Origin of the sequence: Pseudoclavibacter sp. VKM Ac-2867, assembly GCF_015351275.1 — a bacterium.
Taxonomy (GTDB): domain Bacteria; phylum Actinomycetota; class Actinomycetes; order Actinomycetales; family Microbacteriaceae; genus Pseudoclavibacter.
Genome location: NZ_JADKSL010000024.1, coordinates 1 through 47,263, shown reverse-complemented (window position 1 = coordinate 47,263; position 47,263 = coordinate 1). Strand labels below are relative to the sequence as shown.

At 68.6% G+C, this 47,263-nt stretch carries 41 protein-coding genes, 1 tRNA gene and 1 pseudogene; 28 read left to right on the top strand and 15 right to left on the bottom strand.

All coding sequences use genetic code 11. From position 1 onward, the window contains the following. Positions 1-12 precede the first annotated feature (12 nt). The gene (locus ITJ67_RS17655; RefSeq protein WP_160071479.1) at positions 13-480 is read right to left on the bottom strand and encodes an Rv3235 family protein; all 468 of its coding nucleotides are present in this window, start codon (positions 478-480) and stop codon (positions 13-15) included. 138 nt (positions 481-618) lie between these two features. Between ITJ67_RS17655 and ITJ67_RS17650 the strand changes: the two genes are divergently transcribed. Next, positions 619-1,215, top strand: coding sequence for a hypothetical protein (locus tag ITJ67_RS17650; protein WP_160071480.1), 597 nt, complete (start codon positions 619-621; stop codon positions 1,213-1,215). A gap of 72 nt (positions 1,216-1,287) precedes the next feature. On the opposite strand, the gene ITJ67_RS20370 is transcribed toward ITJ67_RS17650, so the two are convergent. Next, positions 1,288-1,620 carry a helix-turn-helix domain-containing protein gene (locus tag ITJ67_RS20370; protein ID WP_160071481.1) on the bottom strand — a complete coding sequence of 111 codons (333 nt, stop codon included), beginning with the start codon at positions 1,618-1,620 and terminating at the stop codon, positions 1,288-1,290. Positions 1,621-1,745: 125 nt separating this feature from the next. Between ITJ67_RS20370 and ITJ67_RS17640 the strand changes: the two genes are divergently transcribed. From ITJ67_RS17640 to ITJ67_RS17630, 3 genes and pseudogenes are all read left to right on the top strand, one after another. Then, a complete protein-coding gene (locus ITJ67_RS17640) occupies positions 1,746-2,372 on the top strand; it encodes a hypothetical protein (protein WP_194678508.1) in 627 nt (208 codons plus the stop codon). Position 2,373: 1 nt separating this feature from the next. Then, the gene (locus tag ITJ67_RS17635) at positions 2,374-3,897 is read left to right on the top strand and encodes a MinD/ParA family ATP-binding protein (protein WP_194678507.1); all 1,524 of its coding nucleotides are present in this window, start codon (positions 2,374-2,376) and stop codon (positions 3,895-3,897) included. Positions 3,898-3,906: 9 nt separating this feature from the next. Further along, positions 3,907-5,382: pseudogene (locus ITJ67_RS17630) on the top strand (sensor histidine kinase); the annotation flags it as partial. Positions 5,383-5,457: 75 nt separating this feature from the next. Here ITJ67_RS17630 and ITJ67_RS17625 read toward each other — a convergent pair. Next, a complete protein-coding gene (locus ITJ67_RS17625; RefSeq protein ID WP_068476994.1) occupies positions 5,458-5,706 on the bottom strand; it encodes a WhiB family transcriptional regulator in 249 nt (82 codons plus the stop codon). A gap of 179 nt (positions 5,707-5,885) precedes the next feature. On the opposite strand from ITJ67_RS17625, the gene ITJ67_RS17620 reads away from it, so the two are divergent. Continuing rightward, positions 5,886-6,302, top strand: a complete 417-nt coding sequence (locus ITJ67_RS17620) for a hypothetical protein (protein ID WP_194678506.1) — start codon at positions 5,886-5,888, stop codon at positions 6,300-6,302. 32 nt (positions 6,303-6,334) lie between these two features. Here the strand turns inward: ITJ67_RS17620 and bcp are convergent, their stop codons facing one another. Next, positions 6,335-6,814 (bottom strand): thioredoxin-dependent thiol peroxidase, encoded by a 480-nt coding sequence (gene bcp, locus ITJ67_RS17615; protein ID WP_160071485.1) that lies wholly within the window; start codon positions 6,812-6,814, stop codon positions 6,335-6,337. Positions 6,815-6,903: 89 nt separating this feature from the next. On the opposite strand from bcp, the gene ITJ67_RS17610 reads away from it, so the two are divergent. Continuing rightward, positions 6,904-6,976: transfer RNA gene (locus ITJ67_RS17610), tRNA-Lys, on the top strand. A gap of 210 nt (positions 6,977-7,186) precedes the next feature. After that, positions 7,187-8,494: a D-arabinono-1,4-lactone oxidase gene (locus tag ITJ67_RS17605; protein WP_194678505.1), complete on the top strand. Its 1,308-nt coding sequence runs from the start codon at positions 7,187-7,189 to the stop codon at positions 8,492-8,494. A 36-nt stretch (positions 8,495-8,530) separates the two neighbouring features. On the opposite strand, the gene ITJ67_RS17600 is transcribed toward ITJ67_RS17605, so the two are convergent. Continuing rightward, positions 8,531-9,784 (bottom strand): MFS transporter, encoded by a 1,254-nt coding sequence (locus tag ITJ67_RS17600; protein ID WP_228503262.1) that lies wholly within the window; start codon positions 9,782-9,784, stop codon positions 8,531-8,533. A gap of 144 nt (positions 9,785-9,928) precedes the next feature. On the opposite strand from ITJ67_RS17600, the gene ITJ67_RS17595 reads away from it, so the two are divergent. Both ITJ67_RS17595 and ITJ67_RS17590 read left to right on the top strand, forming a co-directional pair. Then, on the top strand, positions 9,929-10,717 hold the full coding sequence (locus ITJ67_RS17595; protein ID WP_160071488.1) for a DsbA family protein: 789 nt from the start codon (positions 9,929-9,931) through the stop codon (positions 10,715-10,717). A gap of 12 nt (positions 10,718-10,729) precedes the next feature. Beyond that, entirely contained in the window at positions 10,730-11,377 is a 648-nt protein-coding gene (locus tag ITJ67_RS17590) for a vitamin K epoxide reductase family protein (protein ID WP_160071489.1), read from the top strand. Positions 11,378-11,478: 101 nt separating this feature from the next. Here the strand turns inward: ITJ67_RS17590 and ITJ67_RS17585 are convergent, their stop codons facing one another. After that, positions 11,479-11,988, bottom strand: a complete 510-nt coding sequence (locus tag ITJ67_RS17585; RefSeq protein ID WP_160071490.1) for a hypothetical protein — start codon at positions 11,986-11,988, stop codon at positions 11,479-11,481. Positions 11,989-12,241: 253 nt separating this feature from the next. Then, positions 12,242-12,433: a hypothetical protein gene (locus ITJ67_RS17580; protein ID WP_104240410.1), complete on the bottom strand. Its 192-nt coding sequence runs from the start codon at positions 12,431-12,433 to the stop codon at positions 12,242-12,244. A 178-nt stretch (positions 12,434-12,611) separates the two neighbouring features. Here ITJ67_RS17580 and ITJ67_RS17575 point away from each other — a divergent pair, with 178 nt between their 5' ends. Genes ITJ67_RS17575 through ITJ67_RS17565 form a run of 3 tightly spaced genes read left to right on the top strand, consistent with a single transcriptional unit; the run spans position 12,612 to position 18,417 of the window. Then, complete coding sequence (locus ITJ67_RS17575) at positions 12,612-13,208, top strand: TetR/AcrR family transcriptional regulator (RefSeq protein ID WP_194678504.1); 597 nt, start codon at positions 12,612-12,614, stop codon at positions 13,206-13,208. Positions 13,209-13,237: 29 nt separating this feature from the next. Continuing rightward, positions 13,238-16,198, top strand: coding sequence for an MMPL family transporter (locus ITJ67_RS17570; RefSeq protein ID WP_194678503.1), 2,961 nt, complete (start codon positions 13,238-13,240; stop codon positions 16,196-16,198). Beyond that, a complete protein-coding gene (locus ITJ67_RS17565) occupies positions 16,195-18,417 on the top strand; it encodes a YhgE/Pip domain-containing protein (RefSeq protein WP_194678502.1) in 2,223 nt (740 codons plus the stop codon). The genes ITJ67_RS17570 and ITJ67_RS17565 overlap by 4 nt, the downstream gene beginning before the upstream one ends. Positions 18,418-18,868: 451 nt before the next feature. On the opposite strand, the gene ITJ67_RS17560 is transcribed toward ITJ67_RS17565, so the two are convergent. The 3 genes from ITJ67_RS17560 to ITJ67_RS17550 are packed head-to-tail and all read right to left on the bottom strand — an operon-like array spanning position 18,869 to position 22,148. After that, on the bottom strand, positions 18,869-19,684 hold the full coding sequence (locus ITJ67_RS17560; protein ID WP_104240414.1) for a sugar phosphate isomerase/epimerase family protein: 816 nt from the start codon (positions 19,682-19,684) through the stop codon (positions 18,869-18,871). Positions 19,685-19,738: 54 nt separating this feature from the next. Further along, positions 19,739-20,461: a response regulator gene (locus ITJ67_RS17555; protein ID WP_194678501.1), complete on the bottom strand. Its 723-nt coding sequence runs from the start codon at positions 20,459-20,461 to the stop codon at positions 19,739-19,741. Beyond that, positions 20,451-22,148, bottom strand: a complete 1,698-nt coding sequence (locus tag ITJ67_RS17550) for an ATP-binding protein (protein WP_194678500.1) — start codon at positions 22,146-22,148, stop codon at positions 20,451-20,453. Before ITJ67_RS17550 ends, ITJ67_RS17555 begins: the two co-directional genes overlap by 11 nt. Positions 22,149-22,309: 161 nt before the next feature. On the opposite strand from ITJ67_RS17550, the gene ITJ67_RS17545 reads away from it, so the two are divergent. After that, entirely contained in the window at positions 22,310-23,689 is a 1,380-nt protein-coding gene (locus ITJ67_RS17545; protein WP_194678499.1) for a cation:dicarboxylate symporter family transporter, read from the top strand. An 87-nt stretch (positions 23,690-23,776) separates the two neighbouring features. On the opposite strand, the gene ITJ67_RS17540 is transcribed toward ITJ67_RS17545, so the two are convergent. Together ITJ67_RS17540 and ITJ67_RS17535 are read right to left on the bottom strand one after the other, a co-directional pair. Further along, the gene (locus tag ITJ67_RS17540; protein WP_160071497.1) at positions 23,777-24,742 is read right to left on the bottom strand and encodes a magnesium transporter CorA family protein; all 966 of its coding nucleotides are present in this window, start codon (positions 24,740-24,742) and stop codon (positions 23,777-23,779) included. A gap of 28 nt (positions 24,743-24,770) precedes the next feature. Next, positions 24,771-25,997 (bottom strand): DUF418 domain-containing protein, encoded by a 1,227-nt coding sequence (locus ITJ67_RS17535; protein ID WP_194678498.1) that lies wholly within the window; start codon positions 25,995-25,997, stop codon positions 24,771-24,773. Between the two features lie 97 nt (positions 25,998-26,094). Here ITJ67_RS17535 and ITJ67_RS17530 point away from each other — a divergent pair, with 97 nt between their 5' ends. From ITJ67_RS17530 to serA, 11 genes are all read left to right on the top strand, one after another. Then, entirely contained in the window at positions 26,095-29,172 is a 3,078-nt protein-coding gene (locus ITJ67_RS17530) for a Na+/H+ antiporter subunit A (RefSeq protein WP_160071499.1), read from the top strand. Beyond that, complete coding sequence (locus tag ITJ67_RS20055) at positions 29,169-29,855, top strand: Na(+)/H(+) antiporter subunit C (protein WP_160071500.1); 687 nt, start codon at positions 29,169-29,171, stop codon at positions 29,853-29,855. Before ITJ67_RS17530 ends, ITJ67_RS20055 begins: the two co-directional genes overlap by 4 nt. Further along, a complete protein-coding gene (locus ITJ67_RS17520) occupies positions 29,852-31,417 on the top strand; it encodes a Na+/H+ antiporter subunit D (protein ID WP_104240422.1) in 1,566 nt (521 codons plus the stop codon). Before ITJ67_RS20055 ends, ITJ67_RS17520 begins: the two co-directional genes overlap by 4 nt. Beyond that, positions 31,414-32,121, top strand: coding sequence for a Na+/H+ antiporter subunit E (locus ITJ67_RS17515; RefSeq protein WP_160071501.1), 708 nt, complete (start codon positions 31,414-31,416; stop codon positions 32,119-32,121). Before ITJ67_RS17520 ends, ITJ67_RS17515 begins: the two co-directional genes overlap by 4 nt. Next, complete coding sequence (locus tag ITJ67_RS17510) at positions 32,121-32,405, top strand: monovalent cation/H+ antiporter complex subunit F (protein WP_104240424.1); 285 nt, start codon at positions 32,121-32,123, stop codon at positions 32,403-32,405. Before ITJ67_RS17515 ends, ITJ67_RS17510 begins: the two co-directional genes overlap by 1 nt. Continuing rightward, the gene (gene mnhG / locus ITJ67_RS17505; RefSeq protein ID WP_160071502.1) at positions 32,392-32,889 is read left to right on the top strand and encodes a monovalent cation/H(+) antiporter subunit G; all 498 of its coding nucleotides are present in this window, start codon (positions 32,392-32,394) and stop codon (positions 32,887-32,889) included. Before ITJ67_RS17510 ends, mnhG begins: the two co-directional genes overlap by 14 nt. 50 nt (positions 32,890-32,939) lie before the next feature. Then, on the top strand, positions 32,940-34,640 hold the full coding sequence (gene ilvD / locus ITJ67_RS17500; protein ID WP_160071503.1) for a dihydroxy-acid dehydratase: 1,701 nt from the start codon (positions 32,940-32,942) through the stop codon (positions 34,638-34,640). A 63-nt stretch (positions 34,641-34,703) separates the two neighbouring features. After that, positions 34,704-36,509 (top strand): acetolactate synthase large subunit, encoded by a 1,806-nt coding sequence (locus ITJ67_RS17495; RefSeq protein ID WP_104240427.1) that lies wholly within the window; start codon positions 34,704-34,706, stop codon positions 36,507-36,509. 3 nt (positions 36,510-36,512) lie between these two features. Next, complete coding sequence (gene ilvN, locus ITJ67_RS17490) at positions 36,513-37,019, top strand: acetolactate synthase small subunit (protein ID WP_104240428.1); 507 nt, start codon at positions 36,513-36,515, stop codon at positions 37,017-37,019. A 68-nt stretch (positions 37,020-37,087) separates the two neighbouring features. Continuing rightward, positions 37,088-38,113 (top strand): ketol-acid reductoisomerase, encoded by a 1,026-nt coding sequence (ilvC, locus tag ITJ67_RS17485; protein ID WP_160071504.1) that lies wholly within the window; start codon positions 37,088-37,090, stop codon positions 38,111-38,113. Between the two features lie 183 nt (positions 38,114-38,296). After that, complete coding sequence (serA, locus tag ITJ67_RS17480) at positions 38,297-39,889, top strand: phosphoglycerate dehydrogenase (protein WP_104298334.1); 1,593 nt, start codon at positions 38,297-38,299, stop codon at positions 39,887-39,889. 423 nt (positions 39,890-40,312) lie between these two features. Here the strand turns inward: serA and ITJ67_RS17475 are convergent, their stop codons facing one another. Then, positions 40,313-40,840 carry a hypothetical protein gene (locus ITJ67_RS17475; protein WP_194678497.1) on the bottom strand — a complete coding sequence of 176 codons (528 nt, stop codon included), beginning with the start codon at positions 40,838-40,840 and terminating at the stop codon, positions 40,313-40,315. 73 nt (positions 40,841-40,913) lie between these two features. Here ITJ67_RS17475 and ITJ67_RS17470 point away from each other — a divergent pair, with 73 nt between their 5' ends. Genes ITJ67_RS17470 through ITJ67_RS17460 form a run of 3 tightly spaced genes read left to right on the top strand, consistent with a single transcriptional unit; the run spans position 40,914 to position 43,592 of the window. Further along, on the top strand, positions 40,914-41,996 hold the full coding sequence (locus ITJ67_RS17470; protein WP_194678496.1) for a 3-isopropylmalate dehydrogenase: 1,083 nt from the start codon (positions 40,914-40,916) through the stop codon (positions 41,994-41,996). Next, positions 41,993-43,138, top strand: a complete 1,146-nt coding sequence (locus ITJ67_RS17465; RefSeq protein ID WP_194678495.1) for a branched-chain amino acid aminotransferase — start codon at positions 41,993-41,995, stop codon at positions 43,136-43,138. The genes ITJ67_RS17470 and ITJ67_RS17465 overlap by 4 nt, the downstream gene beginning before the upstream one ends. A gap of 43 nt (positions 43,139-43,181) precedes the next feature. Continuing rightward, positions 43,182-43,592, top strand: coding sequence for a hypothetical protein (locus tag ITJ67_RS17460; RefSeq protein ID WP_160071467.1), 411 nt, complete (start codon positions 43,182-43,184; stop codon positions 43,590-43,592). Here ITJ67_RS17460 and ITJ67_RS17455 read toward each other — a convergent pair. Together ITJ67_RS17455 and ITJ67_RS17450 are read right to left on the bottom strand one after the other, a co-directional pair. Next, positions 43,589-44,101, bottom strand: coding sequence for a hypothetical protein (locus tag ITJ67_RS17455; RefSeq protein ID WP_194678494.1), 513 nt, complete (start codon positions 44,099-44,101; stop codon positions 43,589-43,591). The genes ITJ67_RS17460 and ITJ67_RS17455 overlap by 4 nt on opposite strands. A gap of 45 nt (positions 44,102-44,146) precedes the next feature. Continuing rightward, positions 44,147-45,592: a PucR family transcriptional regulator gene (locus ITJ67_RS17450; RefSeq protein WP_194678493.1), complete on the bottom strand. Its 1,446-nt coding sequence runs from the start codon at positions 45,590-45,592 to the stop codon at positions 44,147-44,149. A 138-nt stretch (positions 45,593-45,730) separates the two neighbouring features. On the opposite strand from ITJ67_RS17450, the gene gabT reads away from it, so the two are divergent. Then, positions 45,731-47,080, top strand: coding sequence for a 4-aminobutyrate--2-oxoglutarate transaminase (gene gabT, locus ITJ67_RS17445; protein WP_104240446.1), 1,350 nt, complete (start codon positions 45,731-45,733; stop codon positions 47,078-47,080). Positions 47,081-47,263 lie beyond the last annotated feature (183 nt).

The window sequence follows — 47,263 nt, the reverse complement described above, 5'->3', positions numbered from 1 at the left end:
GGGCGTCCGCGATCAGAGCACGTGGATCGCGGACGCCCGCCAGCGACGATCGAGACCTTCCAATCGCACGGTGACCGCGCGCACGCGCGCCCCGAAATCGAGGATGACAACCGCGTCGACGATGTTCTCGCTCGTGGTCTGCACCCGCAGGCTCAGCTCCACGAAGTGCGGGCGTCGCGTCGGTCGACGCCGCGCCTGCCGCGCTCTGTTCGCGTGCTGCGTGCGGATGAGGAGATGTCGGAAGACGTCGTCGGTGACCCACCGCGAGAGCTGCTCGATGTCGCGGACGCCCGCGATGACCTCGACGACGCTCCTAGCGAGGTTCGAGATGAGCGGGCTCGGGTCGGGGAGGTCACTCGCGGCCGTGCGGGCGCGGACGAACAGCGGATCGGCATCGATGAGCACCCCCGCCCCGGACGTGGCGGATGGATGAGTTGCATCGACGGCGCGTAGCGCCCCGATGCTGCGCGCTGGCAACATGCGGCCCCCGAGTGTTCTGCGGCGATTCCCCCCGAACCGCCTGGCGTCATGGAACCACGCGTCGGGCTCAGCTCGCGAGGTTCGAACTGCCCTGTGGATAACTCTTGCCGCTGCGGCGCCTGCCCCTACGCTGGCCGCGTGCGCTGGGACGACATGTTCGACGACCTCGCAGGTCAGCTTCAGGGCGGGATCGACGACGAGGCCGCCAGGCGCGCCATCGACGACGAACGACTTCGGGTCGGGCGGCTCTCGCTGCGAGAACGGCTCGTCGCGCTCGCGGAGAGCGGTGACGACGCCGTCTCGCTGCAGATGTCCGACGGGTCGATCGTGGCAGTGCGCCCACGGGCCTTCGGCAGCGACTGGCTCTCGGCCGAGCTCGTCGCAGAATCGGGGCGGGTTCGCGTCTGCATCGTGCCGACTGCCGGTATCGCGTCGCTGGTGCTCACCGAGGCGCAGCTGCTCGCGAGCCTGCGCGAGTCCACGGGGAACAGGCCAGGCGATCTCTCCGGCAGGCTGGGGTTGGCATTCGCACTCCGAGACCTCGGTCGGCGCCGTGCGCAGTGCGAGTTCGTCGTGACCACCGGCACGATCGTCGGCACGATCGACCGCGTCGCCCGCGACCACGTCGACGTCGCCGTGCACGAGCGAGGGGTCGCGCGTCGGTCGAGGGATGTCGTCGCCTACCGGATCATCCCGCTCGACGATCTGCGTCTCGTGATCCTCGCCGGCGACTGAGCCGGCGTCTGTCCACGAATCGATGCCCCGCACGCCCGCGGAGCGCTCTCCGGCGTCGCTGGTCGGTGAGAGTTAGAGGAGTGGTCGAAGTCGCGGAGTGGCTTGGTCCTGAGGCTCATCCGGGGCTAGCTGATGCTCGTCAGAGGTCACGAAGTCGCCGGAGTCGGCGAACTCGGCCTGCCGGAGTGCCGCGACACGGCGCTGGTAGTCGTACTGGTCGTCGATGTACTGCTCGAGCATGCTCCGCTCGACCCGCCATTCGCCGACTCCACCGATGCGGATCGCGGGCAGCTCCGCGCTCTGCACGAGTCCCACTGCGACATCCATCGTGACGTTGAGGATCTCGCAGACCTCGGCGAGGGTCAGGAAGCGGCCAATTGACTGGGGGTCAACGGATGCGTTCATGCCGTCGATTATCGCGCGCCCTCGCTTGCTCGTCCCCCGTTGTGGATAACTTCTGCGCCGTTTCCCACCTTGCGCCACGATGTCCGAGTCGTCACGCCTGGCGACCGACGGTGGGGGAGAGACGCATGACCGTGACCAAGACTCGGAAACCGAGACGCTGGGTTGACCCGAGGGTCGTCATCGGCGTGCTTCTCGTCGCCGTGTCGGTGCTGGGGGTCGTGGGGGTGCTCGTCGTCGGCAACCGCACGTCGATCGCCTACGCGGCCGCATCGACGATCGCGCCGGGCGCGGTGCTGACGGTCGACGACCTCGTCCCGGTCGAGGTCGGTCTCGGGGCGAGCTCCGGGGCGTACCTCGACGCCGAGACCGTCCCGAAGGGCGAGTTCGTCGTGACGCAGGCAGTGCAGTCGGGCGAGCTCGTCCCAAGATCACTGATCGGAGTCGCAGACCCCAGCCGCACCTCGATCGTCGTGGAGATCGCGGGCGGCCTCCCGACGGAGCTGGCCGCGGGCGCTGCGGTGGAGCTCTGGTCGAGCCAGGAGAGCAGCCCAGGAACCTACGGTGCGCCAGTCCTCATCTCGGCGAGCGCCGTCGTCGCGAAGATCCTCCCCCGGGAAGGGGCGCTCTCGCGCAGCCAGGCTGATCGAGTCGAACTGCTCCTCCCGAAGAGCGAGATACCCACGCTGCTCGCTGTCATCAGCAACGACGCGCGCGTCGCGCTTGTCCCCGTGTATCTCGAGGCGGATCGCTGAGATGGCACGCATCCTGATGGCCATCGACTTCGAGATCGAGGCCCGCCTCCTGGAAGGCATCATCGCGGCCGGGCACGACATCGTCGACCGTGTCTCCGGCGGGCTCGCCGCCGCAACCGCAGTCGAGCGTCTTCGCCCCGAGATCGTCCTGCTGCAGGGCGCTCCGGAGACGCTGACGGTGCGGAGCCTTGCCGCCTGCGCCCGGTTCGGGGCGCGTTTCATCGTCGTGGTGGCAAGCGACCTCGAGCGCCGCAACGCGGAGACGCTCTCTGCGAGGGAGATCGTAGAAGCCGCGGCGAGCTGGAGCGAGATCGAGATGGTGATCGGGTCCGCGCCAGACGCCGTCGGAGATGTCGCGACGGGACCGATCCCGCAGCAGTCTCCATCGTTCGCGAGGCCTCCTGCGGCCGCGTCTCGAACGGTGGATGCGGGGCCCGTTGGGGCGAGCCACGATTCGGAGAACGCTCCGGTGATCGAGGGCAGCCGGTCCGCGACCAGGCGTGCAGGGCGAGCCCGTGCCCACGCGGTGACTCGGGCGACGAGAGCGCCGGGGGCCGCGGAGACACCACGCCCGGTGCGAAGGCGCGACCAGGGAGGCAGAGGCGACCTGCTCGCCGTCTGGGGCTCGCACGGGGCGCCGGGAGCATCGACGGTCGCTGCCGCGGTCGCCGCCAGTGCGGCCGCGGCAGGTCGGAGGGTGCTCCTCATCGATGCCGACAGCTACGGGGGATCGCTCGCCGCCATGCTCGGCATCACCGACGAGGCCCCTGGCTTCGCAGCCGCGTGCCGACTCGCGGGGGCGGCCCGGCTGACGCTCGCCGAGCTCGAACGCATCGTAGCTCCCTATGCAATCGGTCGAGACGAGATGCTCGTGCTCACGGGCATCGCCAACCCCGCCAGATGGCCGGAGCTCAGCCGGGAGCGCGTCCTCACCGTGCTCGAGAGGTGCCGGGAGATCGCCGACCTCGTCGTCGTCGACGTGGGATTCAGCCTCGAGAGCGACGACGAGATCGCGAGCGACGCCTTCTCCCCTCGTCGATCGGCGGCGACGCTCACCGCCCTCGGCGCCGCAGACCGGATCCTGGCCGTCGCAGACGGGCAGGCGGTCGGCCTGCAGCGGTTCCTGCGAGCGAGGGTGAACCTCATCGAGATCGTCGGGGAGACGCCCGTGGACGTGATCGTCAACCGAGTGCGGGGGGAGGCGGTCGGACTTGGCGCCGCGGGGCAGATCAAGCACGTGCTCTCGCGTTTCGCCGGTCTGCAGGCGAGCGCCCTCATCCCGCTCGACCAGTCGGCGTGCGACCGTGCGTTCCTGTCTGGCGAGCCCGTGACCTACGCGAGTCCCCGCTCCGGATTCGCGCGCGCGATCTCCAGCTACGTTGCAGACACACTGCTGGCGGAGGCGGACGCGGAGACGGACGCCACGGCGGCTGCAGGCGTCCGCCCCGGCAAGCGGACGGCAGGAAGTGCTCCATTTCGTCGATTCTGGCGCGGTCGTGGCGAACTGCAAGGTCAGAACTCCTAAGCTGACCGAGTGTCCAGTCTCTCCTCGCAACTCCAGCGCCGCGGAACCCTCAGTGAAGCTGAGCAGTCGTGGATACTCCAGCTGAGCGCCGACTGGCAGCTCCTCACCGACCTCTCGTGCGCCGACGTGGTTCTCTGGGTCCACACCAAGGACGACGACTTCGTGGCGGTCGCGCAGGGTCGCCCATCGAGCGCCCCGACGCTGTTCTACCGCGACCTCATCGGGCAGCCCGTCCGCGAGCAGTGGGCGGTTGCCGTTCGCCGCGCCTACGAAGAGGGCACCACCGTGCGCTCGACAGAGCCCGACTGGTTCGACGAGATCCCGACACAGCTTCTCGTCACGCCCGTCTTCTGCCGTCTCCCAGGCGAGGGCGTGAGCCAGCACCCCATCGCCGTCATCACACGGCACACCAACCTCGGCAGCACCCGTTCCATCACGCGGCAGGAAGAGACCTTCCGTGACTGCGCGGACGAGATCTTCGCCATGATCGAAGAAGGCGCCTTCCCCGACCCGGAAGCCCCGCAGATCTCCCGCCGGGGCGCGCCTCGCGCCTCAGACGGACTCATCCGGCTCGACCGCGATGGGGTTGTCACGTTCGCGAGCGCAAACGCGCTGAGCGCGATGAACAAGCTCGGCTTCGGCGGCGAGCTCGAAGGCGAGGTGCTCTCGGAAGTCGCTTCCGCCCTGGTCCACGACAAGAGCCGCGTCACGGTCGACGAGGCGCTTCCGCTCGTCGTCACCGGTCGTGCACCCTGGATGACCGACGTCGAGGCACGAGACATCACCGTCACCCTCCGTGCACTCCCGCTGCGGGCGCACGGAGAGCGCACGGGCGCGATCGTGCTCTGCCGCGACACCACCGACGTCAGGCACCAGCAGCAGGAGCTCATCACCAAGGACGCCACGATCCGCGAGATCCATCACCGGGTCAAGAACAACCTCCAGACGGTCGCGGCCCTCCTGCGCATCCAGGCCCGGCGGTCCCGCAGCGACGAAGCGAGGGAGTCGCTCACCCAGGCGATGCGGCGCGTCTCCTCCATCGCGGTCGTGCACGACACGCTCTCCGGAGGCTTCTCGCAGACCGTCGACTTCGACGAGGTGTTCCTCCGCGTGATGAAACTCATCACCGAAGTGTCCTCGACCTCCAACACGGTCGTCAGACCAGTCGTCAGCGGTCGCTTCGGCACGCTGCCGAGCGAGTACGCCACGCCCCTCGCCTTGGCGCTCACCGAGCTCGTCACGAACTCCGTCGAGCACGGCCTCGCCGGCCAGGAAGGCGAGGTGACGGTCACCGCCGAGCAGACGCCAGGAGGCCTCTCCGTCACGGTCGCCGACACCGGCTCCGGATTCGTCGCTGGGCGAATCGGGGCTGGTCTCGGAACGCAGATCGTGCGCACGCTCGTCGAGGGCGAACTCGGAGGCTCGATCGAATGGCACTCGGAACCAGGTGAGGGCACGCAGGTGAAGCTGCGCATCCCGAGCCGCGGGAACCGCCAACCGGGCGGCGCGTGCGCGCCGCCCGTCAGGCGATCCGCGGCCAGGCCGCTGAGTGTTCGGTTTCTAGGAAGCCCGTCGAGCCCTCGCTGCGCGGCGCTTGAGCGCGCGGCGCTCGTCCTCCGAGAGGCCTCCCCAGACGCCGGAATCCTGACCGGTGTCGAGTGCGTACTGGAGGCACACCTCGGTGACCTTGCACGAGGCGCAGACGGCCTTCGCAGCATCGATCTGGTCTACAGCTGGGCCGGTGTTCCCGACGGGGAAGAAAAGCTCGGGATCTGCGTCCAAGCAGGCGGCAGTGTCGCGCCAATCCATCAGTGGTGCTCCTTATCGAGTGCGCCTCGCGCACAAAAACGCTCCGCTGGGAGCGAAGTTCTGGAACCCGGGATGCGGTGACTGGCCTATAGACTTGGCCTCGATTTTGCATTCCTCCGGGTATCTCTACCTAGAGAAAGATTTTGCCACAGCGTGATTTTCCAGGCAAGGGGTAATTCGTGAGCACCGGCACGACCAAGCGACCGAAGACCGTCCTGCTGCTCGCCGGAGTCCTCGGGCTGGAGGCTGCGATCCTCGCCGCCGCGACGGTGTTCCTCGTCATCGAGACGGCTGCGCAGGAGGCCGAGTTCCTCGCGTCATCCCTTGCGCTCGCTGGTCTGTCGCTGCTTGGAGCAGTCCTGCTGGCGCTCGTCACCGTGTCAACGCTCCGCCTGCGCTCCTGGGTCCGCGGGGCCGCCATCACCTGGCAGATCATGCAGCTGGCAGTCGCCTGGGTGTTCCTCCAGGGCGATATCACCGTCTGGGTCGGCTGGGCGCTGACCGCGGTCAGCATCGTCGGCATCGTCGCGGCCGTGCATCCGGCTACCGGCCGTGCACTGCACCGCGACGACGACGAGCTGCCCGAGTCTCGCTAGGCCTCCAGTCGCTTCTCGAACTCGAGGAGCGGCTAGACCTCGAGCAGCTTGAGGATGCGGGCGACGTGGCCCGCCGCTCGAACGTTGTACAGCGCGTGCACGATGCGTCCCTCCTCGTCGATCACGAAGGTGGAGCGGATGGAGCCGACTGCGACGCGCCCGTACTTGTTGCGCTCGCCGTACGCGCCGTAGGCGGTCTGAACCGCGTGATCGGCGTCGCTCAGGAGCGTGAAGTCGAGGTGCTCCGCTTCGCGGAACTCAGCCAGCTTCTCCGGGTCGTCCGAGGAGATGCCGAGGATCGTGTAGCCGGCGGCGCGCAGGGGAGCGTCGCTCTCGCGGAAGTCGCAGGCCTCAGCCGTGCATCCGGGAGTGAACGCCTCCGGGTACGTGTAGAGGATGACCCGCTTGCCGCGGAAGTCGGCGAGGGAGACGGTGCTGCCGTCCTGGTCGGTGAGAGTGAAGTCCGGGGCGCTGGCGCCCGGCTCGAGGCGGGCCGGAGTTGATGTCGTCATGCCCTCAATCGTGGCATGTTGCGGGCGATTGGACTTCGAGTTCAAAACAGTGCTATGCTCTCTCGGTCGCCACGGAAACGGAACGACATGCACCTCTAGCTCAATTGGCAGAGCAATTGACTCTTAATCAATGGGTTCTCGGTTCAAGTCCGAGGGGGTGTACGAGATAGGCCCGGTAGCTCTCGCCAGCTACCGGGCCTTCTTGCATCTGTGTGCAGGCTCTTGCATCTGTCTGCAGGCTCTGGCACCGGTCCTCATCGCTCCTCGTCGACCAGCCCTTCGCCAGTCTGCCGTTCTTGGAGGCTGGGTGCTGGCAGAATGGGCATGCACTGGCTTGGCGCGGAATGCGCCGACGACGAGGAGGCGGATTCCGTGACGAATGCACCCGGTGAACTTTGGGCGAACTGGCCGCGAACCGCACGGGCGAACCCCTCGAGCATCGTTGCTCCGCGGGTCGCCGCGGACGTGCAGCAGATCGTCGCGGACGCCTACGCGAGTGGCAGGCATGTTCGACCGGTCGGCGCGAGCCACACCTCGAACGCCCTCGCGGCAGCGCCTGATGTCCTGCTCGACGCGCGCGGGCTGCGCGGCCTGAACTGGATCGACCTCGACAGCCGCGAGGCCGCATTCGGCGCGGGCACCACGATCGCCGAGGCGGGGGCACTCCTCGAGTCCTACGGCTGGCAACTCGAGAACATCCCGAACAACCCGGCCGTCACGCTCGGCGGCGCCGTCGCCACGGGCAGCCACGGCACGGGGGCGCGCTTCGCGAGCCTCTCATCCCAGCTCGTCTCGGCCACGCTCGTGTCGGGCACGGGCGAGCTGGTCACGGTCAGCGCCCACCAGGATCTCGAGCTGTGGCCGTCGGTCAAGCTCAGCCTCGGCGCGCTCGGCGTCTTCACGGAGCTCGTGTTCCGCATCGTCCCCGGCTACCGCATCCGCACCTCCGCCGAGGAGATGCGCATGAGCGCGCTCGTCGACGAGTTCGAGGTCCTCGCCTCTGGGGCCGACCACTTCTCCGCGAGCTGGCGGCCGCACACCGACGAGGTGTTCGTCACGCAAGGGTTCCGCGAGTCAGGTGAGATCGCGGACGAGCCGACGCCGTCGCGACGTTCGGCGTCGTTCGGTGCGCTTGGCGAAGTGCTCGCGATCGGACTCTCGAAGTCGCTGCCACTGCTGACTCCCGCCGTGAACAGGCTCGCGAACCGCGTGCATCCGGTGGGTGAGTCGACGCTCGGCCCAATGCGGGCGCTCGCGGAGCCCGCCCCGGTGCGGTTCGCTTCGCTCGAGTACTCGTTCCCCATCGCCGAGACGCCTGAGGTGCTTCGCGCGCTTGACGAGACCATCGAGCGCGCCCACCTGAACCTCCCATACGCCGTGCGCATCTCGACGACTGCCGCCGACGACGCGTGCCTGTCGAATGCCTACCGCCGGGCCGTCGGCAATATCGCCGTCCGAGTCCCGTCGACGCTCGACGCCCGACCAATCTTCAGTGCCGCCGAGGACCTGTTCCTCCGCCTTGGTGGTCTGCCGCACTGGGGGAGCTTCCACACGGTGCGGGCCGAGGAGTTCAAGCACGTCATCACGCGCTTCGGTGACTTCCACACGGCGCGGGAACGCCTCGACCCTGCAGGCGTGTTCGACAACGCCCACCTCACGAGAGTCCTCGGGGCGCACTAGCGGCCCACGCGGCCCTGCGGGGCGTGCTCAGGGCGCTCAGAGCGGTTCGTCGGCTCGAGGGTCGTTCAACTGACGCCAGGGCCTGTCGCGCCACCTGAACGCTCCGGCCCGGTGCAGGATCCAGGCGGCGAGCAGGGCTCCCACGGCTCCGGATGCCCCGCCCACGAGCAGGGCTGCTCGCGGCCCGAACAGCTCGACGATCCAGCCCACCACGGGCGCGCCGATCGGAGTTCCGCCGAGGAAGATCGCCATGTACAGCGAGAGCACTCGTCCTCGCATGGATGGCTCGACGCTGCCCTGCACGAGCGCGTTCGCGGTCGTGATGGCGCTCAGCGAGGTGAAGCCGATCGGGATGAGCGCCAGCGCGAAGAGCCAGAAGGTCGGCGCGAGCGCCGCCGCGAGGCAGCTGAGCGCGAAGAACCCGCTCGAGGAGAGCAGCACACGGAACCGGGCGCGTTCCCGTTTCGCGGCGAGCAGCGCACCGCCGAGCGAGCCGATGGCCAGGATCGAGGAGAGCAGCCCGAAGCTGTCGGCGCCGCCCTGGAACTCCATGGTCGTCATCGTCGCGGTGTAGATAGGGAAGTTGAGGCCGAAGGTGCCGAGGAGGAACACCAGCACGAGCACGGCGACGATGTCGGGGCGGTTCGCGACGTAGCGGATGCCCTCCCGGATCTGGCCGCGGCCTCGCTTCGACGGGGGAGACGGCAGCAGCTCCGATGTGCGCATGGCCAGGAGCGCGGCGATCGTGGCGACGTAGGTGAGCGCGTTGACGAGGATCACGGGGCCTGCGCCGATGAACACGGTGAGGACTCCGGCGACCGCTGGGCCGATCATCCTGGCACCATTGAACGAGGCTGAGTTGAGGGCTACGGCATTCGAGAGCAGCTTGAGTCCGACGACCTCGGAGACGAAGGCCTGGCGCGCCGGGGCGTCAAGGGACGCCGCACAGCCGAGCAGCAGGGCGAAGACGTACACGTGCCAGAGCTCGGCGACCCCTGCCGTGACGATGGCGCCGAGCGCGAGCGCGAGCACGGCCATGACGGACTGCGTCCAGATGAGGACCTTCCGCTTCGACACGCGGTCGGCGATGACCCCCGCGTAGGGGGCGAGTAGCAGCTGGGGGCCGAACTGCAGGGCCATGACGACGCCGAGCGCGGTCGCGTCGTTGTCGGTGAGCTCGGTCAGCACGATCCACGCCTGGGCGGTGCGCTGCATCCACGTTCCGACGTTGGATGTCAGCGATCCGGCGAACCAGATGCGGTAGTTCCGTTCACGGAGCGAGCGGAACATCGAACTCACGGCAGCTGCTCCCTGGGGGTGGTCTTGGTCTCGGGGGTGCACAATGTAATGGTTGTGGCCGCAAGTATTTATGTGAAGGTCACAAAATGATCTCACGTACAATGACGCCGGTCGTCGAACCCGAGGAGAGCCGCAATGGCAGACAAGAACCGCGAACACATCCAGAAGCTTCGCGAGGAGGCCAACGCCATCCGCAAGCAGGAGGAAGCGCGCGCCAAGCGCACGCGCGTGCTGACGCAGGTCGGCATCATCGTCGGCGCCGTCGTCGTGCTGGGCGCAATCGTGCTGCTCGCCGTGTTCGGCTCGACCTGGTTCGGCAAGAAGATCGAGATCTCGGCTGAAGGAAACGTCGCCGTCGCACGCCTCGACGGCTCGACTGTCGAGCAGCCCATCGAGGTGGTCGACAACTCGGCGATCGTCGTCGGCGCTGCGGATGCTCCGGTCAAGATCGACTACTACTTCGACTACTCGTGCCCCCACTGCGTGGACTACCACGAGCAGACCGGGGCCGTGTACAACGACCTCGTCGCAGCTGGCGAGATCCAGGTCACCTACCACGCGATCAACATCGTCGCGCCCTACGGCGCCGAGGCCGCAGCGGCCATCGCCTCGACCGTGGCCTACGAGCCCTCCGCCTTCTTCGCGGTGCACGACGGGCTCTTCGGAATCCCCGCACAGACGCAGACCAGCTGGGGCCCCGCGGACTACTCCTCGGCGCTCAGCCAGCTTGGCGTCACGAACCCGGAAGCGCTCGCAGCTGCGACGAACGGCGAGTTCTCGGGCTGGGCGGCCTCGAACACGACCGCCTCGCGTGAGGCTGGCGTCTCCGGCACCCCGAGCATCTTCGTGGACGGCGAGCTGCAGGAGACTCCTCCGGACGTCGAGACGCTGATGGCGCTTTCCGGCGCGAACGCCGGCGAGTAGCGGGCACGCGAGATGGCGAGCTCTCCCGAACTGGCAGAGGCCATCGAGGACGAGCAGGGCGGCGCATCCAAGCTGCCCTGGCTCGTCCGAACGCCCGGGAACGTGGCGTGGGCGCTCGTCGTCTTCGGCGGCGTGGGGCTGCTTGCGAGCTTCTTCCTGACCGTCGAGTACATCCACAAGCTGCAGGAACCGACTGAGGCGCTCATCTGCGACCTGAACGTCTTCGTCACGTGCGGACCTGCCATGCAGTCATCCGCCGGGGCGATCCTCGGCTTCCCGAACATCATCATCGGGCTCGTCACCTTCGCGGTCACGGTCGCGATCGGCGCGGGCATCCTCGCCGGCGCGAGCTACCGCCGCTGGTTCTGGGTCGCGTTCCAGGTCGGGCTCGTGGGTGCCGCAGCGCTCGTCAGCTACCTCCAGTGGTACAGCGCCTTCGAGCTCGCCCGCCTGTGCCTCTGGTGCATGATCATCTGGGCCGCGACGATTCCCCTCGTCTCGACCGGCACCATCTTCAATCTGGCGCACGGGCACCTCGGTGCTGGCGCCAAGCGCGTGGGGGAGAAGCTCGCCCCGTTCCTGCTGACGATCATCATCGTCTGGTATCTCGTGGTCGCCGCCGTGATCTTCACGGGGCTGCTGCCCTACCTCGCCTTCTAGGCGCGCAGCGCGCACGCAAGAACCCCGGTCCGAACTTCGGACCGGGGTTCTTTGCTGTGCGGCTCAGCTGGAGGGTCGGTGACGACTCAGCCGGTGAAGTCTCAGGCGATCTTCCGCTCTGCGGACATGGATGCCCGAGCGGCGATGTCGGCGGGGCGAGGGGTGACCGTCTCGACGAGGTCTTCGAGCGACTCCTCTGGCTTCAGAAACGTCTCGATGGCCCGCTGGCGTTCCTGCTCGCTCACGGGGGTCAGCCGGGCCGGAGCGGCATCGCCGGCTTCGAGCGCGGCAACCGTTCCGAGCGTGTTCTGGATGCGTCGGACGAGGTCGGCGACCATGATCTCGGAGAACATGGCGTCGTCGCCTGGCTCGCGGTCCGGGCGCCACTCGAGCCGGTAGCGGCCCTCTGCCCCGAACATGTCGTCGAGGAGGAGCGTGAGCTCCTCGCGTGCCTCATCGCTCATGATGGCGCTCGGCTCGAGCAGGCGCGGAGGCTCCAGCTCGCTGCCGGGACGCTCGAGCCCCGAGAAGTTCGGGTGCCCGCCGAGCGGCATGGCCGGACGTGCGGACGGCGCCGAGACTGCAGGGATCGGCGCAGGAATCGCGCTCATCGGCTGCTGGGGAAGAACGGGGGGAGTAGGGGCTCCCTGCTGGGGGGTGGACTGTGTCGAGTCTGTCGTCGACATGGCGTCACCCTCGGGGTGTCGCCGCTTGCGGAACCAACCGAACACGGAGTCCCCTTTCTGCACCGGGAATATGGGCTCTTCTTCCGGGTACAGGTCATCTGGGCCCGGAATGAGACGGCACTAGTCTCGCGGCCTTCGTGCGGCGAGTCGAGAGACACGCCGCACGCTGCCGGGATTGTTAGTCGAGCTCGAGCTTGCGCTGGTTGGCATCGTCCATGACGGCGCTGATAGCAAGGGCCGTCGAGATGCCCCAGGCGAGCCAGACGAGCACCGCGCGCCAGCGCTTGGTCTCCATCGAGGTCTGTCGGAAGACGCCGACGATGCCGAAGATCGAGGACAGGATCGCTCCGTTGGTGAGGAATTTGCGCATGGCTTCCGCTCCCTGCTTGTGCCGGGGGTCGCGTCGTTGTGATCGCGCCGACGTACTGGTGGACGTGGTCAGGTTAGCGGTGCCGTCTGTCTGCTTCTTGGAGAGTGCCGTGAAGCGCCATGCCGCGCCTCCTGACCGATCGGTTGAAGTCTGACCGTTCGGTCAATAGACTCTGCGGGTGACCGAGATTCCCCCAGCCGAGAAGGCCCAGGCCGAAGCGCCCCACGCGGGGCCGCGCAAGCACCCGACCGACCTCCTCAAGCAAGCCGCACTCGTCGAGTTCGCCGCGCACGGCTACGAAGGGGCCTCACTGCAGGAGATCGCGAGCAAGGCCGGGTACACGAAGGCCAATCTCCTCTACCACTTCGGCTCGAAGCAGGGGCTCTTCGAGCAGGCGGTGCTCGAAGCCCTCGGCGCGTTCGAGGAGCTCGTCGACTCGCTGCAGCACCTCGACATCGGCACGGAAGACGAGCGCCTCGTCGGCCCCTTCGTCGACTTCCTGCTGCAGCACCGTCTCGCCGTGCACATGTTCGTGAACCACCGCAGCACCGGGGCCGGCGAGTTCATCGCCACCCGAGTCGACCCCATCATCGAGCGGCTCGTCGTCGCCCTCTCGGACGACGACCCGGACCGCGCGCTGCGCATCGCCATCGGCCTCGCGGGAGTCGCCTACTGCCTCGCCAACGAGAACATCCCAGGCGAGGCCAACAAGCCGGAGCCGACACGCGACGAACTCGTCGCCGCGCTCACCTTCATCTCGGCCACGCGCCGGTAGTCGACCGACGACAGTCAGGCAAAGAACCCATGGCCCTCCTCCTCTTCCGAATCGCCCGCGGCTCCTACCGCCACCCGTGGCGCGTCCTGTCCGCCTGGATCCTGCTGCTCGCCGTGCTGCTCGGCGTGGGCGTCGCCGCCGGGGGTGCGCTGAAGGAGTCGTTCGCGATTCCCGGCACCCAGTCGCAGGCGGCGCTCGACCGACTCGGCGAGGTGTTTCCCGAGGCTGCAGGCGCGAGCGCGAGCATCGTCGTCGTCACACCAGCCGGAGACTCCGTCGAGGACGAGCCGTACCGGGGCGCCATCGACGATGCGGCAGACCGGCTCGGCGAGCTCGACGGGGTCAGCCAGGCAGTGTCGCCGTTCTCCGAGTTCGCGACCGACGCGATCTCCGACGATGCCGAAGCCGGCATCATCCGCGTGCAGTTCGACGGCACCAGCGAGGACATCAGCGAGGCGACGATCGACGACGTCACCGAGATCGGCACCTCGCTCGAGGGGGCCGGCCTGCAGATCGGCTTCGACGGTCAGATCTTCCAGAACCTCGAGTACGGTCTCACCCCGACCGAAGTCATCGGCGTGGTGTTCGCAGCCATCGTGCTGTTCGTGGCCTTCGGGTCGGTGCTCGCCGCAGGTCTCCCGCTCGCATCCGCGATCGTCGGAGTCGGCGTGACGATGGGCGGGATCCTCTTCGCCGCGAAGTTCGTGGTCGTCTCGAGCGCCACCCCGCTGCTCGCCGTCATGATCGGCCTCGCCGTCGGCATCGACTACGCGCTCTTCGTCGTCTCCCGCCACCGTACGCAGCTTGCCACCGGCATGGACCCGGAGGAGTCCACGGCAACGGCCGTCGGCACCGCGGGCAACGCCGTCGTCTTCGCGGGCGTGACCGTCATGATCGCCCTGCTCGGCCTGGTGATCGTCGGCATCCCCTTCCTGAGCGTCATGGGCGTCGCCGCTGCCGCCGCAGTGTTCGCGGCCATGGCCGCAGTCATCACCCTCGTGCCAGCCCTCCTCGGATTCGCGGGCGAGCGGATGCGGCCCAAGGCCGGGTCGCGCGCCTTCCGCCGCGAGACCGGGGCGAACGCCAAGCCCACGATGGGCAGAAGGTGGGTGCGGCTCGTCATGCGGGCGCCCCTCGCCTTCGCGCTCGCGGTCGTCGCCATCCTCGGCACGCTCGCCATCCCCGCCCTCGACCTCAAGCTCGCGCTGCCCTCCGGAGCCTCCGAGCCGGAGGACAGCGTCGCGCACATCGGCTACGACCTCGTCTCCGAGCACTTCGGGCCGGGAGCCAACGGGCCGCTCATCGTGATGGTCGACATCACGCAGGGCGACAACGACACGCTGCTCGACGACCTGCAGCTCATCGCCGACCGCGTAGCGCAGGTCGACGGCATCGATACCGTCGGCGACCCGCTGCCGAACCTCACCGTCGACTCCGCGATCATCCAGGTCGTCCCCTCGACCGGACCGGACGACGACGAGACGCTGCGGGTCGTCGGCGAGATCCGCGACCTCGGCGACGAGCTCGAAGCCGAGACCGGCATGAAGACCTCGGTGACCGGTGCGACCGCCATCGCGCTCGACATCTCCGATCGCCTCAACCAGGCGCTCCTGCCGTTCGCTGCCGTCGTCGTCGGGCTCAGCTTCTTCCTGCTCATGATGGTGTTCCGGTCGATCCTCGTTCCCCTGAAGGCGGCGCTGAGCTTCCTGCTGAGCGTCTTCGCCGCCTTCGGGGTGGTCGTCGCGATCTTCCAGTGGGGGTGGTTCGCCGACGCCCTGCACGTCGTGCCAGGACCCATCATCAGCTTCATGCCCATCCTGCTCATGGCCATCATCTTCGGGCTGGCCATGGACTACGAGGTCTTCCTCGTCTCCGGGATGCGCGAGGCGTACGTTCGCGGCGGAAACGCCAAGGAGGCCGTCGAGACCGGCTTCGCGAACGGCGCGCGCGTCGTCACGGCTGCCGCGCTCATCATGTTCTTCGTGTTCGCCGCCTTCGTGCCAGAGGGAGCCGGCGTCATCAAAGCCATCGCCCTCGGCCTCGCGGCCGGGATCTTCTTCGACGCGTTCCTCGTGCGCATGACGCTCGTTCCCGCCATCATGGCGATGCTCGGCAAGCGGGCGTGGGCCCTGCCCGCCTGGCTCGAGCGCATCCTCCCCGACCTCGATGTGGAGGGCGAGCACCTTCGGCACTACCGCCAGAACGCGGAATGGATGCGGGACCAGCCAGATGGCATCGCCATGGAAGCGCTCATCGCCGGTTCCGACTCGGCGGCGACACGACCCGTGACGGGTGGCATCGAGCGCGGCGGCGTGCTGCTCGTCGAAGGGCAGCTCGCCGAACGGCGGCTGCTCGCCGCGACGCTCGCAGGCCGCATCGCCCCCGTGAGCGGGCACGCCCACGCCCACGGGCACCTCACTCCGGGAGACGAGAGCGCGCTCATGCAGCGAGTCGCCGTCGTCGACGCGTCGACGCTCGACGCCAGATCCGCGGAGCTCACCGTCGGGGCGCTCCTCGAGGAACGCCTCCGCCTCGGACGCGGCGCCGCCGGGGGAGCTGTGCCCTCGGCGCTCATCGAGCAGGGAGTGTCCGAGATCTCGGCCGCCACGGCGCGCCTGCGCGACGGCTCCCCGCGCGTCAGCGCCGAGACGAGCCTCGGCGAGCTGCGGCCAGCATCCAGAGGCGTCGCGCTCGCCCGCATCGCGCTCGCCGAAGGGCCGGAAGTGCTTGTCCTCGACCTCGGGCCCGGAGCCGAACCAGACGTCACGACGCGCCTGGCCGCCGCTGTGCTCGCCGAAGCGAGCTCGCTCGCCGCGCCGAACACGACGATCGTGCTCGGGCTCCCCAGCGGACTCGACCCCGCCGCCATTCTCGGAGAGGTCCGCCGCCCCGCCGGGCGCATCCGCCTCGATGCCCAGCCGAGCGCATCCACCGGCACCCCAGCATCCACCCAAGCAGCAACCAGCACGCACAAGGGAGCACTCGCATGAGCGCCGCCGTCCTCCACGCCGTCACGGCCGACCGCGGGGCCCTGCGCCAGAGGCGCCTGCGCAACCTGCTCGTCGCCATTCTCGTGCCGCTCGTCGTCGCGGGTGCCTACTTCGCCGGCCTCGCCGGCGCGGAGGCACGCACCTCGGCGATCCCCGCGATGATCGTCAACAACGACCAGCTGCAGACCCAGACGGCGCCAGACGGCACGGAGACGACCGTCATCGCCGGGCGCCTCGTCGTCAGCGCCCTCACCGATCCCGACACCGCGACGGGCTTCGACTGGCAGCTCGCCAACGCCGACACCGCCAAGGCCGCGCTGGAAGACGGCTCGGCGTACGTCGTGGTCACCATCCCGGAGGACTTCTCCGCGCGCATCACGGGCATCGCCGACGAGGGCGCGCAACCCGCAACGATCGACGTGACCACCGACGAGTCGCACGACTACCTCTCTCCGGCCATCGCCAACGGACTCGCAGACGCCCTCACCGCCCAGTTCGGCACGCAGGTGACGGAGATGGTCGCCGTGCAGCTCTTCGACGGCATCGGCCAGACGGCAACCTCGCTGCGCGACGCGGCAGACGGCGCCTCGCAGCTCGCCGACGGCGGCACGCAGCTCGGCTCCGGGCTCGCCCAGTTCGCCGACGGGCAGGACGAGCTCTCGGCCGGACTCGTGCAGAGCGCGGACGGTGCAGGCGAGCTCTCCACCGGCGTCACCACCTACGTGTCAGGAGTCGGCGAGCTCTCGAGCGGCATCACCCAGTACACGGCGGGCGTCGACCAACTCTCAGCGGGCGTCACGCAGTACACGAGCGGCGCCGACCAGCTCGCGGCCGGCATCGGCCAGCTCGCCGTGCAGACGCCAGGGCTCCGCGAAGGCGGCCAGCAGCTGCAGGATGCCGGCACTCAGCTCGAGGGGTACTCGACCGCCGTCACGCAAGGCACTGCGACCTATCAGGAGCAGATCAGGCCAGCGCTCGTCGCCCTGAACGACTCCACAGACGGTCTCGTCGCCTGGTGCGCCGCGCTCGCCGACCCGACCCTCAAATCCGAATGCGAGACGCAGCTGAAGGACCTCGTCGGCACGACCGGTGGCGTCGACGGCCTCGTCGAGACCCTCGACAGTGCGACGGGCGAGCTCACCGCCGTGACCGAGGGCGCATCCGAGCTGCCCACCCTCGGCGCCGGCCTCGTCCAGCTCGCCGACGGCATCGACCAGCTCAACACCGGGGCCACGCAGCTCTCCGCCAGCTCCAGCAGCCTCACCACGGGAGCCTCCGACCTCGCGACGGCAGGCGACGAACTCGAAAGCGGCGCGTCCCAGCTCGTGACCGGCGGCACCCAGCTCGAGACGGGTGCCAGCGCCCTCGCCACCGGGCTCGGGCAGCTCCGCGACGGACAGCAGCTGCTCGTCGACGGCGTCGCGCCCATCCAGGACGGCGTCGGAGAGCTCACCTCAGGGGCAAGCCAGCTCTCGACGGGCCTGAGCGACGGCGCCGCGCAGGCCGAGAACGCCGTCGGCGACCCCGACGCGCTCGCCGAAGTGGTTGCCAACCCCGTGCAGGCGAACCAGACCATGCAGCACGAAGTGAGCTTCGGCGAGATCCTCACCACCCTCATCCTGCCGCTCGCCCTCTGGCTCACGGCCCTCGCGACCACCCTCATGCGGCGCCTCGTGCCGACCGAGGCCTACGCCTCCATGGCCTCGAACGGGCGCATCCTGCTCGACGCGACCAGGCGCATGCTCCTGCCGCTCGGCGCGGTGCTCTTCGCCGTCATGGTCATCGCCCACGGCTTCGTGGGGGTTCCCGTCACGGCCGCGTTCGCGACGCTCGGACTTGGGGCGCTCTGCGCGCTCGCCCTCATCGGGGTGCACCTGCTCTTCACGACGCTCTGGGGCAGGCGTGCCGCAGCCGTGGCATCCATGGGCCTGCTGAGCATCCAGGTGCTCGCCATGCGAGGACTCGTGCCGCTCGAGCTGAAATCACCCTTCGTCGAGATGCTGTCGGGGCTGCTCCCCGGCACCCACCTCGCCGCTGGGCTGCAGCTCGCCTACTCGGGAGGCACCGCATCCGGAGTCGTCATGGCCGCTCTCGGCATGCTCATCATCGCTGCCGTCGCCTTCGGGGCCGCCAGCCTGGTCATCGGCCGCCGACGACGCTCGAAGCCGTCGCTTGTCGCTGGGCTCACGGCGGGCCGACGCGAGCCCGTCGCCGCGTAGCCGCGGCCCGGGATTTCGTCGACATCCCGGGTCCCACAGCCACCCCAGGCCCGTCCGTCTGTCTCGGGATGGAGAAGTCACTTCGTTGCGGGAAACTTCCCGCAACGAAGTGACGTTGCCAGCCCGAGTCGGGGTGTGGATGGAAGGACCCGCGGATCCGGGAGCCTGGGCCGGGTCCAAGCCCAGGTATCTAGGGCCGAGGACAGAGCGGTGACGGGTCCGGGTTGGGATTCGGGACCCCGGAGGCACGGTTTCGTGCGGCGGCCGGTGGCAACGTGGGCACCCGTCACCTATCTCGGGATGGAGAAGTCACTTCGTTGCGGGAAACTTCCCGCAACGAAGTGACATTGCCAGCCCGAGTCGGGAGCCAGGGGTGGACCTGCGAGGGGAGGGCCAGCCAGGGGAGGGCCAGCCGGGGAAGGGCCAGCCGGGGGAGGACCGAGCCGGCGAGTCAGACGGTGTCGGAGACGGGGCGGCCGAGCTGCAGGTGCTCGTGCGCGAACGCGACCGTCTCGCGCAGCATGCGCAGGCGGTCTGGCTCGTTCTTCGCCTTGCGCGTGTTCACCTCGGCGACCACGTGGCCGGACCAGCCGATGGACGCGAGGTACTGGAGAGTCTCGGCCACAGGCTGCCCGCCCTCGCCGGGCGCGAGGTGCTCGTCGAAGAGCTTGTCGTTCGCCTCGGGCGCCTGCCCATCGCAGAGGTGGATGTGCCGCAGCCGGTCGCCGGCCGCCTTCGCCATCTGCAGGGAGTCGCGGCCGGAGAGCGCGGCGTGCGAGAAGTCGAGCGTGATGGCGTCGCAGTCCATGTCTACGGGGTCGATGCCCGGCTTGTATGCCTGCAGTGCTCGGCCGGACACCTTCCACGGGAACATGTTCTCGACGGCGATCTCGGTGCCGGTGTCTTCGTTGATCTCGCGGACGATGCCGAGGAAGTTCTCCGCGTATCCCGACTGCCACCGGAACGGCGGGTGGACGACAACCGTTGAGGCGCCGATGTCGCGGGCCAGCTCGGCAGAGCGCTGGAGCTTCGTGCGCTGGTCGCGGCCCCACACGAACTGCGTGAAGAGCAGCACCGGCGCGTGCACGGCCAGCACCGGGAGCTGATACTTGTCGATGAGCCGCTTCAGCGCATCCACGCTTCGTGACGTCTGGTCGGTCGAGATCATGATCTCCATACCGTCGAAGCCCGCGTCGCGAGCTATCTGGAACGAGGTCTCGACAGACTTCGGGAACGTGCAGGAGGTGCTCATGCCGACGGTGATCATTTTCCGGAGATTACTCCTCCCGTCTGTCCGAAAGGTGACGGAGCCCGGCCCGGCTCAGGAGAGCCGGTACTCGAGTTCTGGTCGACCGGGCGTGCCGTACCTGGGGGTGCGTTCGGCGGCGGCCGTGTCGACGAGGTGCTCCAGGTAGCGGCGTGCCGTGACCCGGGAGAGGGCGAGTTGCTCGGAGAGCTCCTTGGCCGAGATGCCGCTGCCGGCGTCGAGCCCGCGGAGGGCCGCGATGACGCCCGTGAGGGTCTCGCTGGTCAGCCCCTTGGGGAGGCTCGACTGGGGTGAGGCGTGTCGGAGGGCTGCGAGGGTCTGGTCGACCTCGTCCTGGCTCGAGACGACGTGGTCGAAGAGGCCAGCACGGTATTCGCGGAGCGCCTCGAGCTTCTCCGCGAAGGTCTGGAAGGTGAAGGGCTTCAGCAGGTAGTGGGCGATGCCGAGCGACACCGCCTGCTTGACGGTCGCGGCCTCGCGGACGGCGGTGACCGCGATGATGTCGACGTCATGCCCCTCGGCCCGAAGCTTGCGGGCGACGTCGATGCCGGTCGCATCCGGCATGTTGATGTCGAGCAGGACCACGTCGATGCGAGCCGCCTCGCCGTGGCCCGACGCTCGGACGGCGAGGATCGCGGCGGACGCCGTGCCGACGACGCCGACCGTCGTGAAGCCGGCGAGCCGGTCGACGTAGGAGGCGTGCGCTCGCGCGGTCATGGGCTCGTCGTCGACGACGAGCACATGCAGGTCGCGCGGCGAGTGTTCGTCAGCGATCATCCGATGCTCCTCCACTGCGTGAGGGGGTGCCTCGCGTGCCCGCTGGCGCGTGGATGCGCGGCACGCCGTGCCCGGTCTCGGTCACTGCGTCGTCTCCTCGGACGTCGGGCTGCCCGCGCAGTGGCAGGCAGACCGTGAACGCGGACCCGTCGACGTCGATGCTTCCCCCGGACCTGCGCACGGCCTGGCGGACGAGCGCGAGCCCGACGCCTCGGCCCTTGCCGGGTTTGCCCGAGACACCGAAGTCGAAGATGCGGCTGAGGAAGTCCGGGTCTGGTCCCTCTCCGCTGTCGCTCACCTCGATGAGCACCTCCCCGTCGAGCTCCTCGACGAGCACCCGCACGGCAGGGGAGGGCGTCGTCCGGGCCGCCTCGAGCGCGTTGTCGACGAGGTTGCCGACGATCGTGATGAGGTCGCGAGCGGAGGCGCTCGCGGGGACCCGCTCCGGCAGGTGCAGCTCGAAGCGCACGTCCATCTCGTCGGCCTGCGCTGACTTGCCGAGGAGCAGGGCGACGAGCACCGGGTCCTCGACGGCGCGCACGAGGCGGTCGGCCAGCTCCTGGCTGACTCCGAGGGTCGAGCTGGCGAGACGCATGGCCTCCTCAGGCTGCCCGAGCTCGATGAGGGCGATGATGGTGTGGAGTCGATTCGCGAACTCGTGCGCCTGCGAGCGGAGCGCCGCGGCGAGGGTCTGGGAGGTCTCGAGCTCGCCGCTCAGCTCCTCGATGCGGGAATGGTCGCGCAGCGTGACGACGGTGCCCGCGAATCGGGGAGCGTCGTGGCCGGGGCCGCGCGTCACGACCGCCTCGCAGTTCACGACGAGCACGTGGCGTTGCGTGACCACGATCTCGTCGACGACGGCCTCGCCGCGCAGCATGACCTCGCGGAGGATCTCGGGAGCGTCCAGGTCGCGCACCGGGACCGGCGCGGCTTGCTCGTCGAAGGGCGGCAGGCCGAGGTACTCGGCGGCCTTCACGTTCGTGAGCGCGATCCGGCCCTTCGTGTCGATGAGGACGAGGCCCTCGTCGATGGAGCGCAGCACCCCCTCGTAGTAGGCGAACATCCGCGCGAGGTCCTCCGGGCCGCGATTGTCGGTCACGCGGCGAAGGTAGCGGCTGAGCGCCCAGGCGCCAGCGCCGCCGATGAGCAGCGCGCCGAGCGCAGACCAGAGGATGAGCGCGATGCGGGATCCGGTCGCGACGTGCGCGTTCGACACGGTGACGCCCGCGGAGACGAGGGCGACGACCTCGCCGTCGTCCCAGATGGGGGCGACGGCCCGCACGGAGGGTCCGAGGGTGCCCGTGTAGGTCTCAGTGAAGGTGGAGCCGCCGAGCGCAGAGTCGATGTTGCCCTGGAACGGACGGCCGATCTCCTCCGGGTTGCGGTGCGTGATGCGCACCCCGTCCGTGCCCATGATCGTGATGAAGTCGACGCCGGTGGAGTCGGAGATGGAGATCGCGTACGGCTGCAGGCTGCTGCTCGGGGCGGCCGTCTCGAGCTGCTCCACGACGAACGGGTCGTGGGCGATGGTCTCGGCCACGGCGAGGCTGCGCAGCGCGGCGTCGTCTTCGGCTTCGCGTCTGGCATCCGCCCACACGATCGCCACGCCGATGCCGGTGAGCACGAGGATGGCGAGGAACTGCAGCGCGAAGAGGCGCGTCGCGACGCTCCAGCTTGCGAATCGCATGGCGCTCCTCCTCACGGTCGTCGCATCTCCCGGCGCTGCACTGCACCGTCGGCGATGAGAACAGTATGAACGCAAGTCGCGGCGGCCATGTGGGGGAGCGGATGCTCGATCCATCGTTCCCGACGCAGCTCGCGTCGGATCTCAAAGGAGAGAAGACAGCAATGGCGCTCACATCTCAGGACCAGAAGGCTCCGCGCAAGCGCGGCATCGACAAGACGCACTGGCTCTACATCGCCGTCATCATCGCGGTGCTCGCTGGCATCACGGTCGGACTTGTCCTCCCGGAGTTCGGGAAGGCGCTCAAGCCCGTCGGGGAGGCGTTCGTCGCCCTCATCAAGATGATGATCGCCCCGATCATCTTCTGCACGATCGTGCTCGGCGTCGGCTCCATCGCGAAGGCCGCGACGGTCGGCAAGGTGGGTGGGCTCGCGCTCCTCTACTTCATCACGATGTCGACCTTCGCCCTCGGCATCGGCATGGTCGTCGGCAACTTCATCCACCCGGGTGAGGGCCTCAACATCGCCAGCGCGTCCTACGAGGCGGATGCGGCGAAGAGCGAGGGAACGGCCGACTTCCTCCTCGGCATCATCCCGACGTCGCTGTTCTCATCGCTGACGGACGGCAGCATCCTGCAGGTGCTGTTCGTGGCGCTGCTGCTCGGCTTCGGCCTGCAGAAGATGGGCACGAAGGCGGCGCCCATCATCGACGCGATCGCGCAGATCCAGGCGCTCGTCTTCCGCGTGCTCGGCATGATCATGTGGGTCGCTCCGGTCGGCGCGTTCGGCGCCATCGCCGCGGTCGTGGGGGCGACGGGCATCGACGCGGTCATCGCGCTCGGCACGCTCATGATCGCCTTCTACATCACGTGCGCGCTGTTCATCGTCGTGGTGCTCGGCTCGCTGCTGTGGCTCGTGGCCCGCGTCAACATCTTCAAGCTCATGAAGTTCCTCGGCCGCGAGTACCTCCTCATCGTGTCGACGTCGTCGAGCGAGGTCGCGCTGCCCCGCCTCATCGCGAAGATGGAGCACGTGGGCGTCTCGAAGTCGGTCGCCGGCATCACGATCCCGACCGGCTACTCCTTCAACCTGGACGGCACGGCCATCTACCTGACGATGGCGTCGCTGTTCATCGCCAGCGCGATGGGCACGCCGCTCTCGATCGGCGAGCAGGTGTCGCTGCTGGTCTTCATGATGATCGCCTCGAAGGGTGCCGCCGGTGTGACCGGTGCTGGCCTCGCTACGCTCGCCGGTGGTCTGCAGGCTCATCGCCCCGACCTGGTGGATGGAGTCGGCGTGATCGTCGGCATCGACCGCTTCATGTCTGAGGCGCGTGCCCTCACGAACTTCACGGGCAACGCCGTCGCGACGGTGCTCGTCGGAACGTGGACGAAGGAGATCGACAAGCAGCGCGTCGACCTCGTGCTCAGCGGAGGCGCCCCCTTCGACGAGGCGACCATGAACGAGGACGTGCACGGCTCGACCGACCACTCGCGTGACGCGAAGAGCGCGCAGGTCATCGAGCAGGAGCGCGCGACCGCGTAGGCCGCTCTGCGCGGTCGGCCTGCGCACGCAGACCAGTGGGGTGTGCATCCGTTTCGCGAGAACCGGATGCGCACCCCACAGCTCTGCTTACAGCCAGTCGCGCCTCTTGAACACGATGTAGAGCACGACCGAGGAGCCGATGACGAGGGTGATGGACGCGATGAGGCCCTCGACCTGGTCGTGGCCGGGGAAGTCGACGTTCATGCCGAAGAAGCCCGTGATGGCCGTCGGGACGGCGATGATCGCCGCCCAGCCCGTGACCTTCTTCATGATCTCGTTCATCTTGTTGCCCTGCAGGGCGATGCTCGTCTCGATGGCCGTCGAGATGTGGTCGGCGAGCGTCTCCGACCAGTCGGCGGCAAGGCCAGCGTGGTCTCCGACGTCGGCGAAGTAGGGGTGCAGCTCCGGCGCCACCTTCTCCTCTCCCTGGTGGATGAGCAGGGTGATCACCTCCTTGAGGGGGAGTGTCGCGTGACGCAGCTTCGAGACGCTGCGGCGCAGGGTGAACGCGCGCCGCTGCACCTCGCTGGTGTCGGGCCGTTCGCTGAAGAGGCCGTCACTGAGCGCCTCGATGACCTCGTCGAGCCGCTCGACCGAGTCGGTATGGCTGTCGACCACGATGTCGAGCAGTGCCCACACGAGCCACGGGACCCCGTAGGTGGAGAGCTCCTCGTTGTCGTCGAGCCGCTTCGCGACCGCGTCGATGGGGAAGCGCTCCTCGTGCACGGTGACGAGGATGCCGGGCAGGATGAATGCCGTCAGTCGCGAGATCTCGACGGTGCCCTCCTCGTCGCACTCCGACGCCGAGAGCGTCAGTAGGAGGTGCGAATCGAATCGGGCGAGCCGAGGCCTCTCGAGGTGGGACCGCGCATCCTCGACCGCGAGCTGGTGCAGGTCGAGGAGCGTCGCCAGCTCGTCGAGGGCACCCTCTTCGTCGAGCGTCAGGTCGACCCAGACGGTGCAGTTCGCGGATGCTCGGTGCTCGGCGAGGGCCGTCAGCGAATGCTCACCCTCGACTCGCTTTCCTTCGCGGTAGAGCCTCTTCGTCTGCATGCGGCTCATCGTACGACCGCGGCTGGCGTCAGCTGTGCGGGTGCTGTGCGGCGCTCGCGGGAGGCTTGCCGTAGCTGAGTCTGCGGATGGCCCACTCGGCCGGTCCCGGCTTGCCAGCCCGCTCGAGCAGGACGGCGCCGAGGAGCGTCACGAGCCACGCGCCGGTCCCGATGAGGAACGCGCCACCGGTGCCGACCGTGCCTCCCAGGCCCAGCGACCAGGCGGGCATGAGCAGCAGGAAGATGACGGACTGCGCCAGGTAGCCGGACATGGAGCGGCGCCCGAGAGCGGTCAGTGCCCCGACGATGGGGCCGGGCGATGTCCCTGCCTGCTGGCTGCGGGCGACGATGAGCGCGAAGAGCGCCGCGTAGCCGGCCCCGGCCAGGATGCCGGTGGCCGAGTGAAGCGACCCGGCCAGGAACCAGACCGGGCCAGGCTCGAAGCCGAACGCAAGCCCCAGGGCGAACGGGATCCCGCCGATGACGGCCGCCGCGACGCCGGCCATCGCGATGAGACGCACGGTGCGAGCGTGCTCCCACGGGCGCTCGAGGAGCTGGTGCCTCGCCATGATGAGGCCGAGCATCATGGGTGGGAGGACCCCAAGCACCGTGAGCGGCGCGAACGCCAGGAACGGCAGGAACTCGCCCACCCGCGCGGCCTGCGCGTCCAGGAATGTCTCGCTCAGGACCGACGGCATCTGGACGATAGCCCCCGTCTCCATCTCGCTGAGCCCGGACGCGGCAGCGCCGTCGCCGCTGCCGAACGCGATGGCAAGCGGGGCCGTGATGCCGAAGACGAGCCAGAGCACCCAGCTCGGTGAGCGCATCAGCAGAATGAGGACGAAGCCTGCGAGGGCGTACGTGTGCATGATGTCGCCCATGAAGAGGAGGAGCCCGTGGAGGGCGCCGAACACGAACAGCCACGTGTTGCGCTTCGCGAGGAGTCCGCGCACCACGGGCCACGGCGTGCCCCTGCGCTCCTCGCGGGTCACGAGCTGATGTATGCCGTACGCGAACAGCAGAGAGAAGAGGGGGAAGCTGCGGTTGTCGATGAAGAGCGCACCGAGGACATCGGCGATGCGGTCGCCGACGCCAGGGTCCAGCGGGCGGAACAGAATGCCCTGTTCCCTGCCGTACAGGTACACGGTGAGGTTCGCGATCGCGATGAAGAGGAGGGCGAAACCTCGAGCCGCATCCGGCGCGAGAGCCCGCGCCTGAGTCGCCGTGGGCTGGAGTCCTGGCGCTGAGAGCTGCATGGTCACACGCTACCGAGAACGGCATTCGGCACACACGCAGTCAACTGCCAGGTAAAATAAATCTGTCCACACCGCTGCATGAGCTCCAGGAGGCCGAATGATCGCGTTCCTGGCTATCTTCCTCGGCGCGAGCATCCTCATTCCGGTGCTCCACAGGTGGCTTCGGAACGTGACGTTCCTCGTCGCCGCCGCCGTCCCCGCCGTCGCCTTCGTCTGGACCGCGCTGCTCGGTCCGCGCATCCTGAGCGGCGAGGTGCTCGTCGAGAGCATCCCCTGGATCCCGCAGATCGACATCGCCATCGCCATGCGGATGGACGTGCTCGCCTGGGTCATGACGCTCATCGTCACTGGCATCGGCTCGCTGGTGCTCGTCTACTGCGGACGCTACTTCAAGCCGGACGAGCCCGACATCGGCCGCTTCGCCGCAGTGCTGCTCGCCTTCGCCGGCGTGATGTTCGGCCTCGTGCTCGCCGACGACATCTACCTCCTCTTCATCTTCTGGGAAGCGACGAGCGTGCTCTCGTTCCTGCTCATCGGGCACTACTCGTCGAAGCGCGCGAGCCGCGGTGCCGCCATGCAGGCGCTGCTCGTCACGACGCTCGGTGGCCTCGCCATGCTCGTCGGCCTCGTCATGCTGCACGCCTCGACCGGCACGTCGCTGCTGTCCGGGATCATCGCGAACCCGCCCGAGTTCGACGGCTTCACCATCACGGCCATCATGCTCGTGCTCGCGGGTGCCGTCACGAAGTCGGCCCTCGCGCCGTTCCACTTCTGGCTCCCCGCCGCCATGGCCGCGCCCACCCCGGTGAGCGCGTACCTGCACGCCGCGGCGATGGTGAAGGCCGGTATCTACCTCATCGCACGACTCGCACCCGGCTATGCGGAGATGCCCGGTTGGCGCGAGGTGCTCGTCACGATCGGCATCGCGACGATGCTCATCGGCGGGTGGCGTTCGCTACGCCAGCACGACCTCAAGCTGATCCTCGCCTACGGCACCGTCAGCCAACTCGGCTTCATGACCATCGTCGTCGCCTTCGGCACGCGGGACGCGGCGCTCGCGGGCCTCGCCATGGTCATCGCCCACGCGTGCTTCAAGGCCGCGCTGTTCCTCATCGTCGGCATGATCGACCACCGCACGGGAACCCGTGACATCCGCAAGCTCTCCGGCCTCGCGAAGGCCGCGCCCGTGCTGTTCTGGATGACGGCGCTGGCGATCGCCGCCATGGCCGGCGTCCCCCCGATGTTCACGTTCGTCGCCAAGGAGGCCATCCTCACGGCGCTCCTCGAGGCGGGCGAAGCAGGCAACATGTGGGGCTGGGTCGCGCTTGTCGGCGTCATCATCGGCACCGTGTTCACGGTCGCCTATTCGGCCCGCTTCCTCTACGGCGCCTTCGCGTCGAAGCCCGAGGTCGAGCGCGTCCGCTACGTGCCAGAGCACCTCGACTTCATGTTCTCTCCGCTCATCCTCGTCGCGGCCTCGCTCGGCCTCGGCTTCGCCTCCGGCCTCGTCGACCCCGTGCTCGCGATGTACGCGGACACGCTGCCGGAGATGCCCGGCGCCAAGCCGTACTACCTGGCCCTGTGGCACGGATTCGAACCCGCGCTGTTCATCACGATCGGCACCTTCATCCTCGGTGGCCTGCTCTTCCTCTGGCGGGCGCCGGTCGCCCGCGCCCAGGCGAAGGTGCCACCGCTCATCGAGTCGTCGCGCGGCTACTGGACCACGATGCGCGTCGTCGACGTTATCGCTGCCCGCACCACCGCGACCACCCAGCGCGGCTCGCTGCCCTTCTACCTCGCGTCGATCTTCATCATGTTCGTCGTCGCCTCCGTCTTCACGCTCGTCACGATGGACACCCCGGTGCCCGCGTTCGAGACCGAGATCCGCTGGCAGGAGATCGCGATCATCCTGATCATGATCCTCGCCGCGTTCTTCGTGACGAGCTCGGAGAAGCGCTTCCAGGGCGTCATCCTCGTGGGCGTCACCGGCTACGGCATGGCGGGGCTCTTCGCGCTCTCCGGCGCCCCGGACCTCGCGATCACGCAGGCGCTCATCGAGACCATCACGCTCGTCGTGTTCGTGCTCGTGCTGCGCCGTCTCCCGGCACGCCACGGCAAGGCGCTCAAGAACCCGCCGTCGTGGCTGCGCTGGCTCATCGGCGGCTCCGTCGGAACCGTCATGGCCATCGTCGCCTGGATCGCGCTCGCCTCCCGCCAGGCATCCCCCGACTCGCTGTTCTTCCCCGAGTTCGCGTTCAAGGGCGGGCACGGCTCGAACATCGTCAACGTCACACTGGTCGACATCCGCGGCTGGGACACGATGGGGGAGCTCTCCGTCCTCATCGCCGCCGCCACCGGCGTCGCGAGCCTCGTCTACCTCAACAACCGTGGCCGCTCCCGCGTGGACGCCGCCCGCGGCCCGCGCTTCCTGCGCGCCTCCCGCCCCGTCACCGAGCCCATCGACCTCGCGGCAGTGAGCGCCGCTGGTCAGAAGCTCGGCAAGGCAGACAAGCTGCAGGGGGAGCGCCGCAAGGTCTGGCTCATCGCCGGGAAGTCGCTCGCCCCGAACAACCGCTCGATCATCCTCGAGGTCGTCGTGCGGCTCGTGTTCCACGCGCTGCTCATCGCATCCCTCTTCCTCCTCTTCACCGGCCACAACACCCCGGGTGGCGGATTCGCGGGCGGTGCCGTCGCGAGCCTCGCGCTCGCCGCGCGCTACCTTGCCGGCGGCAGGGCCGAGCTCGATGAGGCCGTGAAGGTGGATGCGGGTCGACTGCTCGGCATCGGATTCCTGCTCGCGACGCTCACGGCGCTCGTGCCGATCTTCTTCGGCCAGGCGCCCTTCACCTCCTCGTGGATCGACCAGGACATCCCCGGCATCGGCCAGTTCGTCTTCGTCACGTCCACCGTCTTCGACATCGGCGTCTACCTCATCGTCATCGCGCTGGTCATCGACATCCTGCGCTCCCTCGGTTCGGAGATCGACCTGCAGATCGAACAGGATGCGTCCCCCGACTCCGACTCGGCTGCCGAGCACGACGGCCTCCAGGGCGAGACCCCGGAGGGTGGCGAGACGGGTTACAACACGGGGGCGCTCGCCCGAGTCAACGAAGAGGTCGAAGCAGTTCAGTCAGACATCGAACCCGTCGAATCCGAGGAGGTGACCCGCTCATGACCCTGTCCCTCGTACTCCTCGTCGGCATGGCCGCGCTCTACACGTGCGGCGTCTACCTGCTCCTCGAGCGCAGCCTCACGCGCATGCTCCTCGGGATCCTGCTCGTCGGCAACGCCACGAACATCCTGCTGTTCTTCATGTCGGGCAGCTTCGGCCTCGCCCCCATCTACGACCCGGACGTCGCGCCGGAGGACTACTCCGACCCGATCCCGCAGGCGTTCATCCTCACGGCCATCGTCATCACCTTCGGCGTGACGGCCTTCATGCTCGCCCTCATCTACCGCTCGTGGCGCCTGGCGCAGGCCGACACCGTGAGCGACGACGAAGAGGACATCGCGATGCGCACGGCCGACCTGTCTCAGGACGACGAGGAGTTCGACGAGGACGACTCCGGCGACACGGAGTTCGGGGAGTACGCGGAAGCGGCGGTCTCGACCGCCCGCATCAACATGGGCGAGGGGCCGAAACCCGGCTCGGGCAAGGACAGCTTCGCCGAGGCATCGCTCAAGGCCACCGAGCCGAGCAACCGGCACGAGGAGCTCGAGGAGTTCCGAGCCGGTGAGCAGGATGCGGAAGCCGAGCAGGGCTCGCAGCCTGACGGAGCTCGCGAGGTCGGACTCGACTCGGGTGCCGACGACCACACCGATCCGCACGACGACGCAGGGAAGGGGGACCGCTCATGACCTGGCTCGTTCCCCTCATCGTGCTCGTGCCGCTCATCGGAGCGGCCCTCACGCTGACCGCGGCTCGCGCGGCACGCCTGCAGATCTTCCTTGCCCAGGCGACGCTCGTGCTCGCACTCGTCGTGAGCATCGGCCTGCTCGTGGCCGTCAACACCTCGGGTGAGGCGCTCGTCGTGCAGGGCGGCGGCTGGCTCGCCCCCTTCGGCATCTCGCTGGTCGTCGACCAGCTGTCGGCGATGCTCGTGCTCGTCACGAGCATCGTGCTGCTCGCCGTCATGGCGTTCTCCATCGGACAGGGCGCAGCGGACGGCGACGACGAGACACCCGTCTCGATCTTCTACCCCACCTACCTCGTGCTGGCGGCTGGCGTCTACAACGCGTTCATCGCCGGCGACCTCTTCAACATGTTCGTGGGCTTCGAGATCCTCCTCGTGTCGAGCTTCGTGCTCATCACGCTCGGCGGGACGACGGAGCGCATCAAGGCGGGCGTGACGTACATCGTCGTCAGCCTCGTGTCCTCGTTCATCTTCCTCGGCTCGATCGCGCTCATCTACGGCGCGGTCGGCACCGTGAACTTCGCGGAGATCGCCGTGCGCATGGCCGAGCTGCCGCAGGACGTCCAGCTCATGCTGCACATGCCGCTCCTCATCGCGTTCGCCATCAAGGCGGCGCTGTTCCCGCTGTCCTTCTGGCTGCCGGACTCGTACCCGTCGGCGCCAGCACCGGTGACGGCCGTGTTCGCGGGCCTGCTCACCAAGGTGGGCGTGTACGCCATCCTGCGCACCGAGACGCTGCTGTTCTGGGACAACGACATCTCGGTGCTGCTCATGGTCATAGCGCTGCTGACGATGGTCGTCGGCATCCTCGGCGCCGTGGCGCAGGCCGGCATCCGACGAATGCTGTCGTTCACGCTCGTCAGCCACATCGGCTACATGATCTTCGGCGTGGCGCTCGGCACGGAGCTCGGTGACGCCGCGACGGTGTTCTACATCGTCCACCACATCATCGTGCAGACGGCGCTGTTCCTCGTCACGGGTCTCATCGAGCGCATCGCGGGCTCGTCCTCGCTCACGCACCTGGGCGGGATGCTCAAGCGCGCGCCGTTCGTGGCCGTGCTGTTCTTCATCCCGATGCTCAACCTCGGCGGCATCCCGCCGTTCTCTGGCTTCATCGGCAAGGTCGGCCTCTTCACAGCTGGCGCGGCGGAGGGCAGCGTGCTCAGCTACGTGCTCATCGGCGCGGGTGCCGTGACGAGCCTCCTGACGCTCTACGCCCTCATCCGCGTCTGGAACCTCGGCTTCTGGCGCACGCAGGAGCAGGTCGTCGACTTCTCGTCGCCCATGACGGAGCGCATCTCCGACACCCCCGAGTCCGCCGTCGTGACCGAGACGAAGTCCTCGTCGCGGCTCATGACGATCGCGACGACCACCATGGTCGCCGTGAGCGTCGCCATCACGGTCTTCGCCGGCCCCATCTACGAATGGTCCGAGACCGCCGCGTTCGACCTGGTACCCGCCGAGTACATCAGCTCGGTCTCCAACGGGGAGGTGCTCAAGCCATGAAGGTGAAAGACGTCAGCGCCCGCAAGCCGAGGCGCCACGCCATCCTCGTGCAGCTGCCGCTGCTGCTCGCGCTCGTCGCGTTCTGGCTGGTGCTGTGGGGGCACGTCGACGTCATCAGCGTCGTCACCGGGATCATCTTCTCGGTCATCATCGTCGAGGTCTTCTACCTGCCGGCGGTCGACCTCTCGGGTCGCATCAACCTGTGGTGGACGCTCGTCTTCTTCGTGAAGTTCCTCTACCGCCTGGTGAGCGCATCCCTCATCGTCGCGTGGCTGGCGTTCCGGCCCGCGAAGCCGCCACTCGGCTCCGTGGTCTCGGTGCAGCTGCGCACACGCAGCGACTTCGTGCTCACCCTCACGGCCGAGGTGAACATGCTCATCCCCGGCTCCATGGTCGTCGAGGTCGACCGGATGCACTCCGTGCTGTACCTGCACGTGCTCGATGCCTCCACCGACGAGGCCGTCGAGTCCGTCAAGGCGCTCGCGCTCGACGTCGAGGAGGGCCTCGCGCTCGCCCTGGGCACACGCGACGACCTCTGGCGAGTCAACCGAGACCGGGTGCGCCGCGGCCTCGGCCCCATCGGCCAGTCGCCAGCGCAGAAGAAGCACGAGGGCATCCGCGACAAGCAGTTCGCGCACGACATGCCCGTCTTCATCGAGGGCGCGGCGGGCAGTCGCTCAACGGCTCCGGAGGGGAACAAGTGATGGTCGTCGACGTGCTCGTCTGGATCTTCGGCACGATGTTCGCGGTCGCCGCGCTGCTCGCGGTGATCCGCATCATCCGCGGCCCCTCCATCATCGACCGCATGGTCGCGTCCGACGCGCTCCTCACGATCCTCATCTGCGTGCTCGTCGCCGACATGATCATCCGCGGCCACACGGACACCCTCCCGCTGGTCCTCGCGCTCGCGATGACCGCATTCATCGCCTCGGTCGCAGTGGCCAGGCACGTCACCAGGCAGGAGGCGAACGCCAGTGAGCGCTTCTGACACGCTTCTCGCATCCGGGGGGCTCCTCACCGAGGGCCCGCTCGGGGTCCTCGACGTCATCTCCCTCATCTGCCTCGGCCTCGGCGCGCTGCTGTCGCTCGCTGCGGGCGTCGGCCTCATGCGCTTCTCCGACGTGCTCATGCGCATGCACGCGCAGACGAAGCCGCAGATCGCCGGGCTCATGTTCCTGCTCATCGGCCTCGCCGTCCAGCAGACGCACCTGCCGACGATCCTGTTCCTCATCCCGATCATGTTCTTCCAGATGCTGACGACTCCGGCAGGTGCGACGATGCTCGCGCGAGCCGGCTACCGCAGCAGGCAGTTCGACAACGTGCCCCTGTATGCCGATGAGCTCGCGGCCGCCGTCGAGAGCGCGCAGCGCCGCACGGACGACGAACTGACTCGGGCGCACGCCGTCCGGACCGGCCAGCCGGAACGCGAGCCGGCACCCGAGCACGAGGGCCTTGGGCACGGCGAGAAGTAGCCCGCCGCAACGGCACTGCCCGGCCGTCGCCGCGGCGTAGAATGGCGGGCATGCCTGAGCCAGAAATCGACATCAAGCCACGCAGTCGGGTCGTCACCGACGGCATCGAAGCCACCACGTCGCGCGGCATGCTCCGCGCCGTGGGCATGGGCGACGAGGACTGGGACAAGCCGCAGATCGGCATCGCGTCCTCGTGGAACGAGATCACCCCCTGCAACCTCTCCCTGAACCGCCTCGCGCAGGGCGCGAAGGAGGGTGTGCACTCCGGCGGCGGCTACCCGCTGCAGTTCGGTACCGTCTCCGTCTCCGACGGCATCTCGATGGGCCACGAGGGCATGCACTTCTCGCTCGTCTCGCGCGAGGTCATCGCCGACTCCGTCGAGACCGTCGTCATGGCCGAGCGCCTCGACGGCACGGTCCTGCTCGCGGGATGCGACAAGTCGATCCCCGGAATGCTCATGGCTTCCGCACGCCTCGACCTCTCGAGCGTCTTCCTCTACGCGGGGTCCATCGCGCCAGGCTGGGTGAAGCTCTCGGACGGCACCGAGAAGGACATCACGATCATCGACTCCTTCGAGGCGGTCGGAGCCACGAAGGCCGGCAAGATGTCCGAGTCCGACCTGAAGCGCATCGAATGCGCCTTCGCTCCGGGCGAGGGTGCCTGCGGTGGCATGTACACGGCCAACACGATGGCCTCCGTCGCCGAGGCCCTCGGCCTCAGCCTGCCGGGCTCGGCGGCTCCCGCATCGGCCGACCGCCGCCGGGACGCGTTCGCGCACCGTTCCGGCGAGGCCGTGGTCAACCTGCTCCGCCAGGGCATCACGACGGGCGACATCCTCACGAAGGAGGCCTTCGAGAACGCGATCGCGATCGCGATGGCACTCGGCGGATCGACCAACGTCGTGCTCCACCTCCTCGCGATCGCCCGCGAGGCGCAGGTCGACGTCACCCTGCACGACTTCAACCGCATCGGCGACAAGGTTCCCCACATCGCCGACATGAAGCCCTTCGGCAAGTACGTCATGAACGACGTCGACCGCCACGGCGGCATCCCTGTCGTCATGAAGGCGCTCCTCGACGAGGGCCTCATGCACGGCGACGCGCTCACCGTGACGGGCAAGACGCTCGCCGAGAACCTCCGCGACCTCAACCCCGACCCCGTCGACGGCGACGTCGTGCACACGATCAACAACCCAATCCACGCGACCGGCGGCATCACGGTGCTGCACGGCTCCCTCGCTCCCGAGGGCGCGGTCGTCAAGACGGCCGGCTTCGACGCCGACGTCTTCGAGGGCCCAGCGCGTGTCTTCGAGCGCGAGCGCGGCGCGATGGATGCGCTCACGAACGGCGAGATCGAAGCGGGCGACGTCATCGTCATCCGCTACGAGGGCCCGAAGGGCGGACCGGGCATGCGCGAGATGCTCGCCATCACGGCGGCCATCAAGGGCGCAGGTCTCGGCAAGGATGTACTACTCTTGACGGACGGACGATTCTCAGGCGGCACAACCGGCCTGTGCATCGGCCACATTGCACCGGAAGCGGTCGACCAAGGTCCTATCGCTTTCGTCCGCAGTGGAGATCTGATTCGGGTCGACATCGCGGCTCGCTCGATCGACCTACTCGTCGACGAAGCTGAGCTCGCCTCCCGCCGAGAAGGCTGGGAACCGCTCCCTCCGAAGTTCACGCGCGGCGTGCTTGCGAAATACTCGAAGCTCGTTCGCAGCGCGTCCGAGGGCGCGACCACGGGCTAGCCCTCGGGACTACGCCCTCATCGACCGCGCTCGACCCATCGAGTACGAAGAAGAACGGATCTCATGACGCAGGAAACTGCCGCCCGCATCGCCGCGGCGTCACCACCCTCCGCTGGGCACGAGCCCGAGATGCTGACCGGAGCCCAGGCTGTTGTCCGCACCCTCGAGAACCTCGGGGTCACGGACGTCTTCGGACTGCCAGGTGGCGCCATCATCGAGGTGTACGACCCACTCCTCGACAGCACCAAGCTCCGCCACATCCTGGTTCGCCACGAGCAGGGTGCCGGCCACGCCGCCGAGGGCTACGCCTCGGCGAGCGGCCGGACCGGCGTCTGCATCGCGACGAGCGGCCCAGGCGCCACGAACCTCGTCACCGCGATCGCCGATGCCTACATGGACTCGGTGCCGCTGCTCGCCATCACCGGCCAGGTGTTCTCGCACCTCATGGGAACGGACGCCTTCCAGGAGGCCGACATCATCGGCATCACCATGCCGGTGACGAAGCACAGCATCCTCGTCCGCACGCCGGAGGAGATCCCGGCGGCCATCGCCGCGGCGTACCACATCGCGTCGACCGGCCGCCCTGGCCCTGTGCTCGTCGACATCACGAAGGACGCGCAGCAGAAGAAGGCGCCGTACGTCTGGCCGGTGAAGCTCGACCTGCCCGGCTACCGCCCGGTCCTGAAGGCGCACGGCAAGCAGATCCTCGCCGCGGCGCAGCTCATCGCGCAGGCCAAGAAGCCCGTCTTCTACCTCGGCGGCGGCATCGTCCGCTCCGGTGCGTCCGCCGAAGTGCAGCGCCTCGTCGAGAAGACCGGTGCGCCGGCCGTCACGACGCTCATGGCCCGCGGCGCGTTCCCAGACTCGCACCCGCAGATGCTGGGCATGCCCGGCATGCACGGCACGGTGCCCGCCGTGCTCTCGCTGCAGGAAGCCGACCTGCTCATCACGATCGGTGCGCGCTTCGACGACCGAGTGACCGGCAAGTCGGCGCTCTTCGCGCCCAACGCGAAGGTCATCCACGTCGACATCGACCCCGCCGAGATCTCCAAGATCCGCACGGCCGACGTGCCGATCGTGGGCGACGCGCGCGAGGTCGCCATCGATCTCCTCGCCGCCGTCACCGACCACGCTCCCGCGGAGGCCTCGCGCCTCGAAGAGTGGTGGACCTACCTCAACGGCCTCAAGGCGGAGTTCCCGCTCGGGTTCACCGAGCCGAGCGACGGCCTCCTCTCGCCGCAGCGCATCATCCAGCGCATCAGCGAGCTCACCGGGCCCGAAGCGATCTACGCGGCGGGCGTCGGCCAGCACCAGATGTGGGCGGCGCAGTTCGTCAAGTACGAGCGCCCCAACGCGTGGCTCAACTCCGGCGGCGCCGGCACCATGGGCTACGCCATCCCAGCGGCGATGGGCGCCAAGGTCGCCGAACCGCACCGCACGGTGTGGGCGATCGACGGCGACGGATGCTTCCAGATGACCAACCAGGAACTCGCGACCTGCGCGATCAACGACATCCCCATTAAGGTCGCGATCATCAACAACTCGTCGCTCGGCATGGTGCGACAGTGGCAGACGCTCTTCTACGACGGACGCCACTCGAACACCGACCTCAACACGGGGCACGAGACGGTCCGCATCCCCGACTTCGTGAAGCTCGCCGACGCCTACGGGGCGCTCGGCATCCGCGTCACTAAGGAGGAGGAGATCGACGCCGCCATCAAGCTCGCACTCGAGACCAACGACCGCAGCGTCGTCATCGACTTCGTCGTGAGCGCCGACGCCATGGTGTGGCCGATGGTGCCGCAGGGCGTCTCGAACAGCTTCGTCCAGTACGCCAAGGAACACAGCCCGACCTTCGAGGGGGAGTAGAACATGTCGAAGCACGTACTTTCCCTCCTCGTCGAGGACAAGCCGGGCCTCCTGACACGCGTCGCCGGGCTGTTCGCCCGCCGAGGCTTCAACATCGAGTCGCTCGCCGTCGGCACGAGCGAGGTCGAGGGGCTCTCGCGCATCACGGTCGTCGTGGACGTCGAGGAGTTCCCGCTCGAGCAGGTGACCAAGCAGCTCAACAAGCTCATCAACGTCATCAAGATCGTCGAGCTCGAATACGACGCCTCCGTGCAGCGTGAGCACCTCCTCGTCAAGGTCAAGGTCGACGCGACGACGCGCTCGCAGGTCATCGAAGCCGTCAACCTGTTCCGAGCCCGCGTCGTCGACGTGGCCACGGACGCGCTTGTCATCGAGACCACGGGCGACACGGGCAAGGTGCAGGCATTCCTGCGCGTGCTCGAGCCGTACGGCATCCGCGAGATCGTCCAGTCGGGCCTCGTGGCCGTCGGGCGCGGCGCCAAATCCATGACCGAGCGGGTCGCGCGCTGACCCCGCGTCGCGCGCACCCGCTCAGCACCACCCAAACGCCAGAACGCCAACAATCAAGGAGCACACAAGTGGCTGAAATCCTGTATGACACCGACGCAGACCTGAGCATCATCCAGAGCAAGAAGGTAGCCATCGTCGGCTACGGCTCGCAGGGCCACGCCCACGCGCAGAACCTTCGCGACTCCGGCGTCGAGGTCAAGATCGGCCTGAAGGACGGCTCCAAGTCGGCCCCCAAGGCTCAGGAAGATGGCTTCGAGGTCCTCAACGTTGCGGATGCAGCCGAGTGGGCCGACGTCATCATGATCCTCGCCCCCGACCAGCACCAGCGCTCCATCTACACGGACAGCGTCAAGGACAAGCTCACCGAGGGCAAGACGCTCGCGTTCGCCCACGGCTTCAACATCCGCTTCGGCTACATCGACGCCCCCGAGGGCGTCGACGTGATCCTCGTCGCCCCGAAGGCCCCCGGCCACACGGTGCGTCGCGAGTTCGTCGCAGGCCGCGGCATCCCGGACATCATCGCCGTCGAGAACGACGCGTCCGGCACCGCCTGGGCGACCGCGCTCTCCTACGCCGCCGCCATCGGCGGAACCCGTGCAGGCGTCATCAAGACGACCTTCACGGAGGAGACCGAGACCGACCTCTTCGGCGAGCAGGCTGTGCTCTGCGGCGGCACGTCGCAGCTGATCCAGTACGGCTTCGAGACGCTCACCGAGGCCGGCTACCAGCCCGAGATCGCCTACTTCGAGGTGCTCCACGAGCTGAAGCTCATCGTCGACCTCATCTGGGAGGGCGGCATCGCCAAGCAGCGCTGGTCGGTCTCCGACACGGCGGAGTTCGGCGACTACGTCTCCGGCCCGCGCGTCATCGACCCGAGCGTCAAGGAGAACATGCAGGCCGTTCTCGCCGACATCCAGTCCGGCGCCTTCGCGAAGCGCTTCATCGACGACCAGGACAACGGCGGCGTCGAGTTCGCCGAATTCCGCAAGAAGGGCGAGTCGCACCCCATCGAGAAGACCGGCCAGGAGCTGCGCAAGCTCTTCGCCTGGAAGCAGACCGACAGCGACTACGTCGACGGACAGGTCGCGCGCTAAGCGTCACCAGCCGTTCGCAGTCCTGAACTGCACGGGGCCGGCCCAGAGCATCTGCTCGGGGCCGGCCCTTCTGCGTATGCCGGGGCCGCGTGTTACGGCGGCGCGGGCCGCTGGCGCGCCCCGCGATAGGATCGGTTCGGCCTGCGCCCGCAGACTCCCTGTCTCCACTGGAGGATTCTTCACGTGTCAAAGCCCGTCGTTCTGCTTGCCGAGCAGCTTTCCCCCGCAACCGTGGATGCGCTCGGTCCCGACTTCGAAGTCCGCCAGGTCGACGGTACCGACCGTCCCGCGCTCCTCGAGGCACTCGCCGAGGCCAACGCCATCCTGGTGCGCAGCGCGACCCAGGTCGACGCCGAGGCGATCGCCGCAGCCCCGAACCTGAAGATCATCGCGCGCGCCGGCGTCGGCCTCGACAACGTCGACACGCCAGCCGCCACGAAGGCCGGCGTCATGGTCGTCAACGCGCCCACCTCGAACATCACGTCGGCCGCGGAGCTCGCGGTCGGCCACATCATCTCGCTCGCTCGCCACATCCCGAACGCCAACGCGTCGATGAAGGCCGGCGACTGGAAGCGGTCGAAGTACACGGGTGTCGAGCTGTTCGAGAAGACCGTCGGCATCGTCGGCCTCGGCCGCATCGGCACGCTCGTCGTCGACCGCCTCAAGGGCTTCGGCGTGACGCTCGTCGCCTACGACCCCTACGTGACGCCGGCCCGCGCCTCGCAGCTGGGCGTGCAGCTCCTCAGCCTCGAAGAGCTCATGGCGCAGTCCGACTTCATCACCATCCACATCCCGCGCACCCCCGAGACGACGGGGCTCATCGGCGACGCGGAGTTCGCGCTCGCCAAGCCCGAGCTGCGCATCGTGAACTGCTCGCGCGGCGGCATCATCGACGAGAACGCGCTCCGCGACGCCCTCGAGTCGGGCAAGATCGCCGGCGCCGCCCTCGACGTGTTCGTCACCGAGCCGCCGTCGAACCGCGACCTCCTCGACCAGCCGAACCTGCAGCTCACGCCGCACCTGGGCGCATCCACCGACGAGGCCCAGGAGAAAGCCGGCGTCTCGGTTGCCCGCTCCGTGCGCCTGGCGCTCGCCGGCGAGCTCGTGCCTGACGCGGTGAATGTCGCCGGCGGCGTCATCGACGAGTACGTGCGCCCCGGCATCCCGCTCATGGAGAAGCTCGGCCAGTTCCTGCAGGGCCTCATCGGCGCCTCCCCGGTGGCGTTCGACATCGAGGTGCACGGCGAGCTCGCACGCTACGAGATCAAGGCGCTGCGTCTCGCCGCGCTCAAGGGCTTCTTCACGAACATGGTGACCGAGCAGGTCTCCTACGTGAACGCGCCGCTCCTCGCGGAGGAGCGCGGCCTCGAGGTCCGCATGAACGCGGATGAGGACAGCGACGAGTACCGCAACGTGCTCACGCTGCGCGCGACGCTCAGCGACGGCAAGACGGTCTCCGTCTCCGGCACCCTCACCGGCCCGAAGCAGATCGAGAAGCTCGTCGGCATCAACGGGTACAGCATCGAGGTGCCGCTCGCGAACCACCACCTCGTGATGGTCTACAGCGACCGTCCCGGCGTCGTCGCCGTCTACGGTGCCGCGCTCGGCGACGCCGGTGTGAACATCGCCGGCATGCAGATCGCGCGCGACGAAGAAGGCGGCCAGGCCCTGTCCGTGCTCACGATCGACGAGCCCGCCAGTGACGAGCTGCTCGCGAAGCTGCGCGACGCGATCGGCGCTTCAGAACTGCACGAGATCGACATCATCGAGAGCTAGCACTTCCGTCGGCGGCCTGCCGCCTCGGCGAACGCTGCCTGCGTCTTCACCCCCTGCGAGCTCTCGCGAGGGGTGAACACGCAGGCAGCGTTTTTGGTGAGTGGCCGTCGTCGCCAGCTTGCGGGATGGATGCGGGATGAATGCGAGCCGGTGGGGCCTGGCGGAGGTGCCGCGGTGCATCTGTCACGGAAGCTGGCCGACGTCCGGGCGGGTGGAGAGTCTCGAAGGGGCGTGGCGTCCGGCTCATGAGGTTGCCAACTTCCGGGTTGGTGGCGGCTCGCCGGCCCGGCCCGGCCCGGCCCGGCCCGGCGCGATCGCTGCCAGCCGATTGCCCCGCTGGCGCGCCGGCTGGAGGGCGACTCGCCGGGCAGCGATGGGGCTCGAGGGCGGGGCAGTGAGGCAGTGGGGCGGTGGGGCGTGAGGTCAGTGGCCGAGGTTGGCCTTGAGGAGCGAGATGGCCACGCCGACGAGGGCGAGGCCGATACCGGCAGCGAAGGTGCGGAAGGAGGGCTTCTCGCCGCGGATGCGCTGGATGGTGAAGCCCATGCCAGCGAGACGCACGATGATGACGACCTCGGCGATGGTCTGCGCCGTCTCGCCGTCGATGATCCCGAGGGCGGCGACCCCGAGGATGGCCGCGGGGATGGACGCGGCGGAGGCGATCGGGACCGCATCCCGAAGCTCGTGGAGGAACTTGAGGTGCGCTGTGCGCTCTGGGCGGTCGGCGGCGCGTGTCGAGTGGCCGACGGCGTCGGCGATGAGGTGCGCGAGGAGGGTCGTGCCGCCCGTCGCGAGGACCACGATTGCGCCCTCTCCCGGGTTCTCGCCAGCGTGCACGAGTCCGAGGAGCGTCGCGAGCACGATGATGTTGCCGTACACGTACGCCGTGAGGCGGCTCGCGGCGCGCTCCCGAGGCAGGTCGTCCTTGCGGCGCAGGATGGCGGTGGTCATGGGGACAGACGCTAGCCCAGCCGCGGCCTAAACTGGGAGAGCCGCGATCGCCGTCGGCAGGAAAGGACGCCTCGTGTCGGAACGTGCAGCGACTCAGAAGCTCGACATCGCCGTCATCCCGGGTGACGGTATCGGCCCGGAAGTGGTCACCCAGGCGCAGCGAGCCCTCCGCGCCGCCCTCCCGGAAGGCGTCGAGCTGAGCCTCACCGAGTATCCGTTCGGAGCGGGGCACTACCTCGAGACCGGCAAGATCATCTCGGAGGCGGAGCTGCACGCGCTCGCCCAGCACGACGGCATCCTGCTCGGCGCGGTCGGCGGGGACCCCGCCGACGAGCGCCTCGCGGGCGGCATCATCGAACGCGGTCTGCTGCTGAAGCTGCGCTTCGCGTTCGATCACTACATCAACCTGCGCCCTGGCGCGATCTCGCCCGGCGTGAAGACCCCGCTGAGCGACCCAGGCGAAGTCGACTTCGTCGTCGTCCGCGAGGGCACCGAGGGGCCATACGTCGGCAACGGCGGCGTGGTCCGTGCCGGGACGCCGCACGAGATCGCGACCGAGGTCTCCGTGAACACGGCCTACGGCGTGGAGCGCACCGTCCGCTACGCGTTCGAGAAGGCGCAGTCGCGCCCGCGCAAGCACCTGACGCTCGTGCACAAGAAGAACGTGCTCGTCAACGCCGGCGTGCTCTGGCAGCGCGTCGTCGACCGGGTCTCCGCGGACTACCCGGACGTTGCCGTCGAGTACCTGCACGTCGACGCTGCTACGATTTTCTTTGTCACGAACCCACAGCGATTCGACGTGATCGTCACCGATAACCTGTTCGGCGACATCGTGACCGACCTTGCCGCAGCCATCACCGGCGGCATCGGGCTGGCGGCCTCGGGGAACATCAATCCCGAAGGCGAGTTCCCCAGCATGTTCGAGCCCGTCCACGGCTCGGCTCCAGACATCGCGGGCCTCGGCAAAGCCGACCCGACGGCGGCGATCCTCTCCGTCGTTCTGCTGCTCGAGCACTTCGGACTCTCGGACGCAGCCGCATCCCTCGAGAGCGCCTGCCGCGCTGACCTCGCATCCCGAGGCGGAACGGCCAGGAGCACCTCCGAGATCGGCGACGCCATCATCTCCCGACTGACCGCGCAAGGAACCCACGCATGAGCGACACCAGCAGCACCCAGCCCGGCACGACGACGCAGGCCGCCGCGGCCGAGGGAGCCTCCCTCGAGTTCACGATCGAACGCAACCCGACTCCGGCTTCCGCCGAGGTCCGGGATGCGGTGCTCGCCGACCCCGGGTTCGGCAAGCACTTCACGGACCACATGGTGATCATCGACTGGACCCTCGCCGAGGGCTGGCACGATGCCAGAGTCGTGCCGTACGGGCCGCTGCAGGTCGACCCCTCATCCGCCGTCTTCCACTACGGCCAGGAGATCTTCGAGGGGCTCAAGGCCTACCGGCACGGCGGGGGAGACGTGTTCGCGTTCCGGCCGGAGCGCAACGCCCAGCGCCTGCAGAGCTCCGCACGGCGCCTCGCGCTGCCCGAGCTGCCCGAGGAGCTGTTCGTCGAGTCGGTGCGCCAGCTCGTGCAGATCGACGAGCAGTGGGTTCCGGCGGCCGGCGAGGGCAAGACCCTCTACCTGCGCCCCTTCATGATCGCGTTCGAGAACTTCCTCGGCGTGCGCGCGGCGCAGACGGTGCGCTACATGGTCATCGCCTGCCCAGCTGGCTCCTACTTCTCCGACCCCACGCGCCCCGTCGACATCTGGCTCTCGCAGGAGTACTCCCGCGCTGGCGCGGGTGGCACGGGAGCCGCGAAGTGCGGCGGCAACTACGCATCGTCGCTGCTTCCACAGGAGGAGGCGTACGCGAACGGCTGCGAGCAGGTGCTGTTCCTCGACGCGGCGGAGAACACGTACCTCGAGGAGCTCGGCGGCATGAACATCGTGCTCATCAAGTCGGACGGCACGATCCTCACCCCGCTGAGCGACTCCATCCTCCCCGGCATCACGCGGGACAGCGTCCTCGAGCTGTGCGAGCGTGCCGGTCGGAAGATCGAGCAGCGCCGCATCACGATCGACGAGTGGCGCGAGGGGGTCGCCGACGGCACGATCGTCGAGGCGTTCGCCTGCGGCACTGCGGCCGTCATCTCGCCGATCGGCAAGGTCAAGTCGCCCGACTTCACGATCGAGAACCCGGTCATCACACAGGATTCGGTGAGCATGCGCATCCGCGCCGAGCTCACGGGCATCCAGAACGGCGAACTGCCCGACCTCATGGGCTGGACGCAGCGCCTGGCCTGAGGGCTGGCGGACCGGAGTGACCGGACGGACGGCGGGCTGACACGTGGTCTACGGCTGGGCTGCCCGCAAGGGCGCTGAGTACCAGGAGCAGGCGATGGCCGCGCCGTCGAGGCGCGGCTTCGTGTTGCTCGCGGTGCTCGAGCTCGGCCTGGCTGCCCTGTTCGCCGGGTTCCTCACGGCCGGGCAGTTCTGGCTGGCGCCGGTGGTGCTCGTGGTCGCCGCCCTCGCGGGATGGGCGACCACGAGGTTCCTCGTGCACGTCTCGGCGTGGCTTCGGCGGGTCGTGGTGATCTCGGCGGTGCTCGGGATGCTCGCGCTCGGGGTGTTCGCGAGCCCGGTAGCCGGGATGGGGCTGCTGGCGCTGTTCGCGTACGCGGGAGGCTGGTTCCTGACGTTCGCGGTGGCGCCGTCGCGGGCGGTTCGCTGGCGTGCGGTGACGCGGGGTCGCCGCTAGCTCTTGTAGTGGAGCGCCATGTAGGAGCCGCGGAGCAGCTGCACCTCGAGGACAAGCTGCCGGAAGGTCCACGCGCGAGGGGGCCGGCAGGTGATGAGCGACATCGGTCCGTCTCGGAGCTCGAGCAGCTCGACGCCCTCGATCTTCAGCTCGGTGTCCGGGCGTGCCTTCGCGAGCAGCGCGCGCACGCCGTCCTCGTCCATGTCGGTGTCGCGGGGAGCGTCGAACTCGAACGTGAGCTCGTGGATGTCGACGAACAGCGAGTCGGTGTCGTCGAACTCGTCGCGCCGCCCGTCCTCGCGCTGCTCCTCGCGATACACGTAGCCGAGCACGTCGTCACCGGCTGGCATCGTGACGATGAGGCCGCGGCCTGGTTCGAGCTGCTGGCGCAGCGACCGGCAGACGTGGGCGAACGCGAGGTCCTCGACGTCGAGGACGTCGACGGTGATGTCGACGGCTCCGTCGTCGCCGAGCTCGACGCCGTTGGGGAGGGTGTACGTGTTCGCCATGCCGTCAGTCTCCCAGAACGGCGGGGTGCGGATGCGCGCGGCGCGTCACGCGCCGCCGGCGCGCAGTCGCCTGGCGGCCCCGGCGAGCCACAGCTGCACGCCCTCCGACATGATGCGCGGGTCGAGGCCGGAGATGGCGGCGATCTGGTCGAGGCGGTAGCGCACCGTGTTGCGGTGGGTGCCGAGCTCGTCGGCGACCTGCGCGATCTGGCCGGAGTTGGCGAAGTAGGCGTCGAGGGTCGCGAGCAGCATCGACCCGTGCTCGGCATCGTGGGCTTCGAGCGGCCCGAGTACTTCAGCGGCGAGCTCCAGCACGGGCACGTCGCGGCTCGCGAGCAACAGCGAGGAGATGGACAGGCGTGCCGAGGTAGCGACGTCGGTGTCCTTCGGCGCGTTGCGCAGCGCATCCCGGGCCTCGAAGTAGCTCCAGCGGAGGGCGAGGGACGCCGGGTAGAGGTCGCCGATGCCGACCCGAGCCGCGATGCCCGCCGAGCGGGCGAGGCCGATGAACGCCTCGGCCGCGTTCGGCATGCGAGTGCGCTCCGGCGCGATGATGAGGAGGCGGCCCTCGAAGACCGCGGACACCGATGACTGCAGTTCGGCGGGCAGCGGCAGCGCGGTGAGCTCCGCGGTGCGGCGCTCCTCGGTCTCGGCGACCAGCACGCGTGCCGCCTGCCCTGTGGTCACGCCGAGTGCAGTCAGTCGCCGCTCGGCGTCCTCGACCGTGAACTTCCCGCGGATGAGGTCGTGCAGCACGTGTCCAGAGGCGTCGCGCGCGGCGCGGACGCGACGCGTGTCCTGGATGAGCTGCAGGCTGAGCAGCGACCTCGCGTAGTTGACGAGTCCCTCGTTGACGCGGGGGTTCGTGATGTGGAGGGTCGCGCCTGCCGACTGGCCCGTGGAGATGGGGAGCGCATCCCACCCCGTCACCGTCTCGTCGTGCACGTCGAGGCTGCCGGCGAGCAGCTCGCCGAGGCGGGTCACGGCGACGTGCGAGGTCGTCAGCCTGGCGAGCCTCGCGGCGAGCCCCGTGATGCCGCCGTCGGAGAGCAGTGACGTCACCAGCTGCTGCTGCTGGCGGTGCTCGCTCTCGAGACGCGAGTGCTGCTCGTCGGTGCTCGCCTGCGTGACGACCTTGGTGAGCGCCGCGAACGGCGTCTCGTAGGCGACCTCGAAGAGCGGGAGCCCGGCCTGCTCGGCCGCCGAGATGAGCGCGGCCGGCACGGTGTCGTGCGTGAAGCCCGTCCCGACGCCGAGCGCGACCGTGTCCGCCTCGACCAGGGACTCCACGAACGAGCGGTACGCGCGCGTGCCCCGCAGGCGCATCCCGGTCGTGAGCACCAGCTGACCGCCCGTGAGGAACGGCTGCGGGTTGAGCAGCTCCGTCGTCGCCACCCACTCGATGCCGGCGCGCAGCGCCTGCGGCTCGCCCGTGTGCAGGGTGAGGCCCAGGGAGCGGTTCGCGAGGAGCGTGTCGACGGTGGCGAGCATGCCCCGATTCTAGACATGCCCTAGACGGATGCACAGAAGTGGTCAAGATGGTCGTGCGCGTGCCCATTCGTCTCGCGGTGCAGAACCGCGTAGCCTTCAAGCCATACCAAGAGGTCGAACCCCGAGGAAGGAAGCACCGTGACGGAGTTCCGCATTGCCCAGGAGCGCAAGCTCGAAGGCGCCATTCCAGGCCCCAAGTCGCAGGCCCTGACTGCGCGTCGTGAGGCGAGCGTCTCCGCATCGCTTGTCCCCGCAGTCCCCGTGTACGCGGCTGACGTCGACGGCGCCATCATCCGCGACGTCGACGGCAACCAGTTCGTCGACTTCGGTGCAGGCATCGCCGTCACGAACGTCGGCGCATCCCACCCCCGCGTCGTCGCGGCCGTGCAGGAAGCCGCAGCGCACTTCACGCACACCGCGTTCGGCATCACCCCGTACGAGGGCTACGTCGCCGTCGCCGAGAAGCTCATCGAGATCACGCCGGGCGACCACGCCAAGAAGGCCGTGCTCCTCAACTCCGGCGCGGAAGCCGTCGAGAACGCGGTCAAGATCGCCCGCCACTCGACCGGCCGCAACGCCGTCATCGCGTTCGACCACTCGTTCCACGGCCGCACGAACCTCACGATGGCCCTCACCGCGAAGAACATCCCGTACAAGGACGGCTTCGGCCCGTTCGCGCCGGAGGTCTACCGCGCGCCCATGAGCTACCCCTACCGTGACGGCCTCACGGGCGCCGAGGCGGCAGCGCGCACGATCGACGTCATCGAGAAGCAGGTCGGCGGCAAGAACGTCGCGGCTATCATCATCGAGCCCATCCAGGGTGAGGGCGGCTTCATCGTGCCCGCCGATGGCTTCCTCCCCGCGCTCGTCGAGTGGGCGAAGGCCAACGGCGTCGTCTTCATCGCCGACGAGGTCCAGGCCGGCATGTGCCGCACTGGCGCCTGGTTCGCGTCCGAGCACGAGGAGATCGTGCCCGACCTCGTCACGATCGCCAAGGGCGTCGCGGGCGGCATGCCGCTGTCGGCCGTCGTCGGCCGCGCCGAGATCATGGACAGCGTGCACGTCGGCGGACTCGGCGGCACCTACACGGGCAACCCGGTCGCCACGGCTGCCGCGCTCGCCACGATCAGCATCATGGAGGACGAGCAGCTCGCTGCCCGCGCCCTCGAGATCGAGACCATCGTGAAGACGCGCTTCGAGGCGCTCAGCGCCGAGCTCGGCGAGAACACCATCATCGGCGAGGTCCGCGGTCGCGGCGCCATGCTGGCGTTCGAGTTCGTCGAGGCCGGCACGGCGACGACCACGAAGAAGCCCCACCCGGCCGCCGTCAAGGCGATCGTCGCGGATGCGCTCGGCCAGGGCGTCGTGCTGCTCTCCTGCGGCACCTACGGCAACGTCGTGCGTCTCCTCCCGCCGCTCACCATCACGGACGAGCTGCTGAACGACGGCCTCGACGTACTCGAGGCGGCGATCCGCGCTCAGGCGTAGGACGCCCGCGCCCGTCCAGGGCGCGCATCAAGCCGCCGGGGGAGCCCCCGGCAACAGAATCTCGACGCCCCGGCACATTCCGCGCCGCCGGGGCGTCGAGGTATTTCCGGGCGCAGCTGCTCGCCGCGTGCCGCGGGCGCAGACGCCCAGGGCACAGACCCACACAACACAGACCTCGGGCAG

What these genes read in the sequence shown, in the direction of transcription:
- ITJ67_RS17655 (WP_160071479.1), bottom strand. Translation starts at nt 480, where the DNA reads ATGTTGCCAGCGCGCAGCATCGGGGCGCTACGCGCCGTCGATGCAACT.
- ITJ67_RS20370 (WP_160071481.1), bottom strand. Translation starts at nt 1,620, where the DNA reads ATGAACGCATCCGTTGACCCCCAGTCAATTGGCCGCTTCCTGACCCTC.
- ITJ67_RS17640 (WP_194678508.1), top strand. Translation starts at nt 1,746, where the DNA reads ATGACCGTGACCAAGACTCGGAAACCGAGACGCTGGGTTGACCCGAGG.
- ITJ67_RS17635 (WP_194678507.1), top strand. Translation starts at nt 2,374, where the DNA reads ATGGCACGCATCCTGATGGCCATCGACTTCGAGATCGAGGCCCGCCTC.
- ITJ67_RS17625 (WP_068476994.1), bottom strand. Translation starts at nt 5,706, where the DNA reads ATGGATTGGCGCGACACTGCCGCCTGCTTGGACGCAGATCCCGAGCTT.
- bcp (WP_160071485.1), bottom strand. Translation starts at nt 6,814, where the DNA reads ATGACGACATCAACTCCGGCCCGCCTCGAGCCGGGCGCCAGCGCCCCG.
- ITJ67_RS17600 (WP_228503262.1), bottom strand. Translation starts at nt 9,784, where the DNA reads ATGTTCCGCTCGCTCCGTGAACGGAACTACCGCATCTGGTTCGCCGGA.
- ITJ67_RS17595 (WP_160071488.1), top strand. Translation starts at nt 9,929, where the DNA reads ATGGCAGACAAGAACCGCGAACACATCCAGAAGCTTCGCGAGGAGGCC.
- ITJ67_RS17590 (WP_160071489.1), top strand. Translation starts at nt 10,730, where the DNA reads ATGGCGAGCTCTCCCGAACTGGCAGAGGCCATCGAGGACGAGCAGGGC.
- ITJ67_RS17585 (WP_160071490.1), bottom strand. Translation starts at nt 11,988, where the DNA reads ATGAGCGCGATTCCTGCGCCGATCCCTGCAGTCTCGGCGCCGTCCGCA.
- ITJ67_RS17580 (WP_104240410.1), bottom strand. Translation starts at nt 12,433, where the DNA reads ATGCGCAAATTCCTCACCAACGGAGCGATCCTGTCCTCGATCTTCGGC.
- ITJ67_RS17570 (WP_194678503.1), top strand. Translation starts at nt 13,238, where the DNA reads ATGGCCCTCCTCCTCTTCCGAATCGCCCGCGGCTCCTACCGCCACCCG.
- ITJ67_RS17565 (WP_194678502.1), top strand. Translation starts at nt 16,195, where the DNA reads ATGAGCGCCGCCGTCCTCCACGCCGTCACGGCCGACCGCGGGGCCCTG.
- ITJ67_RS17560 (WP_104240414.1), bottom strand. Translation starts at nt 19,684, where the DNA reads ATGATCACCGTCGGCATGAGCACCTCCTGCACGTTCCCGAAGTCTGTC.
- ITJ67_RS17555 (WP_194678501.1), bottom strand. Translation starts at nt 20,461, where the DNA reads ATGATCGCTGACGAACACTCGCCGCGCGACCTGCATGTGCTCGTCGTC.
- ITJ67_RS17550 (WP_194678500.1), bottom strand. Translation starts at nt 22,148, where the DNA reads ATGCGATTCGCAAGCTGGAGCGTCGCGACGCGCCTCTTCGCGCTGCAG.
- ITJ67_RS17545 (WP_194678499.1), top strand. Translation starts at nt 22,310, where the DNA reads ATGGCGCTCACATCTCAGGACCAGAAGGCTCCGCGCAAGCGCGGCATC.
- ITJ67_RS17540 (WP_160071497.1), bottom strand. Translation starts at nt 24,742, where the DNA reads ATGCAGACGAAGAGGCTCTACCGCGAAGGAAAGCGAGTCGAGGGTGAG.
- ITJ67_RS17535 (WP_194678498.1), bottom strand. Translation starts at nt 25,997, where the DNA reads ATGCAGCTCTCAGCGCCAGGACTCCAGCCCACGGCGACTCAGGCGCGG.
- ITJ67_RS17530 (WP_160071499.1), top strand. Translation starts at nt 26,095, where the DNA reads ATGATCGCGTTCCTGGCTATCTTCCTCGGCGCGAGCATCCTCATTCCG.
- ITJ67_RS20055 (WP_160071500.1), top strand. Translation starts at nt 29,169, where the DNA reads ATGACCCTGTCCCTCGTACTCCTCGTCGGCATGGCCGCGCTCTACACG.
- ITJ67_RS17520 (WP_104240422.1), top strand. Translation starts at nt 29,852, where the DNA reads ATGACCTGGCTCGTTCCCCTCATCGTGCTCGTGCCGCTCATCGGAGCG.
- ITJ67_RS17515 (WP_160071501.1), top strand. Translation starts at nt 31,414, where the DNA reads ATGAAGGTGAAAGACGTCAGCGCCCGCAAGCCGAGGCGCCACGCCATC.
- ITJ67_RS17510 (WP_104240424.1), top strand. Translation starts at nt 32,121, where the DNA reads ATGGTCGTCGACGTGCTCGTCTGGATCTTCGGCACGATGTTCGCGGTC.
- ilvD (WP_160071503.1), top strand. Translation starts at nt 32,940, where the DNA reads ATGCCTGAGCCAGAAATCGACATCAAGCCACGCAGTCGGGTCGTCACC.
- ITJ67_RS17495 (WP_104240427.1), top strand. Translation starts at nt 34,704, where the DNA reads ATGACGCAGGAAACTGCCGCCCGCATCGCCGCGGCGTCACCACCCTCC.
- ilvN (WP_104240428.1), top strand. Translation starts at nt 36,513, where the DNA reads ATGTCGAAGCACGTACTTTCCCTCCTCGTCGAGGACAAGCCGGGCCTC.
- ITJ67_RS17475 (WP_194678497.1), bottom strand. Translation starts at nt 40,840, where the DNA reads ATGACCACCGCCATCCTGCGCCGCAAGGACGACCTGCCTCGGGAGCGC.
- ITJ67_RS17465 (WP_194678495.1), top strand. Translation starts at nt 41,993, where the DNA reads ATGAGCGACACCAGCAGCACCCAGCCCGGCACGACGACGCAGGCCGCC.
- ITJ67_RS17455 (WP_194678494.1), bottom strand. Translation starts at nt 44,101, where the DNA reads ATGGCGAACACGTACACCCTCCCCAACGGCGTCGAGCTCGGCGACGAC.
- ITJ67_RS17450 (WP_194678493.1), bottom strand. Translation starts at nt 45,592, where the DNA reads ATGCTCGCCACCGTCGACACGCTCCTCGCGAACCGCTCCCTGGGCCTC.